At 68.9% G+C, this 56057-nt stretch carries 55 protein-coding genes and 2 tRNA genes (2 of these 57 running past the window's edge); 23 read left to right on the forward strand and 34 right to left on the reverse strand.

The genetic code is table 11. From position 1 onward, the window contains the following. On the forward strand, window positions 1-918 hold the 3' portion of the coding sequence (locus ACXIZN_RS32880; RefSeq protein ID WP_457958897.1) for a serine hydrolase domain-containing protein. 198 nt of this gene lie to the left of the window's left edge; the window shows 918 of its 1116 coding nt (coding positions 199-1116); its start codon lies beyond the left edge, outside the window; it ends in the stop codon at window positions 916-918. A 77-nt stretch (window positions 919-995) separates the two neighbouring features. On the opposite strand, the gene ACXIZN_RS32885 is transcribed toward ACXIZN_RS32880, so the two are convergent. The 3 genes from ACXIZN_RS32885 to ACXIZN_RS32895 all read right to left on the reverse strand — a co-directional run bounded on the left by ACXIZN_RS32885 (window position 996) and on the right by ACXIZN_RS32895 (window position 3991). Further along, window positions 996-1859, reverse strand: a complete 864-nt coding sequence (locus ACXIZN_RS32885; protein ID WP_457958898.1) for an Fpg/Nei family DNA glycosylase — start codon at window positions 1857-1859, stop codon at window positions 996-998. Between the two features lie 32 nt (window positions 1860-1891). Next, window positions 1892-2332: a DUF983 domain-containing protein gene (locus ACXIZN_RS32890; RefSeq protein ID WP_126732525.1), complete on the reverse strand. Its 441-nt coding sequence runs from the start codon at window positions 2330-2332 to the stop codon at window positions 1892-1894. Between the two features lie 105 nt (window positions 2333-2437). Further along, entirely contained in the window at window positions 2438-3991 is a 1554-nt protein-coding gene (locus tag ACXIZN_RS32895) for a sigma-70 family RNA polymerase sigma factor (protein WP_457958899.1), read from the reverse strand. 197 nt (window positions 3992-4188) lie between these two features. On the opposite strand from ACXIZN_RS32895, the gene ACXIZN_RS32900 reads away from it, so the two are divergent. Continuing rightward, window positions 4189-4261: transfer RNA gene (locus ACXIZN_RS32900), tRNA-Gly, on the forward strand. Window positions 4262-4367: 106 nt separating this feature from the next. Next, window positions 4368-4440 (forward strand) — tRNA-Gly (locus ACXIZN_RS32905). 227 nt (window positions 4441-4667) lie between these two features. Here the strand turns inward: ACXIZN_RS32905 and ACXIZN_RS32910 are convergent. The 5 genes from ACXIZN_RS32910 to ACXIZN_RS32930 all read right to left on the reverse strand — a co-directional run bounded on the left by ACXIZN_RS32910 (window position 4668) and on the right by ACXIZN_RS32930 (window position 7366). After that, window positions 4668-4961, reverse strand: coding sequence for a YiaA/YiaB family inner membrane protein (locus tag ACXIZN_RS32910; RefSeq protein ID WP_457958900.1), 294 nt, complete (start codon window positions 4959-4961; stop codon window positions 4668-4670). A gap of 66 nt (window positions 4962-5027) precedes the next feature. Beyond that, window positions 5028-5429: an immunity 7 family protein gene (locus ACXIZN_RS32915; RefSeq protein ID WP_126732528.1), complete on the reverse strand. Its 402-nt coding sequence runs from the start codon at window positions 5427-5429 to the stop codon at window positions 5028-5030. 10 nt (window positions 5430-5439) lie between these two features. After that, on the reverse strand, window positions 5440-5988 hold the full coding sequence (locus ACXIZN_RS32920) for a DUF2716 domain-containing protein (RefSeq protein ID WP_126732529.1): 549 nt from the start codon (window positions 5986-5988) through the stop codon (window positions 5440-5442). Between the two features lie 187 nt (window positions 5989-6175). Further along, on the reverse strand, window positions 6176-6784 hold the full coding sequence (locus tag ACXIZN_RS32925) for a hypothetical protein (RefSeq protein WP_457958901.1): 609 nt from the start codon (window positions 6782-6784) through the stop codon (window positions 6176-6178). Between the two features lie 75 nt (window positions 6785-6859). Continuing rightward, a complete protein-coding gene (locus tag ACXIZN_RS32930) occupies window positions 6860-7366 on the reverse strand; it encodes a hypothetical protein (protein ID WP_457958902.1) in 507 nt (168 codons plus the stop codon). Window positions 7367-7511: 145 nt separating this feature from the next. Here ACXIZN_RS32930 and ACXIZN_RS32935 point away from each other — a divergent pair, with 145 nt between their 5' ends. Further along, entirely contained in the window at window positions 7512-8666 is a 1155-nt protein-coding gene (locus ACXIZN_RS32935; RefSeq protein ID WP_457958903.1) for a hypothetical protein, read from the forward strand. Here ACXIZN_RS32935 and ACXIZN_RS32940 read toward each other — a convergent pair whose 3' ends face one another. Beyond that, on the reverse strand, window positions 8667-11870 hold the full coding sequence (locus ACXIZN_RS32940; RefSeq protein ID WP_457958904.1) for a glycosyltransferase: 3204 nt from the start codon (window positions 11868-11870) through the stop codon (window positions 8667-8669). A gap of 79 nt (window positions 11871-11949) precedes the next feature. Between ACXIZN_RS32940 and ACXIZN_RS32945 the strand changes: the two genes are divergently transcribed. Next, window positions 11950-13248 (forward strand): alginate O-acetyltransferase AlgX-related protein, encoded by a 1299-nt coding sequence (locus tag ACXIZN_RS32945; protein WP_457958905.1) that lies wholly within the window; start codon window positions 11950-11952, stop codon window positions 13246-13248. A 162-nt stretch (window positions 13249-13410) separates the two neighbouring features. After that, window positions 13411-14619, forward strand: a complete 1209-nt coding sequence (locus ACXIZN_RS32950; RefSeq protein ID WP_457958906.1) for a DUF1707 domain-containing protein — start codon at window positions 13411-13413, stop codon at window positions 14617-14619. 309 nt (window positions 14620-14928) lie between these two features. On the opposite strand, the gene ACXIZN_RS32955 is transcribed toward ACXIZN_RS32950, so the two are convergent. The 4 genes from ACXIZN_RS32955 to ACXIZN_RS32970 all read right to left on the reverse strand — a co-directional run bounded on the left by ACXIZN_RS32955 (window position 14929) and on the right by ACXIZN_RS32970 (window position 18155). Further along, entirely contained in the window at window positions 14929-15639 is a 711-nt protein-coding gene (locus tag ACXIZN_RS32955; RefSeq protein ID WP_192747398.1) for a Crp/Fnr family transcriptional regulator, read from the reverse strand. Next, window positions 15639-15839, reverse strand: a complete 201-nt coding sequence (locus ACXIZN_RS32960; protein ID WP_457958907.1) for a hypothetical protein — start codon at window positions 15837-15839, stop codon at window positions 15639-15641. Before ACXIZN_RS32960 ends, ACXIZN_RS32955 begins: the two co-directional genes overlap by 1 nt. 526 nt (window positions 15840-16365) lie before the next feature. Next, window positions 16366-17034, reverse strand: coding sequence for a response regulator (locus ACXIZN_RS32965; RefSeq protein WP_192747396.1), 669 nt, complete (start codon window positions 17032-17034; stop codon window positions 16366-16368). Then, complete coding sequence (locus ACXIZN_RS32970; protein ID WP_457958908.1) at window positions 17031-18155, reverse strand: sensor histidine kinase; 1125 nt, start codon at window positions 18153-18155, stop codon at window positions 17031-17033. The genes ACXIZN_RS32965 and ACXIZN_RS32970 overlap by 4 nt, the downstream gene beginning before the upstream one ends. A gap of 146 nt (window positions 18156-18301) precedes the next feature. Between ACXIZN_RS32970 and ACXIZN_RS32975 the strand changes: the two genes are divergently transcribed. Both ACXIZN_RS32975 and ACXIZN_RS32980 read left to right on the forward strand, forming a co-directional pair. Beyond that, window positions 18302-18787 (forward strand): helix-turn-helix domain-containing protein, encoded by a 486-nt coding sequence (locus ACXIZN_RS32975; protein WP_457958909.1) that lies wholly within the window; start codon window positions 18302-18304, stop codon window positions 18785-18787. Between the two features lie 156 nt (window positions 18788-18943). Next, entirely contained in the window at window positions 18944-19255 is a 312-nt protein-coding gene (locus ACXIZN_RS32980) for a hypothetical protein (protein ID WP_457958910.1), read from the forward strand. Here the strand turns inward: ACXIZN_RS32980 and ACXIZN_RS32985 are convergent. Then, window positions 19229-20086, reverse strand: a complete 858-nt coding sequence (locus ACXIZN_RS32985; RefSeq protein WP_457958911.1) for a hypothetical protein — start codon at window positions 20084-20086, stop codon at window positions 19229-19231. The genes ACXIZN_RS32980 and ACXIZN_RS32985 overlap by 27 nt on opposite strands. A gap of 64 nt (window positions 20087-20150) precedes the next feature. Continuing rightward, window positions 20151-20984: a helix-turn-helix transcriptional regulator gene (locus ACXIZN_RS32990; RefSeq protein WP_457958912.1), complete on the reverse strand. Its 834-nt coding sequence runs from the start codon at window positions 20982-20984 to the stop codon at window positions 20151-20153. 108 nt (window positions 20985-21092) lie between these two features. Between ACXIZN_RS32990 and ACXIZN_RS32995 the strand changes: the two genes are divergently transcribed. From ACXIZN_RS32995 to ACXIZN_RS33005, 3 genes are read left to right on the forward strand one after another with little or no spacing between them, the layout of a single operon-like run. Further along, window positions 21093-22523: an MFS transporter gene (locus ACXIZN_RS32995; RefSeq protein WP_457958913.1), complete on the forward strand. Its 1431-nt coding sequence runs from the start codon at window positions 21093-21095 to the stop codon at window positions 22521-22523. Window positions 22524-22576: 53 nt separating this feature from the next. Then, on the forward strand, window positions 22577-23095 hold the full coding sequence (locus tag ACXIZN_RS33000) for an RNA polymerase sigma factor (protein WP_126732543.1): 519 nt from the start codon (window positions 22577-22579) through the stop codon (window positions 23093-23095). Further along, complete coding sequence (locus ACXIZN_RS33005) at window positions 23088-23960, forward strand: VOC family protein (RefSeq protein WP_457958914.1); 873 nt, start codon at window positions 23088-23090, stop codon at window positions 23958-23960. The genes ACXIZN_RS33000 and ACXIZN_RS33005 overlap by 8 nt, the downstream gene beginning before the upstream one ends. Window positions 23961-24155: 195 nt before the next feature. On the opposite strand, the gene ACXIZN_RS33010 is transcribed toward ACXIZN_RS33005, so the two are convergent. Genes ACXIZN_RS33010 through ACXIZN_RS33020 form a run of 3 tightly spaced genes read right to left on the reverse strand, consistent with a single transcriptional unit; the run spans window position 24156 to window position 27565 of the window. Further along, window positions 24156-25919, reverse strand: a complete 1764-nt coding sequence (locus ACXIZN_RS33010; RefSeq protein WP_457958915.1) for a gamma-glutamyltransferase family protein — start codon at window positions 25917-25919, stop codon at window positions 24156-24158. 32 nt (window positions 25920-25951) lie between these two features. Beyond that, complete coding sequence (locus ACXIZN_RS33015) at window positions 25952-26359, reverse strand: hypothetical protein (protein ID WP_457960662.1); 408 nt, start codon at window positions 26357-26359, stop codon at window positions 25952-25954. Window positions 26360-26371: 12 nt separating this feature from the next. Next, complete coding sequence (locus ACXIZN_RS33020) at window positions 26372-27565, reverse strand: FAD-dependent monooxygenase (protein WP_457958916.1); 1194 nt, start codon at window positions 27563-27565, stop codon at window positions 26372-26374. A 113-nt stretch (window positions 27566-27678) separates the two neighbouring features. Here ACXIZN_RS33020 and ACXIZN_RS33025 point away from each other — a divergent pair, with 113 nt between their 5' ends. Continuing rightward, window positions 27679-28257 carry a TetR/AcrR family transcriptional regulator gene (locus ACXIZN_RS33025; protein WP_457958917.1) on the forward strand — a complete coding sequence of 193 codons (579 nt, stop codon included), beginning with the start codon at window positions 27679-27681 and terminating at the stop codon, window positions 28255-28257. A gap of 34 nt (window positions 28258-28291) precedes the next feature. On the opposite strand, the gene ACXIZN_RS33030 is transcribed toward ACXIZN_RS33025, so the two are convergent. After that, entirely contained in the window at window positions 28292-29602 is a 1311-nt protein-coding gene (locus tag ACXIZN_RS33030; RefSeq protein WP_457958918.1) for a UDP-glucose dehydrogenase family protein, read from the reverse strand. Window positions 29603-29760: 158 nt separating this feature from the next. Here ACXIZN_RS33030 and ACXIZN_RS33035 point away from each other — a divergent pair, with 158 nt between their 5' ends. After that, window positions 29761-30519 carry an SDR family NAD(P)-dependent oxidoreductase gene (locus tag ACXIZN_RS33035; RefSeq protein ID WP_126732550.1) on the forward strand — a complete coding sequence of 253 codons (759 nt, stop codon included), beginning with the start codon at window positions 29761-29763 and terminating at the stop codon, window positions 30517-30519. A gap of 67 nt (window positions 30520-30586) precedes the next feature. Here ACXIZN_RS33035 and ACXIZN_RS33040 read toward each other — a convergent pair whose 3' ends face one another. The 3 genes from ACXIZN_RS33040 to ACXIZN_RS33050 form a co-directional block, all read right to left on the reverse strand. After that, window positions 30587-31261 carry a class I SAM-dependent methyltransferase gene (locus tag ACXIZN_RS33040; protein ID WP_457958919.1) on the reverse strand — a complete coding sequence of 225 codons (675 nt, stop codon included), beginning with the start codon at window positions 31259-31261 and terminating at the stop codon, window positions 30587-30589. A 122-nt stretch (window positions 31262-31383) separates the two neighbouring features. Then, window positions 31384-31989 (reverse strand): PadR family transcriptional regulator, encoded by a 606-nt coding sequence (locus tag ACXIZN_RS33045; RefSeq protein WP_457958920.1) that lies wholly within the window; start codon window positions 31987-31989, stop codon window positions 31384-31386. An 81-nt stretch (window positions 31990-32070) separates the two neighbouring features. Next, window positions 32071-33717 (reverse strand): TM0106 family RecB-like putative nuclease, encoded by a 1647-nt coding sequence (locus ACXIZN_RS33050; RefSeq protein WP_457958921.1) that lies wholly within the window; start codon window positions 33715-33717, stop codon window positions 32071-32073. Window positions 33718-33807: 90 nt separating this feature from the next. Between ACXIZN_RS33050 and ACXIZN_RS33055 the strand changes: the two genes are divergently transcribed. Next, complete coding sequence (locus tag ACXIZN_RS33055; protein ID WP_125679227.1) at window positions 33808-34272, forward strand: DUF6474 family protein; 465 nt, start codon at window positions 33808-33810, stop codon at window positions 34270-34272. Window positions 34273-34609: 337 nt separating this feature from the next. Here ACXIZN_RS33055 and ACXIZN_RS33060 read toward each other — a convergent pair whose 3' ends face one another. The 4 genes from ACXIZN_RS33060 to ACXIZN_RS33075 are packed head-to-tail and all read right to left on the reverse strand — an operon-like array spanning window position 34610 to window position 38168. After that, window positions 34610-35572 (reverse strand): glycine betaine ABC transporter substrate-binding protein, encoded by a 963-nt coding sequence (locus ACXIZN_RS33060; RefSeq protein ID WP_457958922.1) that lies wholly within the window; start codon window positions 35570-35572, stop codon window positions 34610-34612. A 1-nt stretch (window position 35573) separates the two neighbouring features. Next, on the reverse strand, window positions 35574-36353 hold the full coding sequence (locus ACXIZN_RS33065) for an ABC transporter permease (protein ID WP_457958923.1): 780 nt from the start codon (window positions 36351-36353) through the stop codon (window positions 35574-35576). After that, the gene (locus ACXIZN_RS33070; protein ID WP_457958924.1) at window positions 36350-37534 is read right to left on the reverse strand and encodes an ABC transporter ATP-binding protein; all 1185 of its coding nucleotides are present in this window, start codon (window positions 37532-37534) and stop codon (window positions 36350-36352) included. Before ACXIZN_RS33070 ends, ACXIZN_RS33065 begins: the two co-directional genes overlap by 4 nt. Continuing rightward, a complete protein-coding gene (locus ACXIZN_RS33075; protein WP_007030477.1) occupies window positions 37521-38168 on the reverse strand; it encodes an ABC transporter permease in 648 nt (215 codons plus the stop codon). The genes ACXIZN_RS33070 and ACXIZN_RS33075 overlap by 14 nt, the downstream gene beginning before the upstream one ends. A 291-nt stretch (window positions 38169-38459) precedes the next feature. Between ACXIZN_RS33075 and ACXIZN_RS33080 the strand changes: the two genes are divergently transcribed. From ACXIZN_RS33080 to ACXIZN_RS33095, 4 genes are all read left to right on the forward strand, one after another. Next, window positions 38460-38951 (forward strand): hypothetical protein, encoded by a 492-nt coding sequence (locus ACXIZN_RS33080; protein WP_257483603.1) that lies wholly within the window; start codon window positions 38460-38462, stop codon window positions 38949-38951. Between the two features lie 68 nt (window positions 38952-39019). Then, window positions 39020-39790 (forward strand): YcnI family copper-binding membrane protein, encoded by a 771-nt coding sequence (locus ACXIZN_RS33085; protein ID WP_457958925.1) that lies wholly within the window; start codon window positions 39020-39022, stop codon window positions 39788-39790. Continuing rightward, the gene (locus ACXIZN_RS33090) at window positions 39791-40354 is read left to right on the forward strand and encodes a copper resistance CopC family protein (protein WP_457958926.1); all 564 of its coding nucleotides are present in this window, start codon (window positions 39791-39793) and stop codon (window positions 40352-40354) included. After that, window positions 40351-41382, forward strand: a complete 1032-nt coding sequence (locus ACXIZN_RS33095; RefSeq protein WP_457958927.1) for a copper resistance D family protein — start codon at window positions 40351-40353, stop codon at window positions 41380-41382. Before ACXIZN_RS33090 ends, ACXIZN_RS33095 begins: the two co-directional genes overlap by 4 nt. A gap of 283 nt (window positions 41383-41665) precedes the next feature. Here the strand turns inward: ACXIZN_RS33095 and ACXIZN_RS33100 are convergent, their stop codons facing one another. Next, window positions 41666-42232 (reverse strand): dihydrofolate reductase family protein, encoded by a 567-nt coding sequence (locus tag ACXIZN_RS33100; protein ID WP_457958928.1) that lies wholly within the window; start codon window positions 42230-42232, stop codon window positions 41666-41668. A gap of 280 nt (window positions 42233-42512) precedes the next feature. Between ACXIZN_RS33100 and ACXIZN_RS33105 the strand changes: the two genes are divergently transcribed. Beyond that, window positions 42513-44522 (forward strand): tetratricopeptide repeat protein, encoded by a 2010-nt coding sequence (locus ACXIZN_RS33105; protein ID WP_457958929.1) that lies wholly within the window; start codon window positions 42513-42515, stop codon window positions 44520-44522. A 212-nt stretch (window positions 44523-44734) separates the two neighbouring features. Here ACXIZN_RS33105 and ACXIZN_RS33110 read toward each other — a convergent pair whose 3' ends face one another. Further along, window positions 44735-45670, reverse strand: coding sequence for a phosphotransferase (locus ACXIZN_RS33110; protein ID WP_457958930.1), 936 nt, complete (start codon window positions 45668-45670; stop codon window positions 44735-44737). Then, window positions 45630-46937 (reverse strand): helix-turn-helix domain-containing protein, encoded by a 1308-nt coding sequence (locus tag ACXIZN_RS33115; RefSeq protein ID WP_167373625.1) that lies wholly within the window; start codon window positions 46935-46937, stop codon window positions 45630-45632. The genes ACXIZN_RS33110 and ACXIZN_RS33115 overlap by 41 nt, the downstream gene beginning before the upstream one ends. A 423-nt stretch (window positions 46938-47360) precedes the next feature. Here ACXIZN_RS33115 and ACXIZN_RS33120 point away from each other — a divergent pair, with 423 nt between their 5' ends. Beyond that, complete coding sequence (locus ACXIZN_RS33120; protein WP_457960663.1) at window positions 47361-47729, forward strand: hypothetical protein; 369 nt, start codon at window positions 47361-47363, stop codon at window positions 47727-47729. A gap of 13 nt (window positions 47730-47742) precedes the next feature. Continuing rightward, a complete protein-coding gene (locus tag ACXIZN_RS33125; RefSeq protein ID WP_457958931.1) occupies window positions 47743-48156 on the forward strand; it encodes a hypothetical protein in 414 nt (137 codons plus the stop codon). A 310-nt stretch (window positions 48157-48466) separates the two neighbouring features. Here ACXIZN_RS33125 and ACXIZN_RS33130 read toward each other — a convergent pair whose 3' ends face one another. Both ACXIZN_RS33130 and ACXIZN_RS33135 read right to left on the reverse strand, forming a co-directional pair. Continuing rightward, window positions 48467-49723 (reverse strand): MFS transporter, encoded by a 1257-nt coding sequence (locus ACXIZN_RS33130; RefSeq protein ID WP_457958932.1) that lies wholly within the window; start codon window positions 49721-49723, stop codon window positions 48467-48469. Next, entirely contained in the window at window positions 49716-51038 is a 1323-nt protein-coding gene (locus ACXIZN_RS33135) for a GH1 family beta-glucosidase (RefSeq protein WP_457958933.1), read from the reverse strand. The genes ACXIZN_RS33130 and ACXIZN_RS33135 overlap by 8 nt, the downstream gene beginning before the upstream one ends. Window positions 51039-51164: 126 nt before the next feature. Between ACXIZN_RS33135 and ACXIZN_RS33140 the strand changes: the two genes are divergently transcribed. Beyond that, on the forward strand, window positions 51165-51809 hold the full coding sequence (locus ACXIZN_RS33140; protein WP_063276750.1) for a TetR/AcrR family transcriptional regulator: 645 nt from the start codon (window positions 51165-51167) through the stop codon (window positions 51807-51809). A 362-nt stretch (window positions 51810-52171) separates the two neighbouring features. On the opposite strand, the gene ACXIZN_RS33145 is transcribed toward ACXIZN_RS33140, so the two are convergent. Further along, window positions 52172-53356, reverse strand: a complete 1185-nt coding sequence (locus ACXIZN_RS33145) for an amino acid deaminase/aldolase (RefSeq protein WP_219146737.1) — start codon at window positions 53354-53356, stop codon at window positions 52172-52174. An 89-nt stretch (window positions 53357-53445) separates the two neighbouring features. Between ACXIZN_RS33145 and ACXIZN_RS33150 the strand changes: the two genes are divergently transcribed. Then, on the forward strand, window positions 53446-54750 hold the full coding sequence (locus tag ACXIZN_RS33150; RefSeq protein ID WP_457958934.1) for a D-arabinono-1,4-lactone oxidase: 1305 nt from the start codon (window positions 53446-53448) through the stop codon (window positions 54748-54750). On the opposite strand, the gene ACXIZN_RS33155 is transcribed toward ACXIZN_RS33150, so the two are convergent. Both ACXIZN_RS33155 and ACXIZN_RS33160 read right to left on the reverse strand, forming a co-directional pair. Then, entirely contained in the window at window positions 54747-55694 is a 948-nt protein-coding gene (locus ACXIZN_RS33155) for a ribose-phosphate diphosphokinase (RefSeq protein WP_034309354.1), read from the reverse strand. The two genes, ACXIZN_RS33150 and ACXIZN_RS33155, sit on opposite strands and share 4 nt — an antisense overlap. Before the next feature lie 50 nt (window positions 55695-55744). Then, window positions 55745-56057, reverse strand: the final stretch of a protein-coding gene (locus tag ACXIZN_RS33160; protein WP_457958935.1) for an NAD(P)H-binding protein. 338 nt of this gene lie beyond the right edge of the window; only the last 313 of its 651 coding nucleotides appear in the window; its start codon lies off the right edge, out of view — the gene reads right to left on this strand; it ends in the stop codon at window positions 55745-55747.

Consider the following 56057-nt stretch of genomic DNA (forward strand, 5'->3'; position numbering starts at 1 on the left):
ACGCGCGAACCCGCGGCGCCGCACCACCGGTTCCGGATCGCCAGCAACACCAAGGCGTTCGTCGCCACGGTGGTGCTGCAACTGGCGGGCGAAGGCGCGCTTTCCCTCGACGATCCGGTGGAGCGACGGCTGCCCGGTGTCGTACGCGGGCCCGGCTACGAGCCCGGGAAGATCACGCTGCGCATGCTGCTGAACCACACTTCCGGCGTGCACGATCCCCTCGATCCGCATTTCTTCGACCCGTATCTCGTCGAGGGGAACCGGGCGCACGTCATCACGCCGTCGGAGGTGATCCGGCGGTCGCTCGCCGACCGGCCCACGTTCCCGCCGGGCACCGGCGTGGAGTACTCGAACACCGGATATCTGTTGCTGGGCAAGGTGATCGAGAAGGTCACCCGCAACGACGTCCGAGAGGAGATCCAGCGGCGGATCCTCGGCCCGCTCCGTCTCGGGCGGACGTACTTCCCGCTGTGGTCGCCGTTCCTGCGCGGGCCGCATCTGCACGGCTACGACATGCGCGGCCAGGACATGACGGTGTTCAGCCCGTCGTACGACTGGACCGCGGGCGCGATGGTGTCGACCGTCGAGGACGTCGCGACGTTCCACCGCGCGTTGCTGGCAGGACGGCTCCTGGCGCCCGCGCAACAGGCGGAGCTCGAGCGGCTCGTGCCGAACGAGGACGGCGGCGCCTACGGAGCGGGGATCGAGACGCTCGACGTGGAATGCGGGGACGTCACGAAGACGTTCTGGGGCAACACCGGTGCCGGCCCGGGATTCTTCAGCGTCTCGATGAGCACCGCGGACGGCTCGAAACAGATCGTGCTGGCGCTGAACGTGTACGACCTCGCCGCGGACGTGCACGGCGGGCAGCGGGTGCCGAAGCCGCCGATGCCCGCGGTGCAAGCCGCCCTCTGCTGACCGCGTTTAGTCCTCTGGATGCGGTACTTGCGCGTGCAAGTACCGCATCCAGAGGACTAAACGCGGTCGGTGGCGGGTCACTTGAGCAGGCGCGACATCCGCCGGTCGGCCAAGGGTTTCCCACCGGTCTGGCAGGTCGGGCAGTACTGGAAGGACTTGTCCGCGAACGAGATCTCGCGGATCGTGTCGCCGCAGACCGGGCACGGCAGCCCGGTGCGCGCGTGCACCCGCAGCCCGGACCGCTTCTCGCCCTTGAGCCGGGCCGCGGACTGGCCGACCGACCGCGTCACGGCGCTGGTCAGCACCGCGTTGATGGCCTCGAAGAGCCCGTCGAGCGCCCCTTCGGACAGCTTTCCGGTTGTGGCGTAAGGAGAAAGCTTCGCCATGTGCATGATCTCGTCGGAGTAGGCGTTGCCGATCCCGGCGATCAGCGACTGATCGGTGAGCGCCGTCTTCAGCCGTTCGGTGCGCCCGGCGAACAACTTCTCGAGCCCCGCGCGGTCCAGCGAAAGCGCGTCCGGCCCGAGGCGCGCGATACTGGCGACCTCCTTCTCCGGATCACGCACGATCCAGACCGCCAGCCCCTTCTTCGTCCCGGCCTCGGTGAGATCGAAGCCCGGACCGGCGGCGGCGTCGAGGTGGACGCGCAGCGAGATCGGCCCCTTGCCCGGTTTGAGCGGTGCCGGCGCCAGCGCGTCGGACCAGCGCAGCCAGCCCGCCCGCGCCAGGTGGACGACCAGGTGGAGATCACCGGCGACGAGATCGAGGTGTTTGCCGAACCGGCCGGCACCGGTGACCTCGCGGCCGTGCAGCTCCGTCCACGGCGGGGTCGCCGTCTTCAGCACGCTGAGGGACGCCACGTCGACACGGAAGACGGTCTTGCCCACCGCGTGTTCACGCAGGTGGTGAGCGAGCGCTTCGACCTCGGGTAACTCGGGCATGACCCCAGTCTCGCGCGTTCAGGCCGCCGCGACTACTCCACCGGGTGCAACGGGCCGTCGAAATCCGGCAGCGAGTGCTTCTGGATGGTCTTCGAGATCTTCGAGACCTCGCCGCGCACGGTGAACATGCCGCGGATGGTGCCCACCCAGCGCTCGGAGGGCCGGTCGCCCGCCAGATCGCCCTCGGTCTCGGCGACGACGGTCCACGGGCGGCGCAGGATCCACCGCAACGGGAAGAACAACGCGACCAGCAGGAGCGCCAGCGGAACCCAGGACGGGATTCTCACGTCGGCGGGGGTCCACATGATGAGCACGATCGCGAGCAGCGCCGTCACGGCGATCATCGCGATACCCGGGCCGTAGCTGCCCGCCACATCGTGCTCGAAATCGTCCGCTGTCGCGGGAGCACGCCATTCCATCTGGGCTCGGACCACCCAGTCACGGCCGTCCTCGCCGTGCACCAGCCGGTTCATTCAGTCGCCTCCCGCGCGGCCGCTCGCTCGTCGTGAGCGAGCTCCACCGTACCGTGACGGGAGCCGGATTCGCGAGAGTTCGAAGGCGATATGCCCGCTCGGGCGTTATGGGCACGTCGGGTAGTCGACACCCGGTTCCGGATAGTGGGAAGTCGGTTCGACCGGGCTCGGCTCGTCTTTCGACGGCTCGCCGGACGGGGTCCCGGTCTCGCTTTCGGGGGTGCCGGTCTCCGGCGAAGTGGACCCTTCCGGGTCGGTCGTCGACTCCGGCGTGTTCGACGGATCCGTCTCGTCCCGGGGAGTCGTCGTGGTCGGGCTCAGCGACTCACCGGGCGGGATGTCGTCCCGTTTCGAGGTGGTCTGGTTCGTGCCGGTGCCCGGTTCCGGCACCTCGTTCCGCGGCGCGGTCTCCTCCTGCGCCGGGTTCTGCTCGTCAGGCGGCTGCACGACGTTCTCGGCGCCGCCGTCACCGGTGTCCCCGCCGCCGACGTCCTGCCGCGCCGTGCCGGCACCCGGCAGGCTCGGCAGGTCGGAGACCCCGAGTTCCGCGCCCGTGCCCTGGCCGGTCACGGCGGGCCGGTCGCCCTTGCCGTGCATCCGGTCCTCGGCGATCCGCTGCGGCGGGAGCTCCACCGGCTTGGCGTCGGTGGGCGGCGCGACCTGCGCCGGCAGCAGCGCCAGCTCCGGCTGGCCGCCGCCGGACAGGCCGACGGTATGCGTCACGTCGGTGCCGAACACGGCCGGACCGGCGACGATCCCGACCGCGCCCGCGGCGGCCGTCGACGCCACCGCCAGGCCCACCTTCACCTTCGAGCCGAGCAGAAGCCCCTTGACCGACGCGGCGAGCCCGGACAGCGCCCCGCTCGCGTGCGCGCCGGCGGCCGCCGGCACCAGCAAGGCGACGACACCGGCGTGCGCCCGCAGCGAAGAACAGACGTCACGCAACTCGTCGTGCGTCGCCCGGCAGGACTGGCACCCGATCAGGTGGGTCTTGATCCGGCGGGCCTCGGCCCCGGTGACGCTGCCCGCGGTGAACCCGCCCAGCTTCTCCACCACGGCCCGGCACGAATCCGGCCCGCGGTTGACCGACAGATGCGCCTGGAGGTACGCCGCCCGCAGCCCCTGCCGCGCGCGACGGGCCAGCGCCGCCGTCGCGTTCGCGCTCAACCCGAAATGGGGCGCGACCATCGACGGCTGCTCGCCTTCGACCTCGGTCTGCCACAACACCGAACGCCACCGCTCCGGCAGACTCGTGAACGCCGTCGTGATCAGCGAATGTTCGGCCGTGCGGGCATGCGTGTCCGCCCCGGCCCCGGCCCGGAAGGTCAGCTCGTCGTCGCTCACCGGCACGTCACGACGCGCGCCGTGCCACTCCCACGAGACCCGGCGAGCCACCGTCAGCAGATACGCCCGGACGTAGTCCCGCGGCCCCGCGCCCCGGCGCAACGCCTGAAGCACCCGGAAGAAGGTCTCGGCCGTGATGTCCTCCGCCTCCGACCGGTCGGCGGCCAGGCTGCGGGCCAGCCGGCGCACGGCGGCGGCGTGAAGTTCGAAAAGCTCCCCGAAGGCGGCGTCCTCCCCGTCACGGAGGCGCTGGAGCAATGCCTGCTCGTCGGATTCCGAGGCCGCCTGAAGCGGCACCGTGCCCTGCTCGGTCATCCGGCCAGGCACCTCCTCCCCGAAGGACTCACCATTCGGTCGAATGGGGACACCATACGGAGGTATGCAGCCGTCGTCACCCCTTGTACGCCAGGTGTGACGCCGAAGCACCTGGAGGGGTGGGTCGAAACCGCTACAGACGGTCGGTGTATGGTTGTCCCACTGCTTCAAACGAGTGCCGGAGCAGAGCAACACATGCGGATGTAGCGCAGCTGGTAGCGCATCACCTTGCCAAGGTGAGGGTCGCGGGTTCGAATCCCGTCATCCGCTCGCACGCGGGCACCGCGTGCGCAGGTAAAGCCTGCGCCGCAGCGTGCTCGCCATAATTCCCGGGGGCCCGAGCCCTCGGATCCCCGCGTTACCCGCCCGTCGCCTNGCGGATGTAGCGCAGCTGGTAGCGCATCACCTTGCCAAGGTGAGGGTCGCGGGTTCGAATCCCGTCATCCGCTCGCACGCGGGCACCGCGTGCGCAGGTAAAGCCTGCGCCGCAGCGTGCTCGCCATAATTCCCGGGGGCCCGAGCCCTCGGATCCCCGCGTTACCCGCCCGTCGCCTTCGCGAAGGGTTTGTCGGGCGCGTTGATCTTCTTGGTTACTAAGTGCTACAGGTTCGGTGAGTGGGGTCACACGACTGTAGTAATTCGGATTCGTGCATAGGTCGAGGCCGGTTGAGCCGGCTCAGAGCGCGGCCGGCTTGAACGGATCGTGCTCGGTCAGGAGTTTGTCGACGCGGGCCTGGTCGACCCGGCCGACGACGGAGTTCTCGTCCTGCCGGTCTCGGATGCATTTGGCGAGGGTGAACGCCGAGGTCGTCAGGAAGAGCATCCCGAGGGCGAGGAAGCCCCGGACCCAGCCGTCGACCGGCAGGTACCAGATGCCGATGACGACCGCGAGCAGCGCCAGGCCGAACGAGAGGGCGGCCTGGACGAAGAACGCGACGGTGGTGGGCGGCGCTGCGGAGGTTTTCGTCATGCGTACCAAGGTCGCGCCGGACGCCCCGCGCTGTCTTGAGTACGGCTACTCAAGAAGTGTTGCGATTCAGATCTCGTAGCCGTCCATCACGGTCGGCGCGACCGGCGACAGGTGCTCGTCGCCGCGTTCGGTGACCAGGCCGCGGGCCATCCGGTACACCTTGAACTCGTTGTCGTGGTCGGGATCCTGGTCGTCCCAGACGTGCAGGAGACCGTAGGAGCCGGGTGCGAGGTCGCCGACGCGGGTGAACAGGTCCACCAGCTCGGGCGCGATCGCCGTGCCGTGTTTGTCCATGCCGCCCAGGTGCAGCACCGGCACCCCGGCGGCCCAGCGGAGGTCGAGCAGGTCTGCGTCGCCGAAGTCGCGGACGGCGCGATGCACCCGCTCGACGATGCGCTCGAGCAGCGCCGCGTCGTCGTCACCGGAAGGGCTCGCTTGGATGGTCACCCACCCGTGGTATTCGAACACCTGCCTGAGTTTAGGCAGGTCCGCCCGCCATCACGGCCGGCGCCCCGTCGCGCCGCAGCGCGTTCTTGAAAATCTGCCCGCCGTGCTTCTCGAAGGCGGGCACGAGCTTCTCGCCGTACACGCACAACGTCCGTTCCCACGGGTGCCCGAGCGTGCCGAAGCGGAAGTCGTTCGCCAGGAACATGTGGTAGTCCGTACGCGGGAACACCGGGACGGGCCACGGGTCGAGCGCGGCGTGCCGATGCGGGTAGAAGCGGTACGACTGGTGCTGCCAGTGCAGCACCCAGACCCACTCGTCCTCGGCGACGCAGTCCTTCAACGCGGCGAGCGCGACGCGGGCGACGTCGTTCTGTTCGACGGCGTACGGGCCGAGCCGGAATTCCGGTGACGAACGGTCGAGGCCGCCGGGCGCGAGATCCCAGGCGACGGACGGGGCGGGTTCACGGAAGCCGGGCCAGGCGTGCGCGTAGGTGCTCGGCCAGAACGCGAGCTTGTCGTAGACCCAGTACCAGGCGGGCTCATCTGCGACCCTGGAGATGGCTTCCCAAGCGTTGTTCACGAGCGACCCTCGGTGGTTCGGCCGGTTAAGACTGGGAAAGCTTCGTGTTCAGGGCCCAAGTTGTCCAGCTCGTGGGCATAGTCCGCGAAACTGTCACCTGATCAGGTGTCTTGCGTCGCCGCCGGAACCGTGAGAATGACGGTGCGTGAACGGCGAGCCCACCGAACGCGGGCTCGCCGTCGTCCGATCACGCGGCCGCCTCCCAAAGACTCATGAAGGCCGAAGCCTCACTCCGCACCCATGGCCGCACCTTGTCGCGATCGCGCGGCGACAACGCGAACTCCTTCGAGCGCCGGACGTCGATGACCAGCGGCCGCCCGCCCGGCCGCAGCTCGTCCATCGTCTGTTCGAGCAGCCACAGCACCATCTGCGCGGCGTCCCGGCTCAACGGCTCCTCCTTGAAGTAGAGCCAGGTCACGTACACGGGGCCGTCGCCCTTGCGCAGGCCGAGATGAGGATTGATACCCACTTCGAGCGAGCCGAGCTGCCATCGCGACCGGCCGACCTCCGCCAGCCGCAGGTCACGCCGGCCGACGTAGCGCAGCCAGCCGTTGGCGATCTCGGTGTAGTGCGGCCGCGTGCGTTCGTCCGCGTTCTCGACCAGCGCCCGCAGCACCTCGCGATCCCGGCCGGAGATCCGCCCGGCACGGATCGCGTTCGCGGCGCGGAGGTAGAAGTTGAACCCGCCCCGGGCCGGGTCCTCGTACTGACGGCGCCAGCGCCGGACGAACGAGGAACGCGAAGGACCCGAACTCGTGCTGTACCCCACGAACGTGGGCAGGGTGATGTAGGCCATCCGTGTCTGCCTTTCGCCGCTGTTCCTGCTGTACAACGACCATTTTAGAACACATGTACGACAGAAAACGGGGCTTTACGGGTGACGCGGAGAAGGAGGCCAAGGCCCTTCGAGCAGCTCCGCCGACTCCTCGAGGATCGGCACCTCGCAGACGTCCCTCGGGGTGAGGTCGGTCGGGATCCAGCCGTCGAGCATCGCCGACCACCGCGCGATCCCGCGCAACGACGGCGGGGACCCGAGCAACTCGCCCACCTCGCTGACCAGCGCGCCGCCTGCCGCGGGCGAGAGGCGGCCTTCGACCATCGCGGTGAGCCAGCCGTGGATGAGCAGCCAGCGGGCGGCCGTGGGATCGGCGGGCAGTTCGAGCCCGAGTTCGTCGACGACCTGGCCGAACGCCTTGTCGACGGCGGCTTCGGCGGAGGATCCTAGCCCGGCGAGCAGGGCGAGGGACGGGGTGTCGAGTCCGGCGACGATCGCGTCCAGCCCGGCCTCCACCAGATGGGAGGTGCGGACGTCACGTCCGGCGAGCCTGCCGATGGCCAGCTCGCGCAGCGCGCCGCGACACGCGTCGATTTCCGTCACCCGGCACTTCCCACGTCCGCCACCGTACCGCTCCGGACGGTGCTGGACCTGCGCCGAAACGGACGCAAGAATGGGAAAGACCAATATCAACCACCCGTCCGGGTCATGCGACACTGGCTGCCCACACCCGGCGGCAGGGGGCTAAATGAGCTGGCAGGACGAGCTTCGGCAGCTGGATGTCGAGCTGGCCTCAGGCCGTATCGGGCACACCGAACACCGTAAAAGGCGCGACGAGCTCCTCGCGGAGGCGTCGGGTGGCGCGATGCCGTCGCCGGTCGCCTCGCCGTTGCGCCATCCGGCCGGGCCGTGGCACAGCACCAACCCGGCCGCCAGACCGGCCGAGCTTCCCACCGTCACGCTCCCACCCGTGCCACCGTCGGAGCAGCAGACCCAGGCCTTCGACACCCGGCCCCGCGAACCCGAACGGCCGGCCGCCGAGCCGCGCGAGACCCCCAAGGGCAGGCGCTCCCTGCCCTTCCTTCCCGACCACAAGACCACCGCGCCGTCGCCTGCCGACATCAACCCGACGGTGTACCTGCGCGCCGAGCCGCCCCAGCCCCGGCGTGATCCGGGTACCCGGCAGCCGCCCCGCAGCCTGCCGTCGCTGGCCCCCGACGACGCCGTTCTCCCGCACCGCGCTCCGGCCCTGGAGGACTACGCCTTCGTCGGCAAGAGGAGACCGACCTGGCTGTTCATCGCCGCCGGCGTGCTGGTCGTCCTGGGACTGATCATCGGCGGCACCGTGTGGCTCGGAGCGCCGAAGGGCGGCGATCAGTCGCCACCCGCCATCGCGCAGGCACCGGACGCCGTCGGCGGGCCGGGCGCCGCCCAGCCGGAGCCCGCGCTCGAAGACCGCGTTCCGGCGTTGCCGGGCTCGCCGCTCCCCGAGAACTCCACGGTCTCGCTCGACAAAGGGGTCGAGCTGAAGCTCTTCCCGAAGGAGTCCGCGCAGATTTTCGCCCAGCACGGCGTCACCAGCGTCGTCTTCCGTGGATCCAGCGACGGCGACATCGGCTATCTCGCGTACGCCATCCCCGCGCGTTCGGACGAAGACGCGAAGGCCGTCGTCGCCTACCTGATGCAGGCTTCCCAGGCGGGCGGATTCGCCCTGAGGGCCGACGACCCCGAGTCCGTCACCGGACGCGATGGGGCCCGCCGCATGGACGGCACGTGGTTCACCTCGGGCAAGGTCGCCGTCGTGCTGTGGGCGTCGCAGCCGTTCGACCTGGACAAGAACAAGCTCCGCACCAGCCTCGACAAGACACGCGCCACCTTCAAGGAAGCGCTGCCGCCGAGCTGATCAGGCCTGGCCACCCGAATCGAGGACGCCGGCGAGGGTCCCCCGGGCCAGTTCCGCACCGAACCGGCTCTCCACCACGGTCTTGCCCTCCTCGGACAGGCGAGCCCACAGCTTGTCGTCCTCGAGCAGAGTGACGATCCGGTCGGCGAGTTCCGCGGCCGTCTCCCCGATCAGGACGTCCTGGCCGTGCGTGAGGTGCATGCCCTCGGCGGCGAGTGAGGTCGCCACGACGGGCACGCCATAGCCGAGGCTCTCGCCGAGCTTCCCCTTCACGCCCGCCCCGAACCGCAGCGGCGCGACGACCGCCCGCGCGGTCTGGTAGACCTCGTCGAGATCCGGCACCCAGCCGCGCACGACGACGCCGTCGCGTTCGAGCTCGAGCACCGCGGGCGGCGGGTTGCTGCCGACGATCTGCGCGACCGCGTCGGGCCTGCGCTCGCGCACGAGCGGCATGATCTCGGTGGCGAGCCAGTGCGCGGCGTCCTGATTCGGCACGTGATCGAAGCTGCCGACGAAGACGATTCCGTCGCGGCCGTCGGGAACGGACGCGGCACCGTCGGCGTAGTGCACGTTCGACAGCACCTCGACCCTGGCCGACGGGACCAGTTCCCCCAGGAGCTCACGTTCGACGTCGGACACGACGAAAGTGACATCGGTGATCTTGGTCAGGCTCAGTTCCGACTCTCGCAGCACTTCCGCCCGCCGGCGCAAGGTCACCTCTTCGCTCGTGTCGCCGAGTTGCGCGGCCAGATCGGCCTGCCGGGTGAGCCGGACGAAGTGCAGATCGACGGTGTCGTAGGCGATGAGGCAGTTCGGCGCGTGCTGGCGGACCTGCTCGATCAGCTGCCAGGCGACATGCGGCCGCGACAGCACGGCCAGCCGCAGGTCGGGACCGGCGTCGCGCAGGAACTCCTGCTTCTCGTCCAGGCCGGTGATCACGGTGACGCCCATGCGGTACAGCTGGTTCGCGTACGGCTCCGGCAACGCGTCGTTGAACGGCATGAAGACGACGCGATGCCCGAGCCCGACGAGCAGCTCGAGGATCCTGGCCATCCGCACCGACCCGGAGTCCTTGTCCGGGGTTGGGACCTGGTGGTCGACCACGAGCACGGTGCCACCGCGATGGCCGTCCTCGGTGCGCTGCCGTGCCGCCCAGACCGCGCGCGCACTGGCCGACGGGAGGTGGTCGCGCAGCTGGACGCTCCACTTGTCCACGAACACGCCGCGGTTCAGTTCCTGGTGCCGCTTGACCCCGGAGGCGAGGTCGGTTCCGTTCGAGATGCCCTCATGGTGGACGACCACGGACGCCGGCTGCACCATCGTCCGGAACCCGGCCGCCCGCACGGCGAACGCGAGGTCGGTGTCCTCGTAGTAGGCGGGTGAGAACCGCTCGTCGAATCCGCCGATCCGCTCGAAGAGCTGACGGCGGACCAGCACCGCGGCCCCGGAGCAGTAGTCGACGTCACGCAGTGCCTGGAACCAGGGCAGGTCCGGGTTCTGCAGCCTGCCGTAGTTCCAGCCGGAGCCGTCGGCCCAGATGATCCCGCCGCATTCCTGCAGCCTGCCGTCCGGGTAGACCAGCTTCGAGCCGACGAGCCCGACGTCCGGCCGCGTCTCGACGACGTCGACCAGTTCGTCCAGCCAGCCGGGCCGGACCTCGGTGTCGTTGTTGAGGAACATGACGAAGTCGCCGCGCGCGTGTCCGGCGCCGAGATTGCACGCGCCGACGAAACCGAGGTTCCGTGGCGCCCGCACCAGCCGGATCCCGGCGCACTGGGCGACCCGGTCGGCGGAGTCGTCGCGCGACGCGTCGTCGACCACGATGACCTCGAACGGGGTGACGGGCAGGTGACGCTGGATCGAGTCGAGGCAGGCGCGCGTGTAGGACCAGTTGCCGTAGACCGGGATGACGACGCTGACGATCGGCTCGTCGCTGGTGGTGACCGCGACCGGCCCGGGTACGGCCGACACGGCTGGGGCCGCTCCCGTGGGACGGCCGAGCGCCGTCTCGTACAAGTCACGCAGACGGGTGCCCCGGGGAGCGAACTTCTCGATCGCGCCGCGGTAGGTGCCGAGCACGCGCTGGACGAGCGCGGACTGCTCGGCGCGCAGCTGGGAGTTCTCCGCGGCCAGGCGACCGACCGTCTCGCTCAGCTGGACGTTGTTCCGGGCGAGCCATTGCAGCCGGTCGCGGTCGTTGGCCGCCTTCCGCTGCAGCAGGCCGAGTTCGTTCGCGGCCCGGCGGTGTCCGGCGCGGGCGCTCTCGGCACGGGCGGCGGCCTGGTCGCGTTCCTCCACCGCCCGCCGTTCGGCGGCCGTGACCTCGGCGATTTCGGCGGCCTGCCGGGCGGCCAGTTCGTCGGCCCGGAGCAGCCCGTCCTCGGCGCGGCCCAGCGCGACACGCGCCCGCTCCGCCTCGGCCGCCTGCGCATCCGCGGCGGCGTTGGCCTTGGCGACCAGCGTCAGCCGCGGGTCCACCAGCATGGAAGCGTTCGGCAGGGTGATCGGCGCCGAGGACGCGACCGCGACGAAGTACGTGTGCGGAGCACCGGCGGCGACCCGCCACTCGTCGCCGTCGCCCTGCTCGAGCCGGAACAGCTCGGCCGCCGAGGTCCCGCCGTCGTGGATCAGCGAGCCGACCGCGACGTTCTGGCGCAAAAGCGTGACGTGCTCGAAGCTCTTCTCCATCAGCGTCCGGAACGCCGACTCGGTCAGCTCGTGGACGTGGAACGGGTTCTGGTTGCCGTGGTCGCCGGTGTAGACGGCGATGTCCGGGGTGCTGCACAGGAAGATCCCGCCCGGCGCGAGCCGCGCACGGACGAGGGCCATCATCTGGTCCTGCGCCTCGACGTGCTCGATCGCTTCGAAACAGGTGATCAGCTCGAACGGCTCCGTACCCGCGAGCGCCTCCGGGTCGGTGATCGAACCGATCTCGAAGGTGACCTCCGGATAGCGGGCGCGCGCGTGGTCCACGGTGGCCGGGTCGATCTCCAGCCCGACCACCTCGGCCGCGGACCCGGCGAGCAGAGCGCTGCCGTAGCCCTCACCGCTGGCGAGGTCGAGCACCCGTTTCCCGGCGGCGAACCGGGTGGCGAACGCGTAGCGGTGATAGTGCTCGTAGATCACCTGGATGTCGTCGACCCACGGCACGCACCGCTCGCCGGTCCACTCGATCAACCGCTCACCAGGAGTCCCCTTGCCCATGACGAGGAGACTATCCGCCGAGGAAGCGGGTCTTCACATTCGCCTCCGTCGGCGAGCACGCCCCGCTACGATCGCGGTTGTGTTCGTCAACCCCCCACCGACTTCGTCCGGGCCGGCAGAGCTGCTCCAGACACCGGAATCGTGGTTGCCGAACGAGCACAGCCTTTACCGGCCACGGCACAGCAGGCGGCAGCGAACGGCGCTGACCTGCGGGCTCGTGTTCTTTTTCGTCCCCGTGCTCCTGCTGGCCGTCGGCGTCCGGACCGAGCCGTTCGAAAATCGTCCGTTGCGCGAATTCCCCGGTTTCGGCGACGGCTGGAGCTTCTTCACGGGGCTGTCCGGCTGGGCGACCGACCACCTCCCGTTGCGCCAAGCCGCGGTGAACGCGGCGGACGGCGTCAGCACCGGCGTCTTCGGTGACCCGCCCGGCGCCGCGGCCGGCGCGCAGGACAGCACGGCGGGGATCCCGAGCAAGGGTCGTGTGCCGAAGGGTCCGCAGGCCTACCCCCCGGTCATCGTCGGCAAGGACGGCTGGTTGTACTTCGGGGAGGACATGCACACCCGTTGCGAACCGGTGATGGACCTCGACCGGGTGATCGGGATGCTGAACCGGTTACGTCAGGCGGTCGAGGCGTCGGGACGCCGGTTCGAGCTCGTCTTCGCGCCCGACAAGTCCACCATGAAGCCGGCGCAGCTGCCGGACACCTACGCCGGCCATGACTGCGCGCCACCGCGGACGGCCGAGTTCTGGGGCAAGGTGCCCGCCGCGACCAGGGCGATCGACCTGCGTGGCTCGCTCGCCGACACCGAGAAACGCCTCGGCCGGTCGGTGTACGTCCCGAACGACACCCACTGGACGTTCGAAGCCGGCCTCACCATGACCTACGCGATCGCCCAGGCGGTCACGCCCGGGGTCACCGCGACCTGGCAGGCGAAGGAGAGCGGTACGAGGTCGTGGCCTGCCGACCTCGAGCGGCTGCTGGGGCGGCCGGTGGACCGCACCCTGCGGGCCTACGCGCTGGCCCCCGACGGCGGTGCCGATCGGACGCGGTACCTCGCCAGCGACTTCAAGACCCCGCTGCGGCTGACCCAGCCTGACACCGCCCGCGGCACCATCGCGCCCAACATGGCGGTGGTCGCCGACTCGTTCACCCAGTTCGCCAGCCCGTTCCTCGCCGCCACCTGCAGGGATCTGACGATCGTCCACACCGACACGGTGGCCGCGGGAGACGACGAGACGCTGAAGGATCTGTTCGAAGACCGCGACGTCGTCGTGTTCGAGTTCGTGGAGCGCAATGTCGTCGGCGGATCGTCGGTGCTCTTCCGCGATGATGCCATCGACCGGCTCGCCAGGGTCCTCGCGCAAACACCGAGGTAAGCCCGGCGACGGGCGGATCGGGCGCCCGAATATTACGACTCGGTGGTAGGCCGCGACGCCCGGACGACCCCCGTGCACAATGTGCCCGGTGCGGTCATGTAGACCGCGACGACAAAGATCCTTCGTCGCTCGGGGACGACTGATCCAAAAGGGGGTAACGGGGTGACCTGGCAGGAAGAGCTCCGCAGGCTCGACGAGGAACTCGCGGCCGGCAGGCTCACGGCCGACGATTACCGCACTCGGCGTGACCAGGTGCTCTCACAGGCCGTGTCCTTGGAGCACCCGCAGGCGCAGGTGCCGGGATCGAACCCCGCCGAGACGCAGATCATCCAGCCGGTCGCGCCGCCGGGACAGCCCCCGCAGCCCTCGGCCGACGCGACCCAGGTGGTGTCGCCGTCCGACACCGGCGCCGCCGAACGCACCCAGGTCGTGCCGCCATGGCAGCCCCAGCAACAGCCGCCGCAGCAGCAGCACCCTGGTTCGCCCGCGGGCGGGTTCCAGCAGCCGTACACGCAGCGCCCCGGTGAGCACTCGCCGAGCGGCGGGTTCGCCCAGCCGCAGCAGCCGCAGCAGGGCTGGAACACACCGCAGGACCAGAGCCCGCCGTGGGGCGGCTCGGAGTTCCCGCCGCTGGCGCCGTCCGGCAACGACACGAGCTGGGTCAGCCAGGGGCCGGAGTCGTTCCAGATCAAGTCCTCGTCCGGCGCCAAGCGCAAGATCGTCATCGCCGTGATCGCCGTCGTGGTGCTGGCCGGTGTCGGCGTCGGCGCGTGGGCGCTGTTCTCGAACACCATCGAGGACAACCCCACCGCCCAGCCGACCGCGGGCCAGCAGCAGCCGCCGCCCGCGCCGACCACGACGCCGCTCCCCGAACCCCCGGCGGCCAAGCCCGAGCCGTCGGCCAACGCCGCGGCGCTGACCGACCTCGCCGGCTCGCCTCGCGCCGGTGGCGGCACCTTCGACATCGCGAAGCTGAAGTCGGCCAAGTTCCTGCCGGAGCCGATGATCGCGCAGATCGAGCGCGCCAAAATGACCGAAGCCCTGCTCAAGACCAACACCGACGGCGAGATCACGCTCAGCCTGATCGCCCTCGACTTCCCGGACGCGCAGGGCAGCTCGAAGGTCGCCCAGGAGTACGGGAACGCGCAGCTGGAGGGCGGTCTCACCGCCCAGCGCGACCTCGCGATGCGCGGGGTGCCGGTCTTCGTCGGGAAGTCCACCGACTCGACCGTCTATCGCGCCGTGTACATCCTTTACAACCGGGTGATCGTTGTCGAGGCCTTCGGACCCGAAGCGCAGGCCGAGCAGGCGTTCAAGTCGCTGCTCAACTCGCAGGTTCAGAAGGCACCGCCGACCGAACGCAACAACTGAACGGGACGTCCGGTCAAGTAATGATCATCCGGTATGCGGACGGCTAATCCATCCGAGTGAGTTAGGCCGTGTCGGTGAACGTCCTCCCCCGGTGATGCGCCTTATGGGCAGAGCATCGGAACGTTCGGATGCCGGACGAGGAGGAGCCGTCATGGCCTGGGAAGTAGCCCTGGTCGCCGGGTTGGCCGTCGTGTTCGCCGTACGGCTGGCGCTTCAGCTGAAGCGCGGCTGACCCGGTTTTGCGCACCCCGCGGCGCATGAAGGAGATGAACGGGGCCTTCTTCGTGGGTCCCACGAAGAAGGCCCCGTTCACCCCATCGCGATCCGCGGTATCCGCAGCTGTGGAATCCGCCGCCGCGCGGACGGGACCGGGGTGAGCGGCGGGCCGTCCTCACGCAACGGCTTCTTCACGTGGATCGTCTTGTAGCCGGTGCTCAGATATCCGTCGTTCTTCAGTTTCGCCATCTCGGCGTTGACCGACGCGGGTGAAGCGCCGATCGCGGAGGCGATGTCCGTGTGGTTCAGTCCCACGTCGATCACGACGCCGCCCTCGCCGGGAACCCCGTAGAGCGCCTGCAATCTGGTCAGGAACGCGGTCAGCCGGCTCCGCACCTTGGCCGTCGCGAAACCCAGCGCGACGTTCCGCTGCCGCAGCCGGGAGGCCAGCGCCACCGCGATCAAGGCCATCGCCTGGTCGTCGTCGTCGAGAAAGCCGCGAAAGGCGTGTTGCGGAACCTCCAGCACCCGAGCCGGCTTCGTGGCGATGTACGAGAGTCTGCTCGGCCGTCCGGCCAGGCAGTCCTCGACGCCGAGCACGTCGCCGGCGCCGAGCAGGTCCACGATCATCGGCGTCGTGTCGCCCTGGGCGGCGCGCAACGCCTTCACGAAACCGGATCGCGGGATCAGCACCGGCGGGGCCGGGTCGCCTTGGCGGAGCAGCGTCGTACCCACCGCGTGGTCCACGTGCCTGCCGAGGACGAGCAGCCGATGCCACTGCCGTTCGGTGAAATCGACGTCCATCAGCCCACCACCGCCGCGAACGCGTAGAGGATCGCCGGCAACCCTGCCACGAGCGCCGCGACCGACCCGATGACCTTCGCGGGCTGCGCGACCCTTCCGGCGAGCAGAAGCCGGATGAGGATCGCGGCGAAAACGATGTAGGCCAGAACGACGACGCCCGCGGTGACCACCAGAAGCGGATCAGATGTCTGTGTCGTCAATGGTGACTCCCAGTAAGAGAAGAAAGGTGAATCGAGTTTCTGCCCGGCCGGGTGAGAATCACGTCGGGTAGGTGACATCCCCCTTGCCGTTGAGCCGAAGACTAATGCTCAGCGCGCTTGCGAGAAAGGAACTCAAGTGCGCGGGAACCCGACCAGGGAGCGATTTCGCGACGGAAAGTGATCGCAGTTCCGTCCGCTGACCGAACAAAAAATTACGCACCGTACTCGGAGACGAGAGCAGATCTCGCGCTTTACGTCTGCGTTCGCCAGGAAATCAGCATTAGCCGTACATTCGTATTGTTTTCGAACCGTCCACCGGAATCGTCCCTCCGGATCGCCGGAGCCCTGGTGGAGACGGAAATGAGGCATCGTCCACCGAAGTGCACGTGCAGATGCACGTCCTAGCGGAGGTCTGCCGCCACGGCGATCACGGGGTCGATTAACGCAACGTCAGCGTTGGGGCCACCTTGACGACCCACGGTGATCGGCGGAGTTTTTTCGGCAATCTCAGCTTTTTGGGGGAACCTCAACCCCGGCGAGGGCTGACCAGACCCGATTCGTAGGCGAGCACCACCAGCTGTGCCCGGTCACGCGCCCCGATCTTGGTCATGATGCGGCTGACGTGGGTGCGCGCGGTGGCCGTCGAGATCACCAGCTGCGCGGCGATCTCGTCGTTCGACATCCCGCCGGCGACCAGGCCGAGGACCTCGCGTTCGCGGTCGGTGATCTCGCGGACCGCGCTCACGTCGATGCGGCGGTTCTCCGGCCGGTCGACGAACTCGGCGATCAGCCGCCGGGTCACGGTCGGCGCCAGCAGGGCCTCGCCCGCGGCGACCACCTTCAGCGCCCGCAGCAGTTCCACCGGATCGGTGTCCTTCAGCAGGAATCCGCTCGCGCCGGCGCGCAACGCCTCGTAGACGTACTCGTCGACGTCGAAAGTCGTCAGGACCAGGACCTTCACCCCGGCCAGCTCGGGATTCGCGGTGATCCGCCGCGTCGCTTCGAGCCCGTCGACGCCGGGCATGCGGACGTCCATCACGACGATGTCCGGCCGGTGTTCGACGGCGGCCGCGACGGCCTGCTCACCGTCACCCGCCTCGGCGCAGACCTCGAACCCGTCCTCGGTCTCCAGCAATACCCGGAAACCGGCGCGGACCAGCACCTGGTCGTCGGCGAGAACCACCCGGATCGTCATTCTTCCCCCTTGATGGGCAGGTCCGCGCGGACCTGGAAGCCGCCGTCGACCACGGACGTCGTGAGCGCGCCGCCCAGCGCGGCCGCCCGTTCGGACATGCCGCGCAGGCCGTGACCGGGCGCGGGATCGACGGCGCCACGGCCATCGTCGCGGACGAGCAGCGTCAGCGCACCGGTTTTCCGCTCGAACCTGACGTCGACACCGCGCGCCTGATCCGCGTGGCGGACCACGTTCGTCAGCGATTCCTGCAGGATCCGGTACGCGGCGCCGTCGACGGGCGCGGGCAGCTCCCCCGGCTCGCCGTCGACACGGACCTCCAGCCCGGCGGCGCGGGCGTGTTCGAACAGCTCGTCGGCCTGGGCGAGGCTCGGCGCGGGCGCCTTGTCCTCCCCGGAACGCAGCACGGCCAACGTCGCGCGTAGGTCCTTCAGCGCCGAGGCGCTCGCCTCCTTGATGTTCAGCAGCGCCTCTTTCGCCTGCTCAGGACGCCGGTCGGCGACGTGCGCGGCGACCCCGGCCTGGACGTTGATCATCGCGAGGCTGTGCGCGACGACGTCGTGCACCTCGCGAGCGATGGTGAGCCGCTCCTGCTCGGCCATCCGGTGCCGGTGCTCGTCGGCCTGCTCGCGGCGGGCCCGCGCGGCCGCCATCCCGTTGCGCACCGCCGTCCCGATCCCGACGACCGCGATCACCCAGACCAGCCCCAGCCCGGCCCGCAGGTCGAAGCCGGCCAGCCCGTGCCGGGCGAACAACGCGATCCCCGCCGCCGCCAGGAGCGCTCCGCCGGCGCCGCCTGCGACGATCGGCCCGCGGATCTTGGTGAGCAGGAACAGCGCGATGGTCGGCAGCACGATCGCCGGCCCGCCCGGGTTGCCGGACGTGTAGTAGCCGAGCGTCAGCGCGGAGGTGAGCAGGAAGATCGTCATCGGGAAGCGGTGGACGATCAGCAGCGGCACCGCGATGGCGACCAGCCACAGCACCGCGGACGTGGTCAGCGGCGGCGCGTCCGGCTGCCAGCGTGAGGCGCCGCTCGTGGCACCGAGGACGAACCCGAGCGGCAGCACCACGCGCAGCACGCGGCCCGCCCAGGGGCTCCACGGAAACCGTTCTTTCAGCAGCACGGTCCGAAAACTACCCGGGGAGGGAGTGGATCGCGTCCGTTGAAAAGCGGCTTCCCGGCTACGCCGCGTGCGGTAGCCGCCCCCGGAGTTCGCCTTTCGTTTTTTTCGATTACCCTGAGGAGTACCGGCCGGCCGAGGGAGGCGACATGACATCGACGATCGAACAGCACACCGTGCTCCCGCCGTCCGCCACCGAGCCGGACGCCCGTCGAGAACTGCGACGGCTCGACGAGTTCATGATCGCGGCCTCTCCGGCCCGTCAGGCGAAGCTGGTGGGGCCGGACGGCAGCGAAGTGACCCTTCCCGAACAGGTCTACGACGTTCTTCGGGAGGTCGTGAAGGCCATGTCCCAGGGTTTCGCCATCAACATCGCGCCGTTGAACGCCGTACTGACCACCCAGCAGGCGGCCGACATGCTCAACGTCTCCCGGCCGACACTGGTCAAACTGCTGGAATCCGGTGAGATCCCGTTCGAGAAACCGGGACGTCACCGGCGTGTGCTCCTCAGCGACCTGCTCGACTACCGGGCACGTTCTCGTGCGGAACGGCAAGAATTACTCGATGAGCTGACAGCCTCGGCGAGCCGGGATGGCAGCGATGACATCGTCGACGGGTTCATCCAGACTCGCTAGCCGTGCCTTTTCCCGCTTTCCTCGATGCCTGCGTGCTCATCCCGATCCGGTTGACGGATCTCTTGCTGCGTCTGGCCGAGGCAGGCACTTACCGCGCTCTGTGGTCGGGCGAAGTGCTCGACGAGGTCGAGCGGCCGCGAGCCACTGATTCCGGCCATGACCAATCATCCGAAGGACAGGCACGTGCTGGCCGCCGCGGCACACGCCAACGCCGCCGTGATCGTGACCGCGAATCTCAAGGACTTCCCGGCCGCAGCCCTCGAGCCCTACCGGATCGAGGCGGTGCATCCGGACGATTTCCTGCTCGACCAGCTCGATCTGTATCCGGCGGCCACTCTCCGCTGCTTACGCGAACAAGTCTGCGCACTCGAACGATCACCGGAATCGATGAGCGATTTCCTCGAAAGATTCGAGAAGACCGTTCCCGGATTCAGCAAGGAATCACGTCGTCTGTTCGACCACCGGTAGCCGCCGCAGGATCGAGATCATCATCAGTACCCCGCCGGCCACCTGCACGGCCAGCACCGCCGCGTGATCGGTGGATCCCATGGTGAGCGCGCTGAACAGCCCCCACATCCCCGTGCCTGCCATCGTCCCGGCGCCGGTCCACACCAGCACCAGCCGCGGCCAGAACCGCCCACGTGAAACGTTCGCCAGCGCTAGCGCGGCGAGGACGGCGAGCGCCGCGATCACGACGTCCTGGCCGCGGGCCGCGATACCGCCGGTGCCGAACGCCCAGATCGAGTGGCCGATCGCCGTGACGAGCGCGGCGACGATGCCGAGCAGGCCCGCCGCACCGATCGTGCCGGGCTTCACGATGCCGGTGACGACGAACCACCAGCGGTCGCGGGCGTAGAGCACGAACGCGGTCAGCAGCAGGATGCCCTGCCAGGCGAATCCGCCGTAGACGACGGCCCAGACCCAGTTCTCCAGCGGCATTTCGGTCAGTTGCGCCGTGGACAGATCGGCGACGATCACCGGGAGGTCCAGCACGATCGGCGCGAGCAGCCCGGTGCCGATCCAGATCGGGAACAGGACCAGCGGCGCGGGGATCCGGCGGCCCCAGGAGTAGGTGAACGCCAGCGCGAGGATCACCGCGACGACGTCCATCCCGCCGGTGACCAGGTTCGCGAACATCATCAGGTCGGAGTCCACAAAGGACGGATCACGCAGGCCGAGGCTGCCGCCCGTGACCCAGGACGCTTTGAGGGTCAAGTACGGGAGCGTGCCGAGAATCGCCGCGTAGCAGACGATCAGGCGGACGCTGGAGATCTTGGGTGGAGCGATCGCTACGGTCATGCAGCCCAGCGTCGGCGTTCGCGCTACGGAAAGGCTCCCTCGCGAGCCTGGTCCGCCTCCCCCTTCAGAAGGAGCTGGGCAGTTTCGCCGCGGTTTCCTCGTCCGCCGGGGTCAGCGTCGCCAGGGAGATCTCGGAACGCCGCCCGAGATACAGGTACGAGAATTCGAACCGCAGCAGGCCGACGTCCGGGTGCAGGTACCGCTTGAGCACGATCCGCTCGCTGGTGACGTCGTGTTCCTTCCACATCCGCTCGAAGAGCTCGGACTCCTGCCGCAGCCGTTTGACCAGGTTCTTCCACGCCGGTTCGGCGATGTGCTCGGCCATCGCCGCGCGGAAGCCGGCGATCACGCGCGGGAGATTGACCTCCCAGTCCGGGAGCCTGCGGCGCCACTCGGGATTGGTCAGGCACTGGATCAGGGTGTTGCGTTCCTCGAACGGGATCGCGTCGAGGCCGCCCATCAGCCAGTCGTAGGCCCGGTTGTAGGCGAGGATGTCGCATCGCGCGTTGCGCACGCAGACCGGGAACGGCTCGAGTTTGTCCATCATCCGGTGAACGTTCGGGCTGAGTAGCTTGCAGTCCTTCTCCAGCGGCGGCTCCGGCGCGCCGGCGAGGGTGAACAGGTGCGTGTGCTCGTGCGGGTCGAGCCGCAGGGTGCGGGAGATCGCGTCCAGCACCTGCTCGGACGCGTTGATGTCGCGCCCTTGTTCGAGCCACGTGTACCAGGTGACCCCGACCCCGGCCAGCTGCGCGACCTCCTCGCGGCGCAGCCCCGGCGTGCGGCGCCTGCCGCCGACCGGCAGGCCGACCTGGTCCGGGGTGATGCGCTCGCGACGGCTGCGCAGGAACGCGGCCAGTTCGTGCCGCCGCACCTCGGCCACTCGCGAATCGACGGTCATGGTCACCTCATCAGGTTCGCAAAGCTCGAAGCCGGTTACCAGGTAGTGGCGGTACCAGGATAAACGCACTCCTGGTACCAGGGTCGGGATCGGCTGATCGTGGTACCCATGACTTCCACGCGAGTTCCGGTGACGCCTGCCCGCGTCGCCGCCGTCCCGGCCCTGACCTCGGCGGGCCTGGTCACCGTGCTGCTGGGGGCGGCACTTCCGCTCGTCGACTTCTTCATCGTCAACATCGCCCTGCCCGCGATCGGGTCGGATCTCCGCACCTCGTCCGCCACCTTGGAACTGGTGGTCGCGGCCTACGGGATCGCGTACGCCGTCCTGCTCGTCGTCGGCGGCAGGCTCGGCGACGCCTTCGGCCGCCGCAAGCTGTTCCTGATCGGCCTGGCGTCGTTCACCTTCACCTCCCTGCTCTGCGGGATCGCGCCGACGGCGTTGACCTTGGTGCTGGCACGGGCCGCGCAGGGGGCGGCCGCCGCGCTGATGCTGCCGCAGGTGCTGTCGATCATCCAGGCGACCACGACCGGCGAGCGCCGGTCCAAGGCGCTCGGTCTCTACGGCGCGACGGCGGGGCTTTCGATGGTGCTCGGCCAGTTCCTCGGCGGTGCGCTGGTGGCCGCGGATCTCTGGGGCACCGGCTGGCGGCCGATCTTCCTGGTCAACGTGCCCGTGGGGATCGCCGGTCTGCTGGTCGCGCGGCGGCTGATCCCGGAGAGCCGCTCGCGGAACCCGCTCGGCGTCGACCGTCCCGGCACGGTTCTCCTGGGGATCGCGTTGGTGTCGCTGCTGCTCCCGCTGGCGGAAGGGCCGGTGCTGGGCTGGCCACTGTGGACGATCGCGCTGCTCGTCGTCTTCCCGTTCACCGCGGCCGGATTCGTCCACGTCGAGCGCCGGATGGAACGCCGGGGCGGGGTCCCGCTGCTGCCGCCTTCGGTGCTGCGGATGCCGAGCGTGCGGCAAGGGCTGCTGGTCGGGGTGCCGTTCTTCGTCGGGTTCAGCGCTTTCATGTTCGTGTTCGCGGTGACGCTGCAGGACGGCCTGCACCTCGGCCCGCTGGGATCCGGCCTGGCGACGGCGCCGCTTTCGCTCGCGTTCTTCGCGATGTGCCTGGTCAGCAGCCGTCTGGTGACGCGGTTCGGGCAGCGGGTGGTGGCCGCCGGTCTTTCGGTGCAGCTGCTCGGGCTGCTGACGCTGATCGGCACCGTGCTGCTGGAGTGGCCGGATCTGGGGGTGCTCGATTTCGTGCCGGGGATGTTGCTGTGCGGTCTCGGCCAGGGGCTGGCGATGACGACGGTGTTCCGGATCGTCCTGTCGAAGGTTCCGCCGGAGATCGCCGGGGTCGGCAGCGGGATGCTGACGACGTCGCAGCAGGCCGCGATGGCGCTGGGCGTGGCGACCCTTGGCACGTTGTTCGCCTCGGCCGCCGCCGGACCGCTCGGGATGAAGGGCGCGTTCGTGCTGGTCATCGGCCTTCAGGCGGTGCTGACGGTCGGGGTGGTCACGGTGGCCCGGCGGCTGCCGGATCCGCGGAACTGAGAAAGTTCGATTTCACCCGTCGGAGTTCTGGCTCCCCGAGCGACGATGGGGATGTGACGGAACCACGGGTGCATCGGGACCCGGCCTTCGCGCTGCTTTCGCTCTACGAGACGGCGTTGCCGGAGGTCTACGGGTACCTGCTGTCCCGGTGCGGTGATCGCACCCTCGCCGAGGAGCTGACGTCCGAGACGTTCCTCGGCGCGGTGAGGGCCTGTCGCAAGGAGTTCGCACCTCCAGTGAGCACCGGGTGGCTGATCGGCGTCGCCCGGCACAAGCTCGCCGATCACTGGCGGCGCGAAGCACGTGAGGAACGCGGGCTGCGGCTCGTCCACGAGGAGGAGTACACCGATCCGTGGGACGAACGGCTGGACGCGCTTCTGGCACGCGAGGTGCTCGCGTCGCTCGGGGCGCATCACCAGGCCGCGTTGACGCTTCGCTACGTCGACGGCCTCCCGGTACCGGAGGTCGCCGGCCATCTCGACCGCACGGTGCACGCCACGGAGGCGTTGCTCGTGCGGGCCCGTGCCGCGTTCCGGCGTGCTTATCAGGAGAAGGAGGGTCGCGATGCCTGATCCGTTCGACGCGCTTCGCGCGCCCTCGCAGCCGGTGGAGCCTGACCCGCTCTTCGCCGCCGAACTGCGCGACAACCTTCGTCGCGCCGTCCTGAACGGAGCCGATATGACGGAAACAGCCGAAGTGCGTTCCCTGACGCCCTATCTCGTGGTCACCGACGCGCGCGCCGCACTCGACTTCTATGTCGAGGTGTTCGGGGCGCGGCGGCGGTCCGATCCGATCGTGATGGAAGACGGCCGGGTCGGGCACGCGGAACTGGCCATCGGGGACAGCGTGCTGATGTTCGCGGAGGAATTCCCCGAACTGGGCATCGTCGTGGCGCCCGCCGGTGGCCCACTGATCCGGGTCGAGGTCGCGGACGTGCACGCGTCGGCCGCGCGGGCCGTGGAGCTGGGCGGGGAGCTGCGGCGTCCTGTCGCGGACGAAGGCCACGGGTTGAGCGGGGAGATCAAGGATCCGTATGGCCAGCGGTGGCTTCTCGCGCAGGCGGCGCCTCAGCCCGCTTCGGCCGCTACGCCGATCCGGCACGGCGAAGCGGGCTACTTCACCTTCCAGGTGCCCGACGACGAACGCGCGAAGGCGTTCTACGGCGCTGTTCTGGGCTGGCAGTTCTCGCCCGGGCGGGTCGAAGGCGGCTGGGGCGTCGAAGGTTCCGGCCTGCAGGGCGGGCTCTGGGGCGGCCCGGGGCGGCAGGTCGGCTGGAAACTGATGTACGCCGTCGACGACCTCGCCGCCGCCCTCGACCGTGTCCGCGCCCAAGGCGGCCAGGTCGGCGAAACCGAACAACAGCCCTACGGCCTGAGCGCCGACTGCGTGGACAACCAGGGCATCGAATTCTGGCTCTGGGAACAGCCGCGCTCTTGAGTCACCACCCAAACCCCCGCCCGTCCCAGGGGGGCGACCCCGAAGCCAGTCTATCGCCGATGAGGGCGGGGAGGCGGGCGTGAGCCGAGTTGTCCACAGGTGGGAGGCATTGTGGACAACGTCGATGTAGTGAGGGCCTCCTCCCCTACTTTGAGGGTAGGGAAGGAGGCTCTCACGGCACGAGGCTGGAGAGCGTCAGCGGCCGGCGGCGTAGCCCTGCATGCCGCGCGCGTTGGCGGCGGCGCGCAGGACACCGCCGGACCGCGACACGGCCGAAAGCCGCCCGAGCGCCCAAGGTCCCGCGTCGACGACGGCGTGCCCGCGCGCGGCGAGAGCGTCCATTGTGGACTGGCCGAGCCGCGATTCGACCACCAGTTCCCGCGGCGTCCACGAACGCGGGTAGAACGAACTCGGGAACGCGGTCGTATGCCACGCGGGCGAGTCGATCGACTCCTGCAGGTTCAACCCGCCGAGCGTGTGCGCCAGCCAGAAACACAGCTGCCACTGGTCCTGCTGGTCGCCGCCGGGCGTCCCGAACGCGAGCACCGGCTCGCCGTCACGCAGGCCCATCGACGGCGAAAGCGTGATCCGCGGCCGCTTCCGAGGCGCCAGCGAGTTCGGCAAACCCTGTTCCAGCCAGAACATCTGCCCACGCGAGTCGAGACAGAAACCGAGCTCCGGGATCGTCGGGCTCGATTGCAGCCAGCCGCCAGACGGCGTCACCGAGATCATGTTCCCGGCCGCGTCGACGACGTCGATATGCACGGTGTCGCCGCGAGTCTCGCCCAGCGGGCCGACCGTCGGCTCTCCTGTCGCACCTGAGCCGGATTCCAGACCGCGCAGCTTTTCCAGGATCGCGGGCAGCCGCGGCGAGGGGCCTCCGGGCCGGAACTCGGCGGACGCTTCTTCGGTGATCAACGCGCGGCGGGCGTCCGCGTACTCGCGGGAGATCAGCAACTCGATCGGCACGTCGGGCGAATCCCCGTACCAAGCCTCACGATCCGCGAACGCCAGCTTCGCCGCCTCGACGGCCAAGTGCACCGTGCGTTCCGTCGGGATTCCGTCCACATAGGACAGTTCGTCCCGCAGGCCGTCCAGCAACCGCGCCTGCTGCAGCAACGCCGGGCCTTGCGTCCAGGCGCCCATCTTCACCAGGCCCCAGTCGCCGAAGTCGACCTGCAGCGCGTCCTCGTACGTCGCTTCCCAGCCCGCGATGTCCTCGCCGGTGAGCAGACCGGCGTGATCGCGCCCGGAATCGTCACGGAAGGCCTTGCGGCTGAACGCTTCGATCGCCTCGGCGACGAAACCCTGCGACCACGCGCGGCGTCCGGCGTCGATCTGTGCCTCGCGTCCGCTGACCGACTCGGCCTCGGTGAGCAGCCGTTCCCAGGTGTCCGCGAGGGCCGGGTTGCGGTGCAACCCTTCGGCAGGCTTGCCATCCGGCAACCAGAGCGCCGCCGACGTCGGCCAATGCTCGGTGAAGAGATCCTGGACCGCGCGGATGGTGTCACCGACTCGGCTGACCAGCGGAATCCCGTTGCGCGCGTATGAGATGGCGTACCCGAGCACGTCGCGCAACGACTTCTTACCGTGATCCCGCAGGAGCAGCAGCCAGCCGTCCCAGGCTCCCGGGACGGTCGCGGGGAGCAGACCGCTGCCGGGGATCAGGTCGAGCCCGAGGTCCGCGAAATACTCCGGCGTCGCGGCCGCGGGCGAGACCCCCTGACCGGCGAGAACTCGCGGAGTCCGCTCCTCGGCGGTGACGAAGATGCCGGGGACCTGCCCCGCCGGACCGCACAGATGCGGCTCGGCGACCTGGAGGACGAACCCGGCGGCCACCGCCGCGTCGAAGGCGTTGCCGCCGTTTTCGAGCACCGCCATCCCGGTGGCCGAGGCCAGCCAGTGCGTCGATGCCACCATGCCGTGGGTGCCGGCCAGTTCCGGCCTGGTCGTGAACACGGAGCCGATACTACGCTTTGCTAACTACTTTTTCAGTCCCAGCAGCTGAAAAGCACCTCGCCGATGCAGTCGGGCCGCCAGTACTGGACGTCGTAGTGGTTCTTCCAGCGCGGTGCCGTGATGTCGATCGGCGCTTCGAGCTCGGCCCGGGAGTACGTCCGGTGCTCGGGAAGCAGCTCTCGCAAAACGACCAGCAGTCCCGGCTCGTCGACGAAAGTGATCGTTCCAAAGCTGATGGACGCGTCCGCGATGCCGAAGATCTCCCACCTTCCGCCCTCGTCCCATTCCTGTGTCCACAACACCGCGACGGTTCGATGGTCATAAGCGATCTCGCCGGTTTCGAAGTTCCGTGCCACTTCGCACGGTACGAACCGGGTGATCCGGCCGCGCGTTCGGCGGGCAGCCTCGTAACAGACCTTCCGGAACTCCTTCTTGTCCATCACCCACCGAAACTATCCCCGCGCGGCCACCGGAGCGTCATAGTTTTCCAGCGTCGCCGCGTTCGCCGCCCGCGACGTGATCCACGTGAACACCTTCGTCATCGGCCGCGAACCCAGCACCCGGTACAGGAAGTTCCGGTAGCCGACCATGAACCGGGTCTTCGGCGCGAGGAACGTGCCGATCCCGGCCGCCTGCTTCTGCGAGACCTTCACCGGACCGCGCAGCTTCTCTTCGTAGCGCGCGAAAGCGGCTTCGTGGTCGCCCTGTGCGGCCGCGAGTTCACCCGCCAGGACGTATGCGCCCATCATCGCGAGCCCGGTGCCCGAACCGCCCGGACCCGCACACCAGGCCGCGTCACCGAGCAGCACGACCCGGCCCCGTGACCACTTGTCGAGGTGGATTTGGCTGAGCGAATCGAAGTACAGCGCGTCGACGTCGCCGAGGCCCTTCAGCAGCGTCGGGGCCTCCCAGCCGAAGTCGGCGTAGCGCTCGACAAGGATCTTCTTCTGCGCGTCGCCATCGCGGCGACGCACCTCCAGCGACTCCGACGCGAACACGAGGCTGACGTTGAGGGCCGAACTGTCGCGACCGCTGGCGACCATGACCGTGCGGCCGGGGACGCTGCAGATCTGGCCGAGATGGTCGAGGCCGAGGTGGTTCGGCACGGTGAAGCCCGCGGCGTGGAAGCCGAGGTCGGTGCGGAACCGCTCTTCTTCACCGAACGTCAGCCGCCGCACGCCCGAGTGCAGCCCGTCCGCGCCGACGACCAGGTCGAATCTGCGTGACTCGCCGTGGGCGAAGCCGACGTCGACGCCGTCCGCGACCTCGTCCAGCCCGGTGATCCAGTCGCCGAAGACGTACTCGACGTCGTCTTTCGTGTGGTCGTAGAGGATGCGGGTCAGGTCTCCGCGCTCGATCTCGACTTCGCCGCTGAAGAAGACCGACGGCATCTGGGCGACCTTCTTGCCTCGGACGTCGACGATGACCTGCGCGCCCATCGCGGTCTCCTTCGCGCGGATGTCCTCGAGGATTCCCATGCGCTCCAGCAGGGCCATTTGCTCGCCGCGGAAGTCGACCGCGCTGCCGCCCTCGCGCAGGGCCGGGGCACGTTCGACGACGGTCGGCGCGAATCCGCGCTTGCGCAGCCAGAAGGCGAGGGCCGGGCCCGCGATGCCGGCGCCGGAGATCAGAACGGTGGTCGTCATGGCTGCTCCCTGGGGTTCGTGGTGATGGAAGCGACCGTACGGCAGATTTGCACGCTTGGTCAATCCATTTGGTTAAACCAAGTGGATAAACCGTGTGGTCTAGGATTCCGGTCATGGGTAACCGCGAGGACCTGATGGCGGGCGCCATCCAGTGCTTGAAGGAAAAAGGCTGGTCACGCACGACGGTGCGGGATATCGCGACGGCGGCCGGGGTCAGCCACGCGGCGATCGGCTACCACTTCGGATCGCGCGAAGCCCTCCTGCTGACGGCGTTCTCGCAGGCGATGGATGAGTGGGGCCGGGAGATCCAGGTCGAGATGATGAGCGCCGTCGACCCCGGCGCGTCACCCTCGGAGCAGTACGCGGCGTCCTGGCGCGCGATGATCGACTCCTACGGGCGCAACCGGCAGCTGTGGATCGCCTCGATCGAGGCGTTCGTGCAGTCCGAACATCACCCTGAGCTACGGAAGCAGCTCGCCGCCGCGCAGCGAGAGGGCCGCCGGGGAATGGCGGCGGGCATCCTGGGGATCGACGAGGAGACCCTCACCGAGGCGGACGAGCGGCGGGTCGGCGCGGTGGCCACGGCCCTGAACTCGGGCGTGATGCTGCAGCACATGCTCGACCCGGAGAACGGCCCGACGGCCGAAGAGGTCGTGGAAGGGCTGATGAAACTCGTCTCCCTGGTGTCCTGAAAGGGTCGTTCAGGACACCAGGGAGGCGGGTGGGTCAGGAGACGGCGACCTTCCGCCGCAGCGCCGCCCGCGGCCGCCCGACGCCCTGCCACGACAGCCCGGCGTCCAGGATCCGTTGCGGCTCCAGGAGATTGCGTGTGTCGACGACCGAGTCGCCGTCCATCTGCTCGGCCATGTACGTCCAGTCGAGCCGTTTGAACTCGTCCCATTCCGTCAGCACGACGACGGCGTCGGCCGCCTTCGCGACCTGGTACGGGTCGTCGACCACGGTCATTCCGTCGATGTGGCCGCCGACGGCGGGGTCGTAGGCGGTCAGCTCCGCGCCGAGCGCACCCAGCACGGAAGCGACCGCGAGGGCGGGCGAGTCGCGCAGGTCGTTCGTCCCGGCCTTGAACGCCAGCCCGAGGATCCCGATCCGCGAACCGGCCAGCGTGCCGCCGACCGCGCCGGCGATCTTCGCGACGATCCGGTCCCGCTGCGCGATGTTCTCCTCGATCGCCGAGGTGAGCAGCGTGAAGTCGTACTGCACCGACTCGGCGACGCGGACCAGCGCGCTGGTGTCCTTCGGCAGGCACGAGCCGCCCCAGCCGGGGCCGGGTTTGAGGAACGAGCGGCCGATGCGCCGGTCGTAGCCCATACCCTCGGTGACCAGGTCGATATCCGCGCCGAGGCGTTCGCACAGTTCGGCGATCGAGTTCACATAGGACAGTTTCATCGCGAGGAAACAGTTCGCCGCGTACTTCACCAGTTCCGCGCTGGCCGCGTCGGCGACGACGACCGGCGCGGCGAGGTCGGCGTAGAGCTCGCCGACCCAGCGGGCGGCCGCGACGTCGTCCGAGCCGACGACGATCCGGTCGGGGCCGAGGAAGTCCTCCACCGCGGTGCCCTCACGCAGGAACTCGGGGTTCGACACCACCGGCACGTCCGTGCGGCCGAGCATCGCCTGGATGCGCTTCGACGTCCCAACCGGGACGGTCGATTTGGTGACCAGCGCACACCCCGGCGGGATGACGTCGCCGATCTCGGTGGTCACGGCCTCGACGGCCCGCAGGTCCGCCGAGCCGCCCGCGCCCATCGGCGTTGGCACACAAAGGAAAACGGCCTCCGCGTCCCGGACGGCGTCGCGCGCGCCCACCACGAATTCGAGTCTTCCGCTGGTCAGCCCCCTCGACACCAGCTCGGACAATCCCGGCTCCAGGATGTCCACCCGTCCGGCGGAAAGCCTTGCGACCTTCGCCTGGTCGACATCGACGCAAGTGACTCGATGTCCCAGGCCGGCCAAGCAGGCTCCCGTGGTCAATCCGACGTAACCCGTCCCCACCACCACGATCCGAGCAGCGCTCATGCTGCTGAAGGTGACAGCCGGAGTTGACCTCCAAACGAACGGAATGCTTCAGGCCCGAATACTCCTCACGACATGCTGCGCACCCGAGTGAGCCATCCCACCCGGGCCCGATGCGAACGAGCGTTAACCTATGAACGGTTGTCGACGAAAGGGAGAACATGCAGATCACCGATACCGCGGCGCTGGTCACGGGTGGCGCGTCCGGGCTCGGCGGCGCGACCGCGAAGGCGCTCGCCGCGAAGGGCGCGCGGGTCTTCGCGCTGGACCTCGCCGGTGCCATCGCGAACGCCGAGCAGATCGAGAACGTCACCTACGTCGAGGCCGATGTCACCGACCCGGAGCAGGTGCGGGCCGCGGTCGCGACCGCCGCCGAATCCGGGGTGCCGCTGCGGACCGTGGTGAACTGCGCCGGGATCGGGCCGTCCGCGCGGATCCTTTCGAAGAAGGGCCCGCACGACCTCGCCCTGTACGCGAAGGTCGTCCAGATCAACCTGATCGGTTCCTTCAACGTGCTGACGCTGGCCGCCGAGGCCATCGCCAAGACCGAGCCGCTGGCCGACAACGCGCGCGGCGTCATCATCAACACCGCGTCGGTCGCCGCCTTCGACGGCCAGATCGGGCAGGTCGCGTACTCGTCGTCCAAGGGCGGCATCGTCGGGATGACCCTGCCCGCCGCGCGCGACCTCGCGTCGCACGGCATCCGCGTGCTGACCATCGCGCCGGGCATCGTCGACACCCCGATGCTGGCGACGGTGAGCGAGGAGTTCCGCGCTTCGCTGGCCGAAGGCGTGCCGTTCCCGAAGCGGCTCGCGCGGCCGGACGAGTACGCGCAGCTCGCGCTGTCGCTGATCGACCACGACTACCTGAACGGCGAGGTCATCCGGATGGACGGCTCGCTGCGCATGGCTCCTCGCTGAGCCTCCCCCCTGAGACGAAAGGTCCTTTCCTTGCGAAATTCGCAAGGAAAGGACCTTTCATGGCACGTCAGGGACGGGTGAGCCGGACATCCAGGCCGATCCCGGCCGTGGTGACCTCGCACGTCCGGAACGCGGTTTCGGCGACCAGCCCGCTGAAATCGACAGGCGTGTAAGCACGCCGCCGCAGCTGGCCGAGCGTCTGCCGGGTCGCCAAAGCGGCCAGCTTGCCGAGCTTCATGCCCTCGACCTCACGCACGATGTCGCCATCGGTCGCGTCCCGGTTCATGTCCTGCACCACGGCCGTGCCACCCGGACGCAGCACCCGGTACATCTCGTCGAGCGACTTCACCGGCCACACGAAGTTCTTGAACGCGGCCTGACAGACGACGAAGTCGAACGTCTCGTCGTCGAACGGCATCGCCGCGACATCACCTTCGCGGAACGAGACCTCGACGCCTTGAGCCCGCGCGTACTCGCTCGCGATCTCGACGAACGTCGGCGCGACGTCCAGTCCGGTGACGGAGAAGCCGAGCCGCGCCAGCTCGACGGCGAAGTAGCCCGGGCCGAACGCGACCTCGAGGATCTTCGCGCCTTCCGGCAGGCCTGCCGTGAGTTCGCGGGCCTGCTTCCGCCAGAGTTCGATCTGCGGTCCGGTGCCGCGTTGCCGGGCGTAGTTCCGCGCCAGCGCGCCGCCCATCTCCGGGATGAGCTTGAACCGCTTCCTGTCCTTGATGTTCGACATGGTCACTCCAGGTTGGTTTCCCGGAGCCCGGTTATCCTCAAGATGCCGTCTCGTGGCCGGGTTCCGGTTGCGGGATCGTCGCCCCGGCGGGGTGCTGCAACACCTCGCCGGGGCTCTTTCGGCTAGCCGGTGCTCCCCCTTTCGGCCAACAGGGCCCGCCACTCGGCGAGGCCCGGCATCGAGCCGGAAGTCAGTTCTCCGAGGATCGAGCGGACCCATTCGGCTTCCGCCACTCGGATCGTCAGGTGGTATTCGAGCTCGAGCAGCACCAACCGTGGAATCTTCTCCATGAGCTGCGCCAGCTCGGCCCGGGTCGAGGCGATGTCCTCATCCAGCGCCGCCAGCCGGGTGCGGAAGAGGGCGATCACCTCGTCCGGCCCCAGCCAGCCCAGCACCGACAGCCCGGCGACGAACTTCGGCTCCTCTGGCGCCAGTTCGGCCAGCAGTTCACGCAGCCAGTCGAGCATTTCGTCACGGCCCGCGTCGGTGATCCGGTACACCGTGCGCTCGGGCCGGGCACCGTCGCGACCGCTCTCGACGGCCTCGATGAAACCGTGTTTCCGCAGGTTGGCGACGACCGTGTAGAACGAGCCCCATTTGATCCCCATGTCGCGGTCCTTGCCGCGGCTCTTCAGGATCGAGGCCATTTCGTACGGATGCATCGGCCGCTCGTTCAGCGTGGACAGGATCGCCAGCGCCAGGAGATTCCCGACCTTCCGCCGCTTCACAACGCCTCCTCGTGTACGAGTACTCGTCTACGAGTATGCGCAAGGACGCGAGTGATCGCAAGGTGCCCGGCTATCGGGTGATCAGAGGTCGTTCATGTACGGCACGGACGTCTGCGCGTGGTCGGTCATCCAGTTCCGCAGCGCGTACGTCGCGAGGACGTCGTCCTCGTTGTACCGCAGCAGGCGCTCCCGTTGGACGGCGTCCGGGATTCCGCCGTCCATGCCGACGGCGTCGCGGTACCACCTCATCGACGCCTCACCGCCGGCTTCCGGGTCGCGCCAGGCGAATCCGGCGACCGGCGCGATCACCTTGAGCCCCTTGCCCTGTGAGCAGAGGAACTGGTCGGTGACGCTGCGGAAGAGGTCGATCCACTCCTCGGAGTCCACAAAGGACGCGATCTCCGCCTTCTTCGGGATACCGGGGTACTCGCCGAACCGGTCGGCGGAGCCGAAGAGCCAGCGGTTCTCGGCGAGCGCGTTGTAGCAGTAGGCGCGGAAGGTCAGGCCCGCGGCGAGCGTGCGCTCGCGGACTTCGGTGAACCAGGCCCAGAACTCGGCGAACGACCGGGCCTCGTCGGCGGTCGGCAGCGGCTCCCACGTCGCGAACGCGCGATAGCCCTGCTCCATCCCGATGTCCGCACCCGTCAGCAGCGAACCCCACAGGTACGCGCCGGAATCGCCGAAGCTCTCCATGTCGACGTCGACCTCGACGTCGCCGCGCGGGACCTCGACGCGGTCGACCTTGCGCACCATCGTCAGGTCGGCGAGCCAGGCGCGCGCGAGGATGATCGCGTCGGCGAACGTGCCGCCGGTCCAGTTCATCGGCGGCGGTTCGTCGGCCGGATCGAGCGCGGCCAGCTTGTCCACTGTGGACACCCCGGCGCGGCGCAGCTCCATCGCGTCCTCGCCGCGGACGACCAGGCTGACATCGCGCGTTTCGGTGAGCACGACCTCGCACGTCGGCCACCACGGGCAACGACGGCATTCGAGGACGCGGGACGGCTCGGCGAGCGGCTCCTCGCCCTCGGCGGCGGCGGTCGCGATGGCGAGCCTGTCGGCGAAGCGGCTCTGATACTCCGTCAGCGCGCTCCGGCCGCCAGGCCACGTGGCCGCGGACAGGTCGTGCCAGACGACGACGTCCGCGTCGAGCCCGATGACGCCGCCGACGGCACGGTGACCTTCGTGCTTCCCGAGCGCTTCGAGCATCCGGTAGAGGTGCGCGAGCCGCATCTGGTCCCGCGGCTGCGAGCGGACCTTTCGCGCCGGGTCGGGCATGCGGTTCGCCGGGTCGAGGTCGGTCATCACCGTGGTCGGCGCGCCCGCGCCGCGGTCGGTGATGCGGTGCCGCACGACCAGCACCGGCACGTAGCCGTCGCCGGCGTGGACCAGGAGCTCGGAGCCGCCACGCCGGTGACCCGCGCGATCCACCGGGAGCAGCGCGCCCCAGATGTAGCGCGCTTCGGCGGCGAAGGCCTCTTCGGTGAGCTGCACGCGCTCGGCGGCAGGGAGGTCTCGGGGGATCTTGACCCAGGTCGCGTCGGGTCCTGTCGCGTCCATGAGGCGCTGCACGATCGTCTCGCGATGTGCTGAAGCGTCGGCGATCCGCTGCTGCGCGGCGGGGTCGGGCGGGGCGAGCGGCACCTCGCTCATCGCCGGATCGTGTTCCAGGTGCACGCGACGCCGGCAGCGGCTCACCGCTCCCGCGTCCAGTAGCACCTCGTTACTCACAGGCAACACTCTAGAAGGCGTCCGGCAAGCCGACATGCCCGCCACATCGGGGACCAGTAAGTTCGTCTGTGACACAGCGTGGGAGGTGCCATGGCGCGCAAGGCCAAAGCCGTCGAGGGCGAAGGCAGGTTTACCCCGAAGAAGGCGAAGAACGCCGTCGCGGTGGCCAAAGTGCTCGGACCGGCCGTACTGCCGGTGATCGCGCCGTACGCCGTTCGAGCGGCGGGTGCCGCGCGAGAGCTGTACGACCGTTATCAAGCGAAGAAGCTCGGCGTCGCCGTCGACCAGCTCGGCGAGTACAGCGGACGCGGTGCCGCGCTGCACGCGCGGATCGCGGGGCTGACGCAGGGGCTCGCGGAGCTGAAGAGGTCCGCGAAGGCGACCGACGCCGACGCGGCCTTCGCGAAGGACACCCAGGGAACGCTGGAGCAGCTTTCGGCGACCGTTCGCGCTTCGGAGCGGATGCCGGCGGCGCGGCGGAAGGCGGCGCACCGCGCCGTGGCCGGGGAGCTGGACCAGCTCGAAGGCAAGCTGCTGCACCGGCTGGGGATCTGACCTGCTCGTGAGTGGCTAGGACGGTTAGAGCCAAGGGTGTCTCAGGTACCTACTGGCTTCCGGCCGCAGTTTGATCCGGGGCCTTCACGGACAGCGCTGGCCTGGCACCCGTGCAAAGGCCACGGCAGTACATGAAGGTCCCCTTCCTGTACTCGGCGGGCGGGGTTCTGCCGGGTGCTGGGCTTGGCCGGACCCGGCACCGCCCTGGTGAGCATGTCGCGAAAGCCACTTTCGAGACGTCTGATGTCCCGAAAGTGGCTTTCGCGACACCGGCTCCGGAAGCCAGTAGGTATCTGAGACACCGTTGGCTAGAACCGTCCTAGCCACTCACGAGGCCTTACTTGATGAAGCCCTTTTTCTTCATCCACTCGTAGGCGACCTCGCCCTGGTCACGACCGTCGACGTCGACCTGCTTGCACAGCTCGATCATCTGCTCGTTGTCGATGGCCGCGGCGACGGCTTCGAGCGGTCCCCGCAGTTCCGGGTGCTGCTTCAGGAATTCCGTCCGCAGCGTCGGCACGGCGTTGTACTGCGGGAACGCCTTCTTGTCGTCTTCGAGGACGCGAAGGTTGAGCCCGGCGATCCGGCCGTCGGTCGTGAAGATCTCGCCGATCGGGCAGGTCCCGCTCGCCACGGCCGAGTAGATCGTGCCGATGCCGAAGTTCTTGATCACCGGATTCTGGAACCCGTACGCGCGCACGGCGGCGGGGAAACCGTCCTGGCGGCTGGTGAATTCGGTCTCCAGGCAGAACACGTTCTGGTCGGGCTTCCGCTTGAGAAACGCCGCCAGGTCCGACGTCGTCTTCAGGTTGTTCGCCGCGCCATAGGCCTCGGTGACCGCGAAGGCGTACTGGTCGTTCAGCGGTGAGTAGTTCAGCCAGGTGACGCCGAACTTCGCCTCGTCCGCCGCCTTCGTGGCTTCGTACTGGGCCTGTTCCCCGCCGGGGACGGGGAGTTCGTTGCCCTGGTAGTTGATCCAGCCGGTGCCGGTGTACTCCCACGTGACGTCGGTCTGGCCGGCGAGCAGCGCCTGCCGCGACGAGTTCGAGCCCTTGATGTCGGTCAGGTCGACGACGTCCGCGCCCGCCGCGGAAAGCGCCATCTCGGCCATGTAGCCCAGGATGATGTTCTCGGTGAAGTCCTTCGACCCCACCGTCACCTTGACGCCCTTGAGCGACTCGATGGGCCGGATCGAACCGGGTTCGATCTTGTACGGCAGCGCGGTGTTGACCTCGAGCCCGCACGCGGAAAGCGTGCCGCACAACAGGACCGCGCCGAACAGTGCTTTCAGACGTCGCATGTCAGCGCAGTCCCTTCGGTCCGAAGAACTGTTCCGCCACGGCGCCGAGCCAGTCCACCAGCAGCGCCAGCGCGACGGCGAGCACCGAGCCGGTGATCAGCACCTTCGTCAGGTTGAGCTTGTAGCCGGTGTCGATGAGCAGGCCGAAACCGCCGGCGTTCACGAACATGCCGAAGGTCGCCGTACCGACGGCCAGCACCAGCGACGTCCGCAGCCCCGCCAGGATCAGCGGGATGGCCAGCGGGAACTCGACCCGCCACAGCACGCCCGACGCCGACATGCCGATCCCGCGGCCGGCGTCGATCAGCGAGGGCTCGACCTGCTGCAGGCCGACCATCGTGTTCCGCAGCACCGGAAGCAGCGAGTAGAACGCCAGCGGCAGTGCCGCGACCCACAGCCCGCCGGTGGCACCGGTGACGATGAACCACAGCACCAGCACCCCGAGCGCGGGCGCGGCCTGGCCGATGTTCGCGACCGCCAGGAAGACCGGCGCCGCCCATTTCGCCCACGGCCGCGTGACGAGCACGCCGAGCGGTACCGCCACGGCGACCACGATCGCGGTGACCACGACGGTCATCGCCAGGTGGTCGCGCAGCGCGGCCAGCAGCCCGGCGGCGTTGAGGGTTTCCTTCTCCGTCGCGGTGAGATCACTGGTGAACACCCAGATCAGCACCCCGGCGACGATCAGCAGCACCGCGGCGGGCTGGGCGAACAGCCGGACCCGTTCGGCGCTTCTCGACGAGGACTCGGTGGAGAAACCGGTATCGACGGCGGCCGTCATGCGGTCACACCTTCCGCCGGGCTGTCGTCCGAGTGCTCCTCGCGCAACTGCTGGATCGTCGAGATGACCGTGTCGAGCTCGATCGTCCCGGCGTACTCGCCGCGCGCGCCGGTCACCGGGACGCTGCCGCCCTCGGCGAGCATGGCTTCGAGCGCGTCCTGCAGGGTCGACTGGAGACTGACGTAGTCGCGCAGCGGTTTGCCCGCGGTCGACAGCGACGTCGCCTTGGTCAGCTCGCGGACGTGCACCCACCGCATCGGACGGCGGCGCTGGTCGAGCACCAGCACGAAGTGCTTGCGCTGCTGGGTCAGCTTCTCGCGCACCGAGGACGGCGATTCGCTGACGGTCGCCGTCAGCGCGTCCTGCTTCAGCTCGACGTCGCGGACCCGCAGCAGCGTCAGCTGCTTCAGCGAGGCGCCGGCGCCGACGAAACCGGCGACGGTGTCGTCGGCCGGGTTCGCGAGGATGGCGTCCGGGGTGTCGTACTGGAGGATCTTCGACTGGTTGCCGAGCACCGCGATCTTGTCGCCGAGCTTCACGGCCTCGTCGAAGTCGTGGGTGACGAAGACGATCGTCTTCTTCAGCTCGGTCTGCAGCCGCAGCAGCTCGTCCTGCAGGTTGCCGCGGGTGATCGGGTCGACCGCGCCGAACGGCTCGTCCATCAGGAGTACCGGCGGGTCCGCCGCGAGCGCCCGCGCGACGCCGACGCGCTGCTGCTGTCCACCGGACAGCTGACGCGGGTACCGGTCGCGGAAATCGGCCGGGTCCAGCCCGACCAGGTCCATCATCTCCTCGACCCGGTCGTTGACCTTCTTCTTGTCCCAGCCGAGCAGCCCCGGCACCACCGCGATGTTCTGCGCGACGGTGAAATGCGGGAACAGCCCGGCCTGCTGGATCGCGTAGCCGATGCGGCGGCGCAGGGTGTCGACGTCGAGCTTCAGCGCGTCGTCGCCGCCGATGGTGATGCGGCCCGACGTCGGCTCGATCAGCCGGTTGATCATGCGCATGGTCGTGGTCTTGCCGCAGCCGGACGGGCCGACGAAGACCACGATCTTGCCCGCGGGCACCACCATCGAGAAGTCGTCGACGGCGGGCTCACGGGTGCCGGGGTAGCGCTTCGTGACGTTCTCCAGCTCGATTTCGACGCCGGATACGGTTTCAGGAGACTCAGCCACGGACACCCCTAGAGACGGTCAAACGGTTGATCAGGACGTAAACGGCGTCGAGGACCAGTGCGAGGACGACCACGCCGAGCGTCCCGGTCAATGCCTGGTTGAGGGAGTTCGTGCTCCCCGCGTTGGTGAGGCCGGAGAAGACCTCCGAGCCGAGGCCCGGGCCCTTCGCGTAGGCCGCGATGACCGCGATGCCCATGAGCATCTGCGTCGCGACCCGCATCCCGGCGAGGATCGCGGGCCAGGCGAGCCGCAGCTCCACCCTGGTCAGCACGCCGAACCGGCTCATGCCGATCCCGCGCGCCGCGTCGCTGACCGCTGGATCCACTCCGCTCAGCCCGACGATCGTATTCCGCACGATCGGCAGCAGCGCGTAGAGCACGAGCGCGATGACGGTGGTGTTCGCGCCGAGGCCGAACACCGGGATGAGCAGCCCCAGGAGGGCGAAGGAGGGGACGGTGAGGATCGTGCTCGCCAGCGCCGTGGCCACGGCCGACCCGATCGGGCTGCGGTAGACGGCGACGCCGATCACCACGCCGAGGACGGCGGCCAGGATCGTGCACTGCACGACCGCGCTGACATGGAGGAGCCCTTGGAGGGCGAGTCTGTCCCACCGATCCGAGATGTACTCGAAGAGATTCATCGCGTGCTGGTTCTCCCGCCGCCTCTGGGTGAGACTCCTCACCCATTCGGAGTAGCTGTATCGGGAGCCTGACTACCCAAAAGCCGCGCGGTCAAACCCCTGTTTACCGCCTTTTATCCCGCCAACCTGCCCGATCCGGCCTGATCGGGCAAACGCACACGCCGTCTTTCCGCCTGCTCACCAGCCGGGAGGACATCGACCACCCGGACGTGCGTCGAATACCCTTCACCCGTGAGTAAAGGCAGCCATCACCGAAGCGCGTTACGCGTTGTGCGTGGTGGTTTGCTCGGAGTGAGCTCCGCGGCGCTGGCCGTGACCGCTCATATGATCGGGGACGGCGATCTCCCCGATACGGCGATGACGTTGTTGCTCACCGTGCTGATCGGCTGGAACGCCGCCGCGCTCGCCGCGAAGGCCCGCGGTCCGATGGCCACCATCGTCGACCTCGGCGCCGGTCAGGTCGTGATGCACCTCGTGCTCAGCTCGCTGAGCACGCACGAACTCGTGCACGACGAGCCGGCCCCCGTTTCGGGCGGCCTCGCGATGACCGTCGCGCACGTCGTCGCCACGCTGATCACCGCGTTGCTGCTGGCCAAAGCCGACGGGCTGCTGCTCGGCGTCCTCGCCTGCCTGCGCGCGCTGGTCCCCTTCATCCTCAACGCGCTCCCGGTGCCCGCCGCGGTGGCGGCCCCGGTGCTCGCCCGTCCCGCCGGGCCGGGTCACCTCGTCGGCGTGGACCTCCGCCGGGTCCACGGCAGGCGCGGCCCGCCGCTGTTCTCCTGAACCCCAGCTCATCCCCCAACCGGCGAGGTCCTCGAACCCGCCGTCCCGTTCACGTTCAGGAGTTCTTCGTGTCCAAGCACGTCTTCAAGCGCGCCGGTTTCCTGGCCGCCACCGTCGGGATCACCGGCCTGCTCTCGGCCGGGATCGCCTCGGCCCACGTCACCGCCAATGTCTACGGCCCCCAGCCGTCGAAGGGCGGCTACGGCTCGATCTTCTTCCGCGTCCCCAACGAGGAGAAGGACGCCGGCACCACCAAGGTCGAGATCACCCTCAAGCCCGAGTACGCGCTCAGCTCCGTGCGCGCCAAGCCGCTTCCCGGCTGGAAGGCCGAGGTCGTCAAGTCCAAACTGCCCGCGCCGGTGACCACCGAATCCGGTACGCAGATCACCGAGGCCGTCACCAAGGTCTCCTGGACCGCCGAGCCCGGCAACAAGATCGCCGCCGGGTCCACCGAGTTCCAGGAGTTCCAGATCAGCGCGGGCAAGTTCCCGACCAACGTCGACACGATCGAGTTCCCGGCCACCCAGACCTACGAGAACGGCAAGGTCGTCGAGTGGAACCAGCCGACCCCGGCCTCCGGTGAGGAACCCGAGCACCCCGCGCCGACGGTGAAGCTCGCCGAGAAGAGCGCCGACGGCCACGGCGGCGGCCACGGCACCGACACGAAGGCGGCTTCCGAAGAAGCCCACGCGTCCTCGTCGTCCGACAACACCGCCCGCTGGCTCGGCGGCGCCGGACTGGTCGTCGGCGCGCTCGGCCTCGGCGTCGGCGCCGGTGCCACCCTGCGCGCCCGCCGCGCCACCGCCGCTTCCGGCACCAGCAACACCGAGGGAAAGTAAATGCGTAAAGCGATCATCGCGCTGGCGATCACCGGGGTGGCGTGGCTCGCCACCGCCACCCCGGCGCTGGCGCACAACGTCCTGATCTCCTCGGACCCGGCGAAGGGCGCTTCGATCGCCGCCGGGCCCGCGAAGATCACGCTCACGTTCGACCAGTACGTCCAGAACGCGAACGTCAACCAGATCGCGGTCATCGGACCGGGCGGCGGCCAGTGGGCCGAAGGCCAGGTCGAGGTCCGCGACAGCGTCGTGACCGTGCCGCTGCGGCCGCTCGGCCCGGCGGGCGAGTACAAGATCGGCTACCGGATCCTGTCCGCGGACGGGCACGCCGTGACCGGTGAGGTGCCGTTCACCCTCACCGCCGCGGGCACCGGGACCCCGGCGAGCGCCGACGCCGCGCGCAGCAACGCGGGCCAGGCCGAGACGGCCCCGGCGACCGGCGGCGAGGGCTCGTCCGGTGTGCCGATCTGGGTGTGGATCGCGGGCGCCGTCGTACTGCTCGCCGTCGGACTGACCGTCGCACTGCGCACCGGCGCGGGTGACAAGGAGAAGAGCGGCTCATGACCCAGACCGAGACCACCTCGCGAGCCCGCGTCGCCGTCCTGTTCTGCGTGGTGACGGCGGGAATCGTCGGCGCCCTGATCGGTGTCGCGCTGACGGCCACCGCCCCGGTCCCCGGGGTCGCGCAGGTCAGCGAGGTGGTCTCGGTCTCGATCCCGATCGTGCGGGTGCTGCTGGACATCTCGGCGGTCGCCACGATCGGGCTGGCGCTGCTTTCGGTGCTGGTCGGCTACGACCGGCCGAAGCTCTCCGAGCCGATCATGCGGATCGCCCGGCCCGCGGGCGTCGCGGCCGCGCTGGTCTGGGCGACCACCGCGCTCGTCGCGCTGATCCTGCAGACCGCCGAATACCGCCCGGGTTCCAGCACGCTGTCGATGTCGGACGTCGGCAGCTACATCGCCGACGTCGGCGCCGGGAAGGCACTGCTGATCGTCGCGGTGCTGGCCCTGCTGCACGCGGGGCTCGGCGTCCTCGCGCTGAAACACGGCGAGAAGGTGCCCGCCGAGGTCCGCGTCGGGCTGGGCTTGTTCGCGCTGCTGCCGCTGCCGGTCACCGGGCACGCGTCGAACTGGAACTACCACGACTACACGATGATCTCGATGGAACTGCACGTGATGAGCGCCGTCGCCTGGACCGGCGGGCTCGGCGCGATGGCGGTGCTGCTCGTCGGGAACCGGACGCTGCTGGCGCACGCGCTGCCGCGGTTCTCCAAACTGGCGACGCTGTGCCTGACCCTCGGCGCGGCGACCGGGCTGTTCAACGGGCTCATCGAGATCTCGCTCAACCCGTCGCTCGGTTTCTGGGAAGGGATCTTCACCACGCCGTACGGGCAGCTGGTGCTGCTGAAGCTGTTGTGCACCGGCGTGATCGCGGGCCTCGGCGCGTACACGCGCTGGAGGCTGATGCCGCGGATCATCCGGCACAACCGCACGGCGCTGGCCGCGTGGGCGACGCTGGAACTGACCGTGATGGGGCTCGCGTTCGGCTTCGCCGTCGTGCTCACGCGAGCCCCGGTCGTGCCGACGACCTAGTTCGACTGTCAGTTCGCCGCGGCCCCGTCCGCCCGTCCGTGAAGGCCCTGGCAGAACGTGTCGCGAAAGCCACTTTCGGGACATCAGACGTCGCGAAAGTGGCTTTCGCGACGCGTCCGGCTGGTGTCGCGCGAGTCGGGTGGGTCGTGAAGGCCTCCTTGCCTACCTTCAAGGTAGGGAAGGAGGCCTTCACGGACATCGACCCGGNGTCGCGAAAGCCACTTTCGGGACATCAGACGTCGCGAAAGTGGCTTTCGCGACACGTCACAGATTCGCCTTACTCCTAGTTCTCCACCGCGTACCGCAGGATCACGACGCCGTTCTCGAACGCGGTGGCCTCGATCGGCTTCAGGTCCCGCCGGTCCTCGAAGACGCGCGTCCCCTTGCCGCGGGTCACCGGGCAGACCATCATCCGAATCTCGTCGACGAGGCCCGCGTCCAGCAGCGACCGCATGAGGGTCAAGCTGCCCCAGAGCCAGATGTCCTTGCCGTCCTGTTCCTTGAGCTCGCGGACGGTGGCGGCCGGGTCGCGCGTCACGGTCGCGGCGGGGAAACCGCCCCAAGGGGCGTCCTCCAGTTTGGACGACGCGACGAACTTGGTGAGGTTGTTGAGCTTCTCGCCGTATTCGCCCTGCTCTTCGGCGTGGGGCCAGTAGTCCTTGGTCATGGCGTAGGTGTTCGCGCCAAGGATCATCGTGTCGACCGAATCGATGAGCCCCATCACGCTCGCCTTGAACGCCGGCTCGGTCTTGTCGGAGAAGGGTTCCCCCGACACGAAGCTCAAGCCGCCGTCCTCCTCCGCGGCGATGTTGTCGACGGTGACCCACTGCTGAACTACGAGCTTGCGCATGTCCGTCCCTCCGGTTCGAGCGGCCACTCCGGCCGCGATCGCCCCTGGGACGAAGCCGCCGCGCCCGTCTCGACATCGTGGCGCGACTTTTCTTCCGGAGCTGTTACACACCTTGCTCCATCCGGCCGCATTTGCCCGGTTTCGCTGTCCTCATCGGACCTTCGCCGGAATGCTCTACGCGTTCGCTGGGGTTAACCCGAAGAGGGGAAGGTAGATGGGCGGCCCGTTGCCGGGTGAAAGTGAAGTCAGCACGCCACAGGTACCGCGCCAGCGATCGGCGGTGAAGCTCACCAGGCAGGTGAGTTCGGGCCCGCGTCAGCTCCCGCCCGCCCCCGCGCATTTCACCAACCGCACGGCCGAGCTCGCGCTGCTCGAAAAGCTCCTGTCCCAGGACGGCACCGACGGACCGGCGGTGCACCTGATCAGCGGTCAGGGCGGGATCGGGAAGACGGCGCTGGCCACCGCGTGGGCCCGGCACCTCGGCGACCGGTTCCCGGCCGGGCACCTCTGGGCGGATCTCGGCGGCTTCAGCACCAACGGCCCGCTCTCCGCGAGCGAAGCGCTCGGCCGGTTCCTCCGGGCTTTGGGGGTTCCGCCGGAAGGGCTGCCCGCGGACGTCGAGGAGCTCACCGCCCTCTACCGCACGACGACCGCCGAGCGACCGTTGCTCGTGCTGCTCGACAACGCCGGTTCGACCGAACAGGTGCTTCCGCTGCTGCCCACCGGCGGCGAAAGCCTCGTGATCGTGACGTCGAGGCGCCGGCTGGGCAGGCTCCAGACCGAACATCGCGCCCGGCTGGTCGAGCTGGCCCCCTTCGGCTCCGCGCACAGCGCTGAACTGCTGGGACGCGCTGTCGGCGAGGAACGGGTCGGCGCCGAAGCCGCCCAGGCGCGGGCCATCGCCGAGCTGTGCGGCGGCCTGCCGATCGCCCTCACCACGGTCAGCGCCAAGCTCGCGGGGCGGCCGAAGATGTCGCTGGAGAAGATCGCCACCGAGCTGGGGAAGGAATATCGTCGACTGGCCACGCTCTCGACGAAAGAAGCGCAATCGGTGGAAGCCAGCTTCAACCTCTCCTACGACGAACTCCCCTCGGACGCGGCCGCGCTGTACGCGGCGCTCGGCCTGCATCCCGGCCCCGACTTCGGCGTCGGCGTGGCCGCCGCGTCGATCGCCGTCCGCGAGGAGGTCGCCGAAGACCTGCTGGACCAGCTTGTCGACGTCGGCCTGCTGATCGACCGCGGCGACGACCGGTACACCTTCCACGACCTCGCGCGGCTGCACGCCAAGGAGAAGACGGCGGGCAACTCCTACGACCGCGACATCGCGATGCGCCGCATGCTCGAGTGGTACCTCTTCACGGCGTCGAAGACCACCGTCATGACGGTCCCCGACCAGGACCCGATCCCGTACCGGTACGAATACCGGCCGCCGACGCCGGTGTCGTTCGAGTCCCCCGAAGCAGAACTCGCCTGGCTCGAACGGGAACGCGAGAACCTGATCGCCGCCGTCGAGACCGCCGAAACGTGGCAGCTGCCGGAACTCGGCTGGCAGCTCGCCGCCGCGATGTGGCCGCTCTTCCTGCTGCGCAAGCACTATCCGGACTTCCTGAAGGTGAGCCAGGCCGGCGTGCGGTGCGCGCGGGCGTGGGGCAACGCCTCCGCCGAGGCCCTGATGCACAACCGCAGTGGCGCCGCCTGCCGTGGCAGCGGCCGGTACGACGAGGCCGTCGCGCATTACGAGGCCGGCCGCGAAGCCGCGCGGAAGGCCGGGGACGAGGTCGTCGAAATCCGGTCGGTGGAAGGGCTCGGCCTGGTCGCGCTGGCGCAGGGCAGGCTCGAAGACGCGGTGAAGTGGTTCACCGAGGATCACCGGCTGAGCGAACGCCAGTCCCGCACGCACGACGTCGGGCTCGCGCTGATCAACCTCGGCTCGACCCAGCTCAAGGCCGGGCGGCCGGAGCCGGCGATCGAGCACCTCACCCGCGCCCGCGAGGTACTGGCCGCCGATCCGTACAACGTGGCCCGCGCCCGGACCGACCTCGGCCGTGCCCTCACCGCGGCCGGGGAGCTCGCGGCCGCGCGGACCGAACTCGAAGCGTCGCTCGCCACCATGGAGGCCAGCGGGTCGCGGTTCGAGGTCGCCAGGGCGCTGTCCGCCTTCGGCGAGATCGCCGAGGCGGAGGGGAACACCGACGAGGCCAGGCGGTTCTACGACCGGGCGTTGCCCATCCTCGTCGGCCTCGGCCGCCCGGAGGCTGACGCTCTGCGCACGCGACTGGAACAGCTCTGACCCGGCTGCACCGATCGGTACCCGGCCACCGGGTGAACTCGCCGAGTCGAATGACGCAGCGTAGTTGCAAGTTGCACATTCGGGGGAGCATTGGGCCGGGAGAAGTGATTAGCCCGGGCGAATTCGTCACCGATTGATCGGCGAATTCGGACAAGCGACGAACGGTCATTCGTCGTCGGCGAATGCACGTGCAGATACCTTTCCCGGGTGAGTCACCGATACCGGTTCCAGCGCGCGCCGGTCCGCCCGTTCCGAAGATCGTTCAACCGTTTCCGCAGTTCATCCCGCACGCTGGGATGACTACGGAGAATCGGGAGAACACTCGTCGTGAGCTTCAGTTCACGGATGGCACGCAGTACCGAGAACCCGGACCAGGTGGTCACGTCGAATCCGTATCGCCGTGCGAACGCGCGATAGCGGGCGGGTGGATCACCGAACCGTTCCCGGCCGACGGCGAGCGGCGTCAGATCCCATTCCGGCGGCCCGACACAGGAGGAATCGAAATCGCACAGCACCGGCCCGTCCGGTCCCGGGATCACATTCCCGGTGTGCGCGTCCCCGTGGACGAGGCCGCGGGGCAGGGGGAAGTCGAGGTTCGCGAGCTCGGCTTCGAGCTCGGCACAGCGTTCGAGCAGGAACCGCCGGTCGCCGTCGGCCAGCTCCTCCGCGTCCGAAACGCGGGCGCGGACCGCGGCGAACGGCGCCCATTCGGCGAGCCCTTCCGGCGGTTCGAGCGCGTGGACCCGCCGCAGCAGCTCGGCGAGGTCGGCGGCCTTCGCCTTCCGGCCGGTCCCCGGCACCTTCCACCAGACCGTCACGAGATGCTCGCCGACCGGCAGCGGCTGGTCGAGGCCGGAAACGAGGCGGATGGCGGGCACGTCGTGCCGTTCGAAGTGCCGCGCGACCCGCACGACCGTGCCGACGCGATGCCGCAGCCGGGTGGAACCGACGATCCGGACGACGAACGGTGCGCTCGCCAGCTCGTAGACGGCGTTGTTGGTGAACCTCAGCAGGCGGGCGCCTTCGGGGTCCACGCCCAGCAGATCGCACGTCCGCCCGAGAGCGTCGCGCAGGATGGCGGGCGTGAACCGGCCCGGGCCGATCGGCTCAGGCTGCGTAGAAGGAGTTGAGGCGGTCGGCGAGGTCACGGGCGTCGGCGTTGTTCCGGCGGCGTTCCGCCTCGACCTGCAACGGCCGCATCCGGTCCTTCACCCGCTCCGACTTGATGCCCTCGGCGCAGTCGATGGCCTTCGAGCCCACCTTCGCGCCGTGGTCGAGATCGCCTTCGAGCAGGTGGTTCGTGGCCAGGGCGCTGAGCATGAACGTCTTGCTGCGGGCCATGTCGTCGGTGTAGGACTCGACGGCCTTGGTGAGCGCCGGAATGGCGTACTTGGTGTGCTCGGCGTTCTTCTCGGCGAGCACGGTGTGGACCGTGCCGATCATGGCGTAGACGTCGGTCTCGGTGAAGAACTTGACCCAGGATTCGGCCTCGGCCAGATCGGCGCGGGCGAACTCGTCCTTGCTCCGGCCGAGCAGCTTCGTGGCCTGCTCCTCGTTGCCCATCATCGCGTAGGCCCAGGCCTCGTTGGCACAGAGCACGGCGACCGCCAGCTCGGAGCCCGATTCCTGGGCGGCGATCTGGCCGAGCTGGAACAGTTTCAGCGCGTCGTTGGGGGCGTCGTTGTGCAGGTAGACCCGGCCCATCCGGTACAGCACGTTGGCCACCAGCGGGTGGCTGTCGCCCTGTTTGGCCAGGTCCAGCGCGTTCGCGAAATGGCCGCGGGCGGAATCCATGAGGCCGGTGTCGAAGGAGGTCCAGCCCGCCAGGCTGTGGAGGTCGGCGAGCGCGACGTACAGCCTGCTCTTGACCATCTCGGTGCCGTTGGACTCGAGCATCTGCTGTCCCCAGGACAGCTGGGCGACCACGGCGTCGCGGCAGAAACCGCCGCCGTACTGGTAGTCGAGGGACCGGAGCGCTCTGGTCGCGGCTTCCACCTGGCGGACGTCGGTCATGCCGATCCGCCCGGGGGCGGGCGTCTTCGCGGGCCCCGCCGACCACGTACCCGATTCCGGACCGAACACCGCCGCGCCCATCGTGACCTGGGCGGCGTGCGCGAGGAACCTCCGTCGCTTCACGGACTCGTCCTCCTCCGCCTGCTGGCCGTCGGCAGCGCCGACGACCTTTATCGCTGTCGCCTCGTCATAGGCGAGACCCATGTATCCCCGGGGGACACCAAGGCCGTCAGCGATGCGGGTGAGCACGTCGTACGCCATCACCTGGCGACCCTTGAGGATCTCGGACACCTCGGACTGCGACTGGCCGGTCATCGCGGCGATCTGGCGCTGCGAAACACCGTGCTTGCGCAACAGCCGGTACACCGACGAGATCTCCCGTGTGGCCAGTGCGGCTCGCATCTCCGGCTGCTCCCAGGCATCCGGTGGCACGGGGTGACTCTGGCGACCCGAACCGCTTGCAGCGTCCGAGCCGGCGACAGCGCCGCCACCGATACTGGCGTCCATTGCGCCCCCTCACAGTTCCGTTGGGGTCGAGAAACAGCGTAGGCACACCTATTCAACCGTGCGAAACACCGGATCGCCCGTCGTGATCGGCCCGGCAGAAGTCGTTTGACCGCTTACCGTGAAACCCCGTCCGGTCACCGCTATGACGGCGGTTCGACCTTCTATCGCACTCGGTTTCACATCACTGTAGTTGTCAGATCTCCGTGACCGACCGGCCACCGGCAGCGATCACAGAGAGCTACCAAGTCTCCGGACCCCCTAAGGGTGCGGACACGCGGATACGAAGACGACGTGGAACGAGAGAGCGGAGAAGAGCCAGTGGAGTTCGTGGACTCGATCGCAACAGGCTCCATCACCGCGGGACGGCCCGGTATGGCCACGCGCCACCTGCGTGCGGCCGGCCCCGCCGGTCAGCAGACGGTCGCCGTCGCCCCCGGCCGTCCGGTCTCCCCTTCCGCCCCGGTCGACCCTCGTACCGCGAGTGTGCGCCGTTACGAAGGCGGACAGCTGGTCTGGCGCGTGCAGTGCGGCGATCTCATCAGCCGCGAACGCGCCGTCACCGTGTTCGTCGAAGACAACCAGGTGGTTCTCGTCTCGCCGCCGGGAGAGACCGCGCGCCTGACGTCCGGCCAGCTCGGCCAGCTCAGGGCAGCGCTCAACGAAGCCGCCAAGATGGCGGAAAGGTAACGGTGAGTTCTCCGTGGATCAGGTCCTAGGGCAAGTCCTCCGCAACGCGGTTTGGGAACGCCTCGACATGCTCTCCGATCTCGCGAACCGGGCGGATGCCCAGTCGCTCGTCTCGGTCGCCCGTTCGGAGCTCCCCCGCCTGACCGAAGGCTGGCGTGCGATGCTCCTGGCGCACGAGCCCGACGAGCGCGGGGACTGCCCCACCTGCTCGACCCGGTGGCACAAGTGCAAGGCCCCCTGCTCGGTATGGCAGGTCGCGCACGAGCACCTGGTCGCCGGCGGTCTCGCGCCCCAGCAGACCGCGGCCTCCCAGGACCACCGGCGCGAAGCCCGCCGCCGCGTCCCCGGGCAGAGCCGGGTGAGCGCGGCCGAAACCACCGGCAGGCACGCGCTGGTCAACCCGCGTCGTCCCGCCATCACGGCTTGAAAGACCGGCGAGTGAACGGCGGTCCGAGCGCCCCCTCGGCAACCACGCCACGATCTCGCCTTCGCCGGCGGCGGTTCGCGCGTACCCCCGAACGTGACGAGCCGCTCTCGGTAATCACTCCGGTCCCCACCGCGATTAATCGAAAATTATCGGCAGAACACCTAGCGAAGGCAGTAATCGGTCGCTAGGTTGATGATCACAAACGCAGCGCGATACCTGCCCGGAGCGCGCTGCCATCCCCCGAACCCCGCGGGCCGGTGCCGTTGCACTCCCCTCCCCCGACCGGCACCGGTCCGCGGTCTCCAAAGGCTCAGCCGACGCCTTTCACCCGCATGACCAGCACCGCGGCGATGACGGTGGACAGCGCCGAAGCCGCGAAGAGGCTCGGATATCCGCCCAGGTAGGCCAAAATCGGCGCGGTCAGCATCGGCGCCACCACCTGCGGCAGCGAGTTCGCGATGTTGATGACCCCGAGGTCCTTCGCCCGGTCCTGCGCGGCGGGCAGCACCTGGGTGAGCATCGCCAGCGCGACGGCCATGTACGCGCCGAAACCGACGCCCAGCAACGGCGACGCCGCGAGCGCGGCCGTCCAGTTCTGCCAGACGACGAGCAGCGACGCCGCGATCGCCATCACCGCCGCCGCCGCGAGGACGTACGGCTTGCGGCGTCCCGATTTGTCGGAGAAATGCCCGGCGACGAGCGCGCCGACGACGAGCGCGGCGCCGTACAGCCCCATCATGATCAGCAGGCCGGTGTCCGGATCTTCGTGGTGCACCGCGTCCTTCAGGAAGAACAGCAGATAGAGCGTCCCGAAGGCGTTGCCGAGGCCGATCATGAAGTGACAGCCCCACGCCCAGGCGAAGTCCGGATGCCTGCGCGGGGAGATCCACAGGTTCGCGAGCACGTCCCGGGTCCGGGCGGACGGCCGGTACGCGACCGGCAGCCGCGCGTCCGGCGTGCGCAGGACGAACGCCGCCGCGCCTGCCAGCACGATGGCCGCGCACGCCGCGTATCCCAGCGGGAGACCGGCGAGGTCGAGCAGCACCACGACCACCACCGCGCCGAGCACGGTCCCGAGCATCTGGGCGATGCCGACCAGCCCGCCGACCTGCGCGCGCTGGGGCACGGGCACGCGGTCCGCGATGGCCGAGACCAGCATCGCGAGCATTCCGTTCAGTCCCGCCTGGACGAGGCACCAGCCGAGCACCATGATCGCGACGTTCGGCGCGAACGCGAGGACGAGCAGTCCGGCCGCGGCGACCGCCGCCCCGGCCGCCGTCCACGGATGACGGCGGCCGCGGGCGGAACAGGTGCGGTCCGACAGCAGGCCGACGGCCGGGTTGGCGATCAGCGCGACGACCGCGCCGATCCCAGTGACCAGGCTGAACACGGCCTCCTTGTTGGCGGCGTCCAGTAGTTCGGCCTGTTTCGGCAGGAGGACCTGGATGGGCGCGTAGACCCCGAGCCAGAGCGCGATGTTCGCGAAGAACAGCAGGCTCATCCAGCCAGGGCGGACCCTGGCGACCGGTTCGGCGAGCGCCTCGGGCAACTCCCGGACCTCACTCATGACGGATCCGGTCCCGGTACCAGCCGAAGGAATCCTTCGGCGTGCGCTTCAGCGTCTCGTAGTCGATGTGCACCAGGCCGAAGCGCGGCTGGTAGCCCTTCGACCATTCGAAGTTGTCCATCAGCGACCAGACGAAGTACCCGCGGATGTCGACGCCGGCGTCCATCGCCTCGCGCACCGCGACGAGGTGGCTGTCGAGGAAGTCGATGCGCTCCTGGTCGTGGACGTGCCCGTCTTCGGCGACGGCGTCGTCGAAACTGCACCCGTTTTCGGTGATGTAGACCGGCGGGAGGTGTTCGCGATAGCGCTCGTGGAAACCGACGAGCAGCTCGCGCAGCCCGTGGGGGACGATCGGCGAATCGTTGGTGGTCATGGGATATCCCTCGATCGCGCGAAGCTCGAAGGGAAGCGGATTGCCTTCGCCGGGCGCGGCGACGCCCTGCGGCTCGTAGTAGTTCACCCCGTAGAAGTCGAGTGGCTGCGCGATGGTGGGCAGATCGTCGGCGAAGCCCGCGGGCAGATGCTCGACGACTTGTTCGGGATATCGGCCGAGCAGCACCGGATCCGCGTAGGTGCGATTGATGAGGGCGTCGATCCATTCGCCCGCGGTCTTGTCCTCCGGCGAATCGGAGGCGGGCCAGATCGGGGAATGGTTGTTGGCCGTGCCGACGCTGCGGGCGCCGGTGGCACGGAGGGCCTGGACGGCGAGACCGTGCGCGAGATTCTGGTAGTGCGCGGTGGGCAAGGCGTCGAGCAGGAGCGTTTTGCCGGGCGCGTATTCGCCGATCGCGTAGCCGAAGATCGACATGACCATGGGCTCGTTGAGCGGGATCCACATTTTCACCCGATCGGAGAACCGTTCGCCCAGGATGGCGGCGTACTCCGCGAAGCGTTCGGCGGTATCACGGGAAAGCCAGCCGCCCTTGTCTTCGAGCGCCTGCGGGAGGTCCCAGTGGAACAGCGTCCCGGCCGGCGCGATACCGGCGGCGCAGACTTCGTCGAGCAATTCGTCATAGAAGGCAAGGCCTTCGGCGTTGGGCTTTCCTTCGCCGTCGGGCTGGATCCTGGGCCAGGCGAAGGACATCCGGTAGGCGCCGACGCCGAGTTCGGCCATCAGCGCGATGTCCTCGGAGTAGCGGTGGAAGTGATCGGCCGCTACCTTGGCGTGCTCAGCCCGCGCGATCTTTCCCTCCGTTTCGGTGAAAGTGTCCCAAATGGACTGTCCTCGGCCGCCTTCCCCGGTCGCCCCCTCGATCTGGAAGGCGGAGGTCGAAACACCCCACAGGAATTCGGACGGGAAGGTCGGATTCTCCACCGGCGGCACACCTTTCCTCTTCAGACTCGGCCGAACATGAAAAGTTCTCAGATACTATGCCTTCACTCGACCGGGGGGAACCCTGTCGGCACGATAAAGTCGCAGATCAGCGAAGGAGGAGCCCGAGTGTCCGACATCCAGGCCGCGAAACCGCAAGCGGAGACGACTCCGCTCCGGCGGCAGCCCGTTCAGCAGCGCAGCGCCAAGCGGGTGGAGCAGATGCTCGACGCCAGCGCCCAGCTGATCGACGAACTCGGTTACGACGCGTTGACGACCACGCTGATCGCCAAGCGCGCCGGTGTGGCCGTCGGTTCGCTGTACCAGTTCTTTCCCGACAAGCGGGCCGTGGTGCAGGCGCTGACGCAGCGGAACCTCGAACGGTTCGTCGCCTCGGTGTCGGAGACGCTGAACGAACTCGCGCCCGAACACTGGTGGGACGTCGTGGACTCGATCCTCGACATCTACCTCGCGATGCACCGCGAGGTCCCCGGTTTCTCGAAGGTCCACTTCGGTGACGTCGTGGACCGGCAGCTCCTCGACGAGACGCGCGACAACAACGCGGTCATCGTCGACGCACTCACCGACGTGCTCGCCGCGCGGATCCAGTCGCCGCCGGACGACATCCGGTTCGCGCTGACGATCGCGAACGAAACCGCGGACGCGCTGCTGAAGCTGGCCTTCCGGCGGGACCCGCGAGGGGACGAGCGGATCGTGGCGGAGGCGAAGTCCGTGGTGAAGGGGTATTTGGCGAGCAAGTTCGGGGAGGCCTGACGGGGTTTTCGCTCGCTGGGGCCTCTTGGGGCTCTCGCCGCGCTCTCACTGGCGCTCGCTGGGGCTCTTGCCGGGACTCGCCGAGGTTCCCAATGTCGCATTCGAGTCGCCGAGCGCCCCTGATGCGACATTGGGGACGCTCAGCTCGGCCCACCTGGGTACCGCTCACCTTCAGTCCACTGTGGACTCCCGGCACGCTGTCCGGACGTCGCGAAGGGCACCTTTGAGACGCTCAACGTCCCGAAGGTGCCCTTCGCGTCACCGGTGGATCCCCCTTGCTCCATTCGTGTCCACCGATGCCCGAACCCGACGCCCCACCAGTCACACAACCCCCAACAGCCACGCCTCCACCCNCGCGGGGATTAGCCGAAGTTTTGCGATTCGCCTCGGTAGGTGGGGACGGTTCGGTCTACGCGGTCGCCGACGACGACGTGGTAGTGCGTGAAGCGTTCGGCGAGTTCGCCCGCCTTCGCGTGGCGCAGCCAGACGCGGTCGCCCAGACGCAGGTGCCGGGCGGCTTCGCCGGAGACGGGGGTCTGGACTTCGCCGGCGCCCTCGAATCCGAGCAGCGAGAGTCCTTCGGGCAGGTAGGGCGTCGGGAGTCGCGAAGACTCGGCGGGGCCCGAAGCGATGTAGCCACCGGAGAAGAGCGTCGCGACCTTCGGTGCCGGGCGCCGGACGACGGGCAGCGCGAACATCGCGGCCGGGCGCGGCGAGAAGTGCGCGTAGCCGTCGAAGAGCGTCGGCCCGATCAGGCCCGAGCCTGCCGCGATCTCGGTGACCGCCGCTTCGGCGCCGGTCGATTCGACGCTGCCGCTGCCACCGCCGTTGACGAACTCCAGATCCGCCAGGGCCCGCACCGCGCGGACCGCGGCCGCGCGGCGTTTCGCGATTTCCACAATGGACTTCCGCTGCATCCAGCCGACGAGCGAGTTCTTGACGCCGCCGCCTGCCGCATCGCCGAGCCCGGCGATCTGACCTTCGTACGCCATCATCCCGACGAGCCGGAAACCCTTGCGGGACAAGATGGTCCGCGCCAGATCCGCGGCCTGGCGCGGACTGAACACCGGAGAGCGCCGGGTGCCGACGTGCACCCCTGGCAGCGGCCGCCAGGAAGCGTCGAGCTCCAGGCAGACCCGGATTTCGGGATGGCCCTGCCCCAGCGCCGCGTCGACCAGGTCGAGGTGTTCGGGCGAGTCGACCATGATCGAGATCGCCGCCCGCGCCCGGTCGTTCGCCGCCAGCCGCCGCAGCGCGCCGTGGTCGGCGGTCGGGTACGCGACCACGATGTCCTCGGAAGTCCCCTGCTCGACATGCCAGACGGCTTCGGCGAGCGAGTAGCACATGAGGCCCTCGAAGCCGGGCCGCGCGAGCACCCGTTCGAGCAGATACCGGCAGCGGACGGACTTGCTGACGACGCGGATCGGTTTCCCGGCAGCCCGCCGCAGCAGGTCGGCGCCGTTCGCGTCGAACGCATCCAAGTCGACAACCGCGAACGGAGGATCCAGGTCCTTCGTCGCCAAGTCGTACACCGTCGCACTGGTCACCCGAACTAAGGTACGACAGAAGGGCTTGAAACGCGAATACTATTCACTTACTGTTTCGGCACTCACAGCCTCTCGGAATAGGTGGGCGCATGACACGGTGGAGCAACTGGGCCGGCACCGCGACGGCGTCGCCCCTTCGCGTGCATCGGCCGCGGGACACGGCCGCGATCGCCGAGGCGATCAGCCGGTCCGCCGCGGACGGAAGGCGCCTGCGCCCGCTGGGCAGCGGCCACTCCTTCACGGCGATCGCCGCCGCGAACTCGGACGCCATGGACCTGACCGGCTGGACAGGGATCGCGTCGGCCGACGTCACGAAAGGCCTGGTCACGGTCCGATCGGGCACCACGCTCAAGCAGCTCAACGCCGAACTCGAGGCGCTGGGCCTCGCCATGACCAACCTCGGCGACATCGACGCGCAGACCGTCGCGGGCGCGATCTCGACCGGCACCCACGGCACCGGCGCGCGGCTCGGCGGGCTCGCCACCCAGATCGCCGCACTCGAACTCGTGCTCGCCGACGGCACCGTGGTCACCTGTTCGGCGGACGAGCGCCCCGATCTCTTCGCGGCGGCGAGGGTCGGGCTCGGCGCGCTCGGCGTCATTAGCACGGTCACCCTGCAGTGTGAACCTTCGTTCCTGCTCTCCGCCCAGGAGCGGCCGGAACCACTCGAACAGGTCCTCGAAGGCTTCGACCGGTTCGCCGACGAGAACGACCACTTCGAGTTCTACTGGTTTCCCTACGGCAAGAACGCCCTGGTCAAGCGCAACAACCGGCTTCCGGCGGGCAGTGAACGCCGCCCGCTGACCAAGCTGAAGGAATTCGTCGACTACGAGATCACCGAGAACGTCGCGTTCGGCGGGTTGTGCCGTCTCGGCCGCGCGGTGCCGAAACTCGTCCAGCCGCTCGGCCGGTTCGCTTCGAACATCCTCTCCGCCCGCGAGTACAGCGACACGTCGCATCGCGTCTTCGTGACCCATCGCGGCGTGCGGTTCGTCGAGTCGGAGTTCGCGATCCCCCGCGAAGCGCTGCACGACGTCTTCGCCGAACTCCGCGCGTTCGTCCCGAAGCTGGAGAACCCGGTCGCGTTCCCGGTCGAGGTGCGCGTCGCCGCCGCGGACGACATCTGGCTTTCGACCGCGAACGGCCGCGACTCCGCCTACATCGCGATCCACCAGTTCGTCGGCATGCCCTACCGCGAGTACTTCGCCGGCTTCGCGTCGATCGTCGGCGAGGTCGGGGGCCGCCCGCACTGGGGCAAGATGCACGACCTCGACGCCGCGACGCTGCGCTCACGGTACCCGCGCTTCGACGATTTCCTGCGGGTCCGCAAGGAGGTGGACCCGGCCGGGGTCTTCACGAACACCTACCTCGACCGGGTCCTCGGCACCGCTTAAGCCGTTTCGAACAAGGCGCTGACCGACTCGCCGTTGTGGATCCGGCGCATCGCCTCCGCCAGCGCGGGCGCGATCGACAGGACCCGCAGCTTCGGGCTCTGCTCCTCCGGCGGGATCGGCACCGTGTTCGTGCAGACGACCTCCAGCACGTCGGGCTGGCTGCCGATCCGCTCGAGGGCGCCGCTGGAGAAGAGGCCGTGCGTGCAGGCGACGCGGATCGAACGCGGTTTCAGCTCGCGCAGCTTGGTGAGCAGCTCGATCACCGTGCTGCCCTTCGCGATCTCGTCGTCGAGGACGATCACGTCGCGGCCGGTGATCTCACCGATCACCGAGCTGATCTCGACCCTGTCGTCGGCGAAGCGCTGCTTCGCACCGGCGGCGACCTGAACACCGAGCAGCCGGGCGAAATGCGCGGCCTCCTTGGCGTTGCCGAGGTCCGGCGAAACGACGGTGGTCGCGGAGAGGTCGTACTGGCGGAAGTGCTTCGCCAGCTCCTGCAACGCGTGCAGGTGATCGACCGGCACGCTGAAGAAGCCGTGCACCTGCGGCGAATGCAGCGTCATCGCGAGCACCCGATCGGCGCCGGCGGTCGCCATCAGATCGGCGACGAGACGGCCGCCGATCGAGATCCGCGGCGCGTCCTTCTTGTCCGAGCGGGCGTACGAGTAGTGCGGCATGACGACGGTGATCCGCTTGGCCGACGCGCCTCGCGCGGCGTCCAGCATCAGTAGCAGCTCGACGAGATGTTCCTGCACCGGCCGCACCAGCGGCTGGATCAGGAAGACGTCACGCTCGCGGCAGTTGGCTTCGAGCTGGACTTCGAGACAGTCGTTGGCGAACCGCTGCACCTTCACGGGGTGCAGGGGAACGCCGAGATGGGCACAGATCTCTTCGGCCAGCTCGGGATGTGCGCTGCCACTGAAGACCGCGATGTCCTCGCGCAAGGACCTACTCCGTTCATTCAAAAGACGGATTACGTCCACACACTACGATTTCACAGAGCGGAAAAGGCCTGAGAGATAGCAGTATCACCCGAGATCGCTTCGAGGACGCGGCCCGCCGTCGACGGGGTGTCGAGCAGCGCGACGAGGATCGCGGCGACGTCCTGCCGGGGAATGGGCCCGCGTCCGGTGGATTCGGCGATCAGGATCTTGCCGGTGCCCTCGTCGTCGGTGAGCTGTCCCGGCCGGAGGATCGTCCAGTCGAGATCGCGGGCGCGCAGATCGTCTTCGGCCGCCTTCTTGGCCTTGAGATAGATCCGGAAATCGTCCGGGACGTCCGCGGTCTCCCATTTGTCCGCGCCCATG

The organism is Amycolatopsis sp. TRM77291 (genome assembly GCF_054166285.1).

Excerpts from the sequence above, each read along its gene's own strand:
- ACXIZN_RS33100 (WP_457958928.1), bottom strand. The coding sequence starts at position 42,232 with ATGCGCAAGCTCGTAGTTCAGCAGTGGGTCACCGTCGACAACATCGCC.
- ACXIZN_RS33075 (WP_007030477.1), bottom strand. The coding sequence starts at position 38,168 with ATGAATCTCTTCGAGTACATCTCGGATCGGTGGGACAGACTCGCCCTC.
- ACXIZN_RS33060 (WP_457958922.1), bottom strand. The coding sequence starts at position 35,572 with ATGCGACGTCTGAAAGCACTGTTCGGCGCGGTCCTGTTGTGCGGCACG.
- ACXIZN_RS33095 (WP_457958927.1), top strand. The coding sequence starts at position 40,351 with ATGACCCAGACCGAGACCACCTCGCGAGCCCGCGTCGCCGTCCTGTTC.
- ACXIZN_RS32890 (WP_126732525.1), bottom strand. The coding sequence starts at position 2,332 with ATGAACCGGCTGGTGCACGGCGAGGACGGCCGTGACTGGGTGGTCCGA.
- ACXIZN_RS33020 (WP_457958916.1), bottom strand. The coding sequence starts at position 27,565 with ATGACGACCACCGTTCTGATCTCCGGCGCCGGCATCGCGGGCCCGGCC.
- ACXIZN_RS33035 (WP_126732550.1), top strand. The coding sequence starts at position 29,761 with ATGCAGATCACCGATACCGCGGCGCTGGTCACGGGTGGCGCGTCCGGG.
- ACXIZN_RS33090 (WP_457958926.1), top strand. The coding sequence starts at position 39,791 with ATGCGTAAAGCGATCATCGCGCTGGCGATCACCGGGGTGGCGTGGCTC.
- ACXIZN_RS32925 (WP_457958901.1), bottom strand. The coding sequence starts at position 6,784 with ATGGCCTACATCACCCTGCCCACGTTCGTGGGGTACAGCACGAGTTCG.
- ACXIZN_RS33065 (WP_457958923.1), bottom strand. The coding sequence starts at position 36,353 with ATGACGGCCGCCGTCGATACCGGTTTCTCCACCGAGTCCTCGTCGAGA.
- ACXIZN_RS33030 (WP_457958918.1), bottom strand. The coding sequence starts at position 29,602 with ATGAGCGCTGCTCGGATCGTGGTGGTGGGGACGGGTTACGTCGGATTG.
- ACXIZN_RS32990 (WP_457958912.1), bottom strand. The coding sequence starts at position 20,984 with ATGACCGTCGATTCGCGAGTGGCCGAGGTGCGGCGGCACGAACTGGCC.
- ACXIZN_RS33005 (WP_457958914.1), top strand. The coding sequence starts at position 23,088 with ATGCCTGATCCGTTCGACGCGCTTCGCGCGCCCTCGCAGCCGGTGGAG.
- ACXIZN_RS33130 (WP_457958932.1), bottom strand. The coding sequence starts at position 49,723 with ATGAGTGAGGTCCGGGAGTTGCCCGAGGCGCTCGCCGAACCGGTCGCC.
- ACXIZN_RS33055 (WP_125679227.1), top strand. The coding sequence starts at position 33,808 with ATGGCGCGCAAGGCCAAAGCCGTCGAGGGCGAAGGCAGGTTTACCCCG.
- ACXIZN_RS32980 (WP_457958910.1), top strand. The coding sequence starts at position 18,944 with ATGACCAATCATCCGAAGGACAGGCACGTGCTGGCCGCCGCGGCACAC.
- ACXIZN_RS32935 (WP_457958903.1), top strand. The coding sequence starts at position 7,512 with ATGAGCTGGCAGGACGAGCTTCGGCAGCTGGATGTCGAGCTGGCCTCA.
- ACXIZN_RS32910 (WP_457958900.1), bottom strand. The coding sequence starts at position 4,961 with ATGACGAAAACCTCCGCAGCGCCGCCCACCACCGTCGCGTTCTTCGTC.
- ACXIZN_RS32885 (WP_457958898.1), bottom strand. The coding sequence starts at position 1,859 with ATGCCCGAGTTACCCGAGGTCGAAGCGCTCGCTCACCACCTGCGTGAA.
- ACXIZN_RS32995 (WP_457958913.1), top strand. The coding sequence starts at position 21,093 with ATGACTTCCACGCGAGTTCCGGTGACGCCTGCCCGCGTCGCCGCCGTC.
- ACXIZN_RS33025 (WP_457958917.1), top strand. The coding sequence starts at position 27,679 with ATGGGTAACCGCGAGGACCTGATGGCGGGCGCCATCCAGTGCTTGAAG.
- ACXIZN_RS32895 (WP_457958899.1), bottom strand. The coding sequence starts at position 3,991 with ATGACCGAGCAGGGCACGGTGCCGCTTCAGGCGGCCTCGGAATCCGAC.
- ACXIZN_RS33115 (WP_167373625.1), bottom strand. The coding sequence starts at position 46,937 with ATGCGAGCCGCACTGGCCACACGGGAGATCTCGTCGGTGTACCGGCTG.
- ACXIZN_RS32940 (WP_457958904.1), bottom strand. The coding sequence starts at position 11,870 with ATGGGCAAGGGGACTCCTGGTGAGCGGTTGATCGAGTGGACCGGCGAG.
- ACXIZN_RS32955 (WP_192747398.1), bottom strand. The coding sequence starts at position 15,639 with ATGGACGTCGATTTCACCGAACGGCAGTGGCATCGGCTGCTCGTCCTC.
- ACXIZN_RS32965 (WP_192747396.1), bottom strand. The coding sequence starts at position 17,034 with ATGACGATCCGGGTGGTTCTCGCCGACGACCAGGTGCTGGTCCGCGCC.
- ACXIZN_RS32985 (WP_457958911.1), bottom strand. The coding sequence starts at position 20,086 with ATGACCGTAGCGATCGCTCCACCCAAGATCTCCAGCGTCCGCCTGATC.
- ACXIZN_RS33150 (WP_457958934.1), top strand. The coding sequence starts at position 53,446 with ATGACACGGTGGAGCAACTGGGCCGGCACCGCGACGGCGTCGCCCCTT.
- ACXIZN_RS32975 (WP_457958909.1), top strand. The coding sequence starts at position 18,302 with ATGACATCGACGATCGAACAGCACACCGTGCTCCCGCCGTCCGCCACC.
- ACXIZN_RS33040 (WP_457958919.1), bottom strand. The coding sequence starts at position 31,261 with ATGTCGAACATCAAGGACAGGAAGCGGTTCAAGCTCATCCCGGAGATG.
- ACXIZN_RS33015 (WP_457960662.1), bottom strand. The coding sequence starts at position 26,359 with ATGGACAAGAAGGAGTTCCGGAAGGTCTGTTACGAGGCTGCCCGCCGA.